Origin of the sequence: Candidatus Allofournierella excrementavium, from assembly GCF_048526665.1 — a bacterium.
Lineage (GTDB): Bacteria > Bacillota > Clostridia > Oscillospirales > Ruminococcaceae > Allofournierella_A > Allofournierella_A excrementavium.
Genome location: NZ_DBGFPE010000035.1, coordinates 56124 through 112356, shown reverse-complemented (window position 1 = coordinate 112356; position 56233 = coordinate 56124). Strand labels below are relative to the sequence as shown.

Genomic DNA, 56233 nt, shown 5'->3' with positions numbered 1-56233 from the left:
GCTTCAGGGGCCGCTCGCCCTTTTCCAGCTTGAAGCCCATGGCCTCCATGCCGGCGGTGTCCAGCCCGGTCACCGTCACCCAGTCCGCCACATAGCGCCTTGCGCTGCCGGCGTAAAGGTGCAGGTCCGGCAGATCGATGGTCTGCCGGGGCATCACCGCCACCGCGCCGTCCAGTTTTTTCAGCCGGGCCACCATCGCGTCGTCCAGCTTCACCTTGCCGCGCCCGCCCTGGGGCGCGGTGACGGTGATGATGGTCAGATCGCCCAGCTCTGCCAGAAGCTTGTCCTGGGCCTCCTTCATGCCGATGCCCAGCGACACCATGATGACGATGGAGCATCCGCCGATGACCACCCCCAGCACCGTGAGAAAGGTGCGGGAGCGCTTGCGCAGAAGGTTTTGCAGGCACAGGCGAAACAGGTCCTGTTTGCGCATGGGTCATTCCTCCTTCGGCTGCTCCGGCTCATCCTCGCCGGGGACCTCGGCCCAGCTCCACGCGTCGGCCGCCGGGTCCTCGCCCGCGGCCTTGCGGCGCAGCCGCTTTGCCAGGAAGAAGGCGGTGCCCGCGGCGGCGGCCAGCGCCGCCGTGGCGGGGATGACCGGCAGCCAGGCGGGCCGGGCGGGGGCCAGGTCCGCGTCGTCCAGCGCAAAGTCCGGCTCGGGCGCGCCCTCCTCCACCGTCAGCGAGAGGGGGAACTCCTTGGTCTGGGTCTGTAGGTCGGCGTCCTCGTAGGTCACCTTGATGGTCAGGTCCAGCTTGCCGGCGGCCTCGGGGGTCAGGGCAAAGCCGATGCTGCCCGACGTACCCGCCGCCACATTGCCCAGGTACTGCACCTTCGCGGGGGACTCAAAGCCCTCGCCCACCAGCTGGGCCTCCAGGTTGCCGATGTCCGCCCGGCCCTTGTTCACATAGGCCAGGGTCACTTCGCCCTCCTCGCCGGCGGTGAAAGAGGCCGCCGCGGGCTGGTTCAGCTGGAAGCGGTCCGGCTGGCTCACCGGCACCGACAGACGGATGTCCGAGGTCACGGCGCTGCGCTTGCCCGCGTCCACATATTCGTATTTGAAGCTCACCGTGATGGCCTGGGCCCCGCTTTTGCAGGTGGGCACCGCCTGCAGGGGCAGCTCCTGGGTGAGGGTCTTGCCGGCGGCAAGACCGTCGTAGTGGGCGGTGTTGGAGCCGCCGTCCACCGTGAAGCACTCGCCGCCGTCCACCGTGACCACGATGTTTTCCACCTTGGCGGTGCCGGTGTTCTCAAAGGTGAAGGAGAGGGGGAACCGCCCGCCGGCGGCCACGGCCTTTCCGCCGTAGTCGAACTTCTGCACCACGATGTTGGGCACCGGCTTTTCCACGCTGGAGGCGGAAGAGGCCGCCTTGGCGGGGATGTTCAGCCGGTCGGAGGCGGAAGCGGCGGTGGCGGCGCTGCCGTAGGTGTAGCGCAGGTCCACCGAGAGGCTCTGGGCGGAGGAGGAAATTTGACCGGCCCCCTGCAGCTTCACGGTGATGGAGGCGGTCTTGCCGGGGGCGATGTCCGACACCGGGAAGGTGGAGGCGGCGTTCAGAAGGCTCAGGCCCTCGGAGGGGGCCACTGTGGCCGCCGCGTTCTTCACCGTCACGTCGCCGGTGTTCTTGAAGGTGAGCACCAAATCGAACACCTCGCCGGGGGAGATGGGGCTGGAGATGTCCGAGCGGCTGATGAGCACCAGCGGCTGGGCGGCGGCGGGCTTTGCCTTCACCGGGATGGTCAGCCGGTCGGTGGCGGCGCCGGAGGCGGGGGCGTCCTCGCCATAGGTGAAGCGCAGCTCCACCGGCAGGCTCTGGGCGCCGGCGGCGGTGTCCGCCGCGCGCAGCTTCAGGGTCACGCTGCCGGTGCCGCCGGCGGGGATGTCGTCCAGCAGGAAGCTGGACGCGCCGCCCGCGATGCTCACGCCGTCGGCGGGCGAGAAAGCGGCCACCGGGCCCTTGAGGGTCACGTCGCCCAGGTTGCGGAAGTAGACGGTGACGTCCGCCTCGCTGCCGGCGGGCAGGTCGGCCATGTCGCTGCGGCTGATGAGCACGCCCGGCACGGGGGCGGGGGCAGGCGCGGGGTCGGAAGAGCTGCTCCCGGAGGCGGCGGGCGGGGCGGGGGGCACGGTGCCTTCGTCCGCCAGCGCCCGCAGGCTCAAAAGGCTCAACGCCAGCAGCGCCATCAGCGAGGCGACGCCCCGGCGGAAATAGAACTGTTTCATGTTACTGCACGCTCCTTTGTTTCACTTCCTCCCGCACGATCTGGCCGTCGATGAGGGTCACGATGCGGTCGGCATAACGGGCCATTTCCGGGTCGTGGGTGACCAGGATGATGGTCTGGTGGAAATCCCGTGCGAAGCCGCAGATCATCTCCATGACTTCCACGGTGGTCTTGGAATCCAGGTTGCCGGTGGGTTCGTCGGCGAACACCACGTCCGGCCGGGCCAGGAAGGCGCGGGCGATGCCCGCCCGCTGCTGCTGGCCGCCGGACATCTGGGCGGGGTAGTGGTCCATCCGGTGGCCCAGGCCCACCCGCTTGAGCATGGCCCGGGCAGCGGCATCCCGCTGGGCGGGGGGCACCCCCCGGAACAACAGGGGCATGGCCACGTTCTCGGCGGCGGTGAGGCTGGGCAGAAGATTGTAGGACTGGAACACGAAGCCCAGGTGCCGCTGGCGGAAGGCCGCCAGCTGTTCCTCGCTCATGCGGGAGATGGGCGCGCCGCCGATGCGGACTTCGCCCCGGGTGGGCTTTTCCATGCCCGCCAGCTGGTTGAGCAGGGTGCTCTTGCCGGAGCCGGAGGTGCCGAAGATGCAGCATATCTCCCCCCGCATGATGGAAAGGTCGATGTGTTTGAGGGCCACCACCGTCTCGTCCCCCAGGGGGTACTCTTTGCGCAGGCCCCGCACTTCCACGATGGGCCGTTTGCGCGGCGAAGGGTCTTGCATGGCGTCCGCCTCCTTTCGAGAAGTGAGTATACCGCCCCATTCTTTCCCCTGCCTTTGCCCTGCCTTAAGATTTGGAAAGGTTTTTTATAAATGCAGGCGGAGGGGCGGTTTGAGCTTCGCTCAGGCTTGCCGCCTTTTTTGCGTCCGCCCGGGGGCATGCACCCTCGCACGCGGCATCGCTTCTGATGCAAACGAAGGGTGGTGCCCCCGTGCTGCCGGGCCGGGCGCGGGAGGAAGGCGGGGCGGCTCCCCCGTTTCGCCCGACCCGCCGCCTGATGCCAGCCGAGCCAGACGCGGCCCTGTCGCCGCGTAGTGCACCTCGGAGCGAACACGCTGCACGGTGCGAGTGCAGCGTGTCCGAAACGCCGCGTGCGGCGGCGGACAGGGGCGCGGCCACCCTGCGCAAAACTCCCTGGCCCCTCGCGCCGCCCGGGCAAGGAAAAGGGCAGCTTTGAAAGAAATGCTTCGCCCGGTTTCTCCCCACCGCACGCGGCATCCCGGACACTTTTCAGGACGAAGAAAAGTGTCCGTTCTGATGCGCACTACGTGGGGAAAACCGGGCTCCGCCTCGGCTGGGTGCGGGAGGACAGGGCCCCTCCCCGGCTGCGCACCGCGTTGGCTCCCCTCCCCCGCCCCGGCAAAACAAAAAGCGCCGCCCCCCTCCTGTTTTGGAGAGAGGCGGCGCTTGCCGTCTGTCTTATTCTTCTTCCGCGCCCACAAGGCCGTTCCACAGCCGGAAGTAGACGCCCTGCTTTGCCAGAAGTTCGGCGTGGGTGCCCTGCTCCTCGATGCCCTCTTTGCCCAGCACCAGGATGCGGTCGGCGTTCTGGATGGTGGTCAGCCGGTGGGCGATGGTCAGGGTGGTGCGCCCTTTGGCCAACGCCTCCAGGCTGCGGTTCACCAGCACTTCGCTCTCGTTGTCCAGCGCGCTGGTGGCCTCGTCCAGAATGAGGATGGGCGGGTTTTTGAGGAACACCCGGGCGATGGAGATGCGCTGCTTCTGGCCGCCGCTCAGCTTCACGCCCCGCTCGCCCACATAGGTGTCGTAGCCGTCCTTCAGCTTTGTGATGAACTCGTGGGCCCCGGCCAGCTTTGCCGCCGCCTCCACCTCCTGGCGGGAAGCCCCCGGCTTGCCGTAGGCGATGTTCTCATAGACGCTGCCGCTGAAGAGGTACACGTCCTGCTGCACCACGCCGATGGCGCCCCGCAGGCTGTCCAGCGTTACCTGCCGCACGTCCTGCCCGTCGATGAGGATGCGCCCGCCGGTCACGTCGTAGAACCGGGGGATGAGGTTGCACAGGGTGGTCTTGCCGCCGCCGGAGGGCCCCACCAGCGCCAGCTTTTCGCCGGGGCGAATTTCCAGGTCCACCCCCCGCAGCACCCGGTTGTGGTCGTCGGGATACTCGAAGGAGACGTTCTCCAGCCGGATGGCCCCGGCCTTCACCTCCAGGGGCTTTGCGTTCGGCGCGTCGGTTATCTCGATGGGCGCGTCCATGATCTCGCAGAAGCGCTCGATGCCGGTCACGCCCCGCTGGAACTGCTCGGCAAACTCCACGATGCGGCGGATGGTGGCGATGAGGGTGGTCACATAGAGCATGTAGGCCACAAGGTCCCCGGCGGCGATGCGCCCGCTCACCAGGAACAGCCCGCCCGCCACGATGACCACCAGATACATCAGCCCGTCGAACAGGCGGGTGCTGGTCTGGAACGCCGCCATGAAGCGGTAGGTCTCTTTTTTGATGGCCTTGAAGGCCTCGTTGTCCCGCCGGAACTTTTCAATTTCCACCGCCTCGTTGGCGAAGGCCTTCACCACCCGCTCGCCCAAAAGGCTGTCTTCGATGCGGGCGTTCAGCTCGCCGATCTGCACCCGCTGGCGGCGGAAGGCCGCCCGCAATTTCAGGTTGATGATGGTGGACACCACACCCATCAGCGGCACGCAGGCGAAGAGGATGAGGGTGAGCGCCACGCTGGACTGGCACAGGATGATGAAGCTGGCGGCGATCTTGATGGCGGCGATGAAGAATTCTTCCGGGCAGTGGTGGGCGAACTCGGTCACATCGAACAGGTCGTTGGTGATGCGGCCCATGATCTGGCCCACCTTGGTGTTGGAGTAGTAGGTGTAGCCCAGCCGCTGCAGGTGGGAAAAGGCGTCGCGGCGCATGTCCGTCTCCACATACACGCCCATCACGTGGCCCATGTCCGCCATGTAGTAGTTGGCAAGGCCGTCGATGACGCGCAGCACGAGATACAAAAGGCCCAGCCGCAGCACCAACCCTGCGGTGAGCAGGGAGGCGTCGGTGGTGGCGGTGTTGGTCAGAAACCGCATGATGAGCGGCAGCACCATGTCGCACAGGGTGGTCAGCGCCGCGCAGAAAAGGTCAAAGACCAGAATGCGCTTATACTTTTTCAGATAGGGCCAGAAGCGCCGCAACAGGCCCTTTTTGGGGGCGGTGTGTTCCATGGGGTTCCTCCTTTGCCGGTGGGGCAAAAACAAAAAGGCCCGCGAAGGCCTTTTTGTCGAATGAATGGAATTTACGCGGCGGGCTGCTGCTCGGTGGGCTGGGTGCTCGCCGTTTCGGTGGTGGTGCTGCTGCCGACGTTGGCAGGCGGCTGATTGGCCGGGTTGCTGGAGCAGGCGGCAGGGTCATGCCCGGTGCAGGTGTAAGCGCCGCAATAGGGGCATGTCTCATGGGTCACGTCCGTTGCCCCGCAGCCGGGGCAGGTGGTGTGGGTGTGGCCGTCCAGTTTGCTGCCGCCGCAGGTGGGGCACTTGTTGGGGCAGGCACTGGCGTCATGGCCCGTCTGCCCGCAGATGGTGCAGGTCACCGTGGGTGTGGTGCTGCTCGCGCCGGAACTGCTGCTGGAAGGTGTGCTGGAACTGCTGGCCGGCGTGCTGCTGCTGCCGGAGGACGCCGTGCTGCTGGAAGAACCGGGCACGGGCGTGGGGCTGGGAGAGGGGCTGGGCGTGGGCGAAGCGGTGGGATCGGGCTCTTCCTCCTCCACCTTGCGGAAGTGGGCGGTCAGGAACACGCCGTTGGCGTCCGCGTCGCCGGGCACGGTGAACATGATGCTCTCCTGCTGGTCAACGAAGCCGATGCTGGCCGACCAGTGGTCGAACTCCCAGCCGTCGTCCGCCACGGCGGTGATCATGCTGGTCTGCTTGCCCTTCTGCACGCTCTGGCTGGTCTCGCCCACGATGTGGCCGCCCTCACCGGCGGAGATCTCCACCGGCACCGCGCCGCTGGACCCGCTCACGCCGATGGGGTCCTGGGTGATGAGGCCGGGGGTGACGCCGTTGATCTTGGGGATGTCCTTCAAAGGCTTCGGGCGGGTGTCCTCGGTGATGTAGGCGTGGGTGCGGATGTAGCTGAACAGCGCCCGCGCGCCGTTTTTGCTCAGATGCACGCCGTCCAGCGCGAGGGTGTAATCCTTCTTGGCCCAGCCGGTCTCCGGGTCTTCCAGAGCCTCGCTGGTGTCCAGATACTTGTAGCCTTCCTCCTCGCACATCTCCACGATGGCGGTGTTCAGCCGGTCCACCTGCTTCATGGACAGGTTGGAGTTGGAGCGCTCCTGGTCCAGCGGGGGAACGGCGCTGACGATGATGTCGGCGTAGGGATAGGCCTCGTGGATGGCCGCAAGGCCCTCGGTGTAGTAGTCGATGAAGGTGTCGGTCTCCATGGTGAGGTTGTTGGTGCCGAAGCAGATGATGATGCGCTGGGGCTGCATGATCTTGACGATCTCGGGGATGGCCATCTCGCCCTTGCCCACAAAGTGCTCCCACTTGAGGCTGGTGATGTTCTGCACGCCGGCGCTCACCACGCCCACCGTGTTCTCGATGGTGGTGAAGTGCACGTCGGAGTTGTCGTCCGGCCCGTAGTACATGTAGCGGGCGGTGTTGGAGTCGCCGATGAAGAGGGTGTTGTCCAGATACTCCTGGCCGGCGTCCTCGGTCTCGGGCAGGATGGTGCCGGTGAACTCCTCTTTGTTCACCTTGCCGGCCTCGGCGTCGTAGGAGGAATCGTCCGCTGCGCCGGAAGTGCTGTTGGAGGCGCTGCCCGGCTCGGCGCCGGCGCGCACGGCGAACACGATGGCGGCGATGATGGCCACCACCAGCACACCGGCCACGCCCGCGAGGATGGGAATGCCGGCAGGGCTTTTTATAAAGGCCCGGATCTTGGCGGCAAGATCGGAAGAATTGCTTTTTTTGGAATGCACGACTGGGACCCCTTTCCTTGTCGTTGGTCTGCTGCCCGCCTGGAACAGCGGCGGGCACGGTCTCGGTGCTATTTTACACCTTTTTGCCCGCCAGTGCAAATCTTCCGCCGTTTTTTGTGCCGTTCGGGGGCGATTTTTCACCTTTTTCCCCCACTTCGGACACAAAAAAGCAGGGGGGCGGCCCCTTCGGGCCGCCCCCTGCCGTTATTCCTGCCGCAGCCGGTCCACCACCGGGCGGCGGCGGGCCGCCCGGCACGCCGCCAGGGGGATGACCGCCCCCAGCACCGCGAAGGCCGCGCCCAGCCCCAGCACCGGCCAGAGGCTGGAGCGGAAGGTGAAGAACCAGACGATGCGCTCCACCGCCGCGCCCAGCACCGGCCCCGCCAGCGCCGCCAGCGCCAGGGCCAGCGCCGCCGCGCCCAGGGTGTAGCCCAGGCCCTCCAGCGCCAGCATGGTGCGCAGCTGGCGGGCGGTCATGCCCACCGCCTCCAGCACCGCCAGCTCCCGCCGGCGGGAACTGATGCCGGTGACGATGGCGTTGAAGAAGTTCAGCACCCCCACCAGCGCCACGATGAAGCTCAGCGCGCCGCCCAACAGAAGGAACATCTGCCGGATGCTCTCGAACTCCGCCGCGAAGGTGGCCTTGCTCTCGTAGTCCAGGGTGGGGTCCACGTTCCCGGTGTAGTTCTGCAAAAACGCCTCCAGGCCGTCGCCGGCCCCCTCCTCGGCGTTGAAGGCGTAGTACATGATGTTGTCGGTGCCGGTGTCCCGCAGGAAGGTCTCGGAGCCCATCACGAACTCGTCCGCGCCGTAGTAGCCGTAGTCCAGGGCGTTGGGCACCGCCACCAGCGCCGCCACGGTGTAGTCCACGTCCCGGTACTCCACCGCCCGCTCAACGAGGTCTGCCCCGGCGGGAACTTCGGTCAGGTCGCTGTACGCCGTGCCGGTGTTCGTGTCCACATATTCCAGCTTTTCCGCATAGCGCAGGGTCACCGTGTCCCCCAGCTTTGCCCAGTGGCTGTCCGCCACAAGGTCGCCGTAGTCGTCCTCGGTGTACACCGCCGCGATGCAGTTGGCGCTTGGGTCGTTCAGCTTGGAAAGGTCGCCCTCCAGCACCTTCAGCTGGTCCAGGGCGAAGGGCTCCATGCCGTAGAGCTGGGCGGTGTCCTCCACCCGGCCCGCCTCATTGCGCCCTTTCGAGCGGAGCATGGCCTCCAGCTGCTCTTCGGTGTACCACCGGCCGTGCAGGCCCCGGTAATAGTCGTCGGTGACGAACTCCAGCACCAGCGAGGTGCGGCCGTAGACCCGCGCGCCGTCGGCCACGCCCCCGGCGGCGTTCACCGCTTCGATGGCCTCTTCGGGCAGGGCCTGGTCGGGGTTGAAAATTTCGCTGCCGGTCTGGAAGTGGGCGGCATTGGCCAGGATGAAGTCGGTGGCGGTGAAGTAAGAGGTGTATTTGTCCATGTCGAAGCTGCCCGCAAAAGCGGTGGTGGCCCAGAACAGCACCACCGCCAGCGCCAGCGACAGCATGGTCAGGGCGGTCTTGCCCCGGCTGCGGCCGAGATTGGCCAGCGCCATGGCGGGCAGCGACACCGCCTTGGCCCGCCGCCGCGCGCCGGGTTTCGGGGCGCGGCCCTCGGTGTAGCGCACCGCCTCCACCGGCGACACCCGCCCCGCCATCCGCCCGGGGCGGCGGCAGGAGATGAGCACGGTAATGAGGGCGAAGAGGGCAGCCCCCGCAAAGAGGGCCGGGCTGGCGCTCACCACCGGGGCCACCCCGTTGAGGCGGGCGGTGACGACCGGCACCAGCGCGCCGCCCAGCAGCCAGCCGAGAAGAAGCCCCGCCGGGATGCCCGCCGCGCTGAGGGCCAGCGCCTGGATGCGGATGATGCGCCGCAGCTGGCGGGGGGTGGTGCCGATGGCCTTGAGCAGGCCGTAGAAGCGGATGTCCCCCGCCACCGAGATCTGGAACACATTATAAATGATGAGGTAGCCGGTGAGCAGGATGAGCCCCAGCGCCCCGGCCAGCGCCAGCAGGGTGGGTGCGTCCAGCTTCATGCTCAGCTGGGCCCCGGTGTAGGCCCAGTTCACCCCGATATCGACGTAGTTTTCCCCCGGCTCGTCGCACTGGTAGCCGTAATTGGCAAGGATGTCCCGCAGGTTCTGCTCGATGTTCAGCGAGGAGGAGAACATCACGTCCAGGTTCCAGCACCCGGTCATGCCGTCCGCCCCCGGCGGGGCCACGCCCAGCTTTTCCAGGATGGAATCCACCCGGCTTTCGGGCAGCAGCACGTGGGAGGCAAAGGTGGCCTCGTCCTTCTCCCACCAGCCGCAGAGGGTGAAGGTCTCTTCGGTGAGCTTGCCGTCCACGTTGATGGGCAGGGTGAACTGCGCGCCCAGTTCCGGCTCCACCCCCAGCAGCTCCAGCACCCGGGTGTCCGCCGCGGCCTCGTCGGTGCCCTCGGCGGGCAGCCGCCCGGTGGTGGGGGCAAGGAACATCCAGTCCGCCTCGTTCTCGTCCGCCCAGCTCACCTCCACATGGTCCTTCGTGAAAGCGTCCCCTTCGACCATGCCCAAAAAGCGCCGCAGGCCGTGGGCCTTCACCGGCGGGTCGGAAGCAAACAGTTCCGCCTGTTCCTCGGTGATGTACTTGAAGCCCCCGTGGGCATAGCCGCCCACCTGGCGGAAGGTGGCCTGCTGAAAGCCCTCGTTGATGGACAGGGCGATGGTGAACAGGCTGGTGAAAAGCACCGCCGTGAGGGCGATGGCCAGCACCGCCACCAGATTGCGGGTGCGGCTGGCGGCCAGGGCCCGCAGGCTCAGCCGCCGCACGCAGGTGCGGTTTTGTACCTTCATGCCCTCACCCCCTCGTCACGATGCGCCCGTCCTCGATGCGCACGATGCGGTCCGCCAGCTGGGCAATTTCCTCGTTGTGGGTGATCATCACCATCGTCTGGGCAAAGCGCCGCCCCGTCACCTTCATCAGGCTCAGCACGTCCTGGCTGGTCTTGGAGTCCAGGTTGCCGGTGGGCTCGTCCGCCAGCAGGATGGCCGGCTGGGCCGCCAGCGCCCGGGCGATGGCCACCCGCTGCTGCTGGCCGCCGGAGAGCTGCCCCGGCAGCCGGTCCAGCTTTTCCGCAAGGCCCAGCGCCTCCACCACCTGGGCAAGGTAGGCTTTGTCCGGCCGGCGGCCGTCCAGCTGCACCGGCAGCACGATGTTCTCCCACACGCTGAGCACCGGCACCAGATTGTAGGCCTGGAACACAAAGCCTATCTTGCGCCGGCGGAACACGGTGAGCGCTTCGTCCGAAAGGGCGAAGATGTCCCGCCCGTCCACCGTCACGGTGCCGGCGGTGGGGCGGTCCAGCCCGCCCAGCATGTGCAGAAGGGTGCTTTTGCCCGAGCCGGAGGTGCCCACCACCGCCACGAACTCCCCCTGTTCCACGTCCAGGTCCACGCCGTCCAGCGCCCGCACCCGGGCCTCCCCTGTTCCGTAGACCTTTTTGAGGCCCCGGGTCTGCAAAACGATCATTGGTCTTTCCTCCCAAAGAAAAAGTCTGTGCGTCCTTGCGACAACACAGACTTTATCACAAACATCTTTCCCGGTGCTGTCGGGAATGTGACAGTTCTGACACAAGTTTTTGCGCCGTCCGCCCGGGCCTCACTGCCGGGGCAGCCACAGCGAAAAGACGCTGCCCCTGCCGGGGGCGCTCTCCACCTTCACATAGCCCCCCTGCCCCTGGGCGATCTGGCGGGCAAGGTAGAGGCCGATGCCCACCCCCCGCGCCTGATAGGCCCCGGGGCAGCGGTAAAACCGCCCGAAGATCTTGGCGTGCTCGCTCTCCGGGATGCCGGGGCCGGTGTCCGCCACGCGGATGGCGGCGAACATCTCGTAAAGCCGCGCCTCCACCGTCACCCTGCCCCCGGCGGGGGTGTACTTCACGGCGTTGTCCAGCAGGTTGCACAGGGCCTCTTCCGTCCACTTTTCGTCGAACACCGCCTCCCCCGCCGCTTCGCTGACTGTGAGGGCCACCCCCTTTTCCGCCGCCGCGGGGGCGTACTGGGCCGCCGCCCGGCGCAGAAGGGGCTCCAGCGGCCCCGGCGCGGGGTGCAGCGCCAGCAGGCCCGTTTCCAGCCGGCTGGTCTTGACCAGCGCCTCCACCAGCACGCCCAGCTTTTCCGATTGGGCGTCGATGGCCGCCGCGCAGTCCTGCCCGGCGGGGGAGAGGGGCTGCTCCGCCAGCAGCTGGGAATAAAGCCGCAGGTTCGCCACCGGGGTGCGGGTCTGGTGGGCGATGTCCGCCACAAGGCCCGCCAGCCGGTCCTTTTCCTGCCGCACCCGGCCCGCCGAGGTCTCGCTGGCGGTCAGGTACCGGGCCAGCCGCGCCTCCAGCGCCGAAAGGCGGCTCTCGTCAAAGTGTTCCTCCGCAAAGCGGCCCTCCATGGCGGCGGTGAGCATCTCCTCCACCCGGTCCAGGGTGCGGGCGGCCCGCCGGCGCGCCGCGAGGCCCGCCCCCAGAGCGATGATGCCCGCCAGCGCCAGCAGCGCCGCGGCGATGACCCAGCCGGTCATGGCTCCACCGCCCAGGTGTAGCCGATGCCGTACACCGTTTTCAGGTATTCCGGCCGGGCCGGGTCGGCCTCCAGCTTGCCCCGCAGCCGCCGCACCGTCACCGACAGGGCGTTCTCCTCCACAAACTGCGCTGCGTCGGTCCACACCCGGTCCACCAGCATGGCCCGGCTCACCGCGTGGCCCCGGTTCTCCACCAGCACCCGCAGCAGCTTCTGCTCGGCCTTGGAAAGCTCGATGGCCGCCCCTTTCCGGCGGAAGTCCATCCGCTCAAAGTCGAAGGTGAAGGGCCCCAGCGCCAGCGCCCCGGCGGCGGGCTTTGCCCCGCCGCGCAGCCGGGCCGCCACCCGCGCCCGCAGCACCGCCAGGGAGAAGGGCTTGGTGATGTAGTCGTCCGCCCCGGCCTCAAGGCCGGTCACCTCGTCCAGTTCCAGGTCGTTGGCGGTGAGCAGGATGACCGGCGTTTCGTCCCCCGCCGCCCGCAGGCCCCGCACCAGGTCCAGGGCGCTGCCGTCCGGCAGGTTCACGTCCAGCACCAGCAGCGAAAAGCGCCGCTCCGCCAGCGCCGCCTTTGCCTCGGCAAGGCTGGCCGCCCGGCTCACCTCCCGGTCCGGCCCCGCCAGCGCCATGGCCACGCCCCGGCCCAGGGCCTCGTCGTCCTCCAAAAGAAAGATGCGCTCCATCTTCGGCTCACCTCCGCCGCGATTTTTTCTTTATTATACCGCCTTTTTGCAAAAATGCGACCCCGCCCGCCGGATTGGAAAAAACGCCCCGGCGCGCTATAATTAAAAAGCGCACGGCGGGGCCTGCCCGCCGCGAAAACTTTTTGGGGGAGGCTGAGGGCCACGATCATCCAGACCGGCGGGCGCACCGACACCGTGCAGTATTATTCCGATTGGCTGCTGCGCCGCTTTGAAGAGGGGTATGTGCTGGTGCGCAACCCCCGCTATCCCCATCTGGTCACCCGCTACGACCTCTCCCCGGACAAGGTGGACTGCGTGGTGTTCTGCTCCAAGGACTACCGCCCCATCCTGCCCCGGCTGCATGAGGTGACCGACCGCTTCCCCGCCTATTTCTTCTACACCATCACCGCCTACGGCAAGGACGTCGAGCCCGGCGTGCCCCCCATCGAGGCGGGCATGGAAACGCTGAAAGCTCTCTCCGCCCAGGTGGGGCGCCAGCGGGTGGCCTGGCGCTACGACCCGGTGCTGCTCACGAAGGACTACACCATCCCCCGCCACCTGGAGACCTTCGGGGCCATGGCCCGGGAGCTGGCCCCCTTCGTGGATAAGTGCATCTTCAGCTTTGTGGAGATGTACCGCAAGCTGGCGGTGAACATGCCCGAACTGCGCCCGGTCTTGCCCGCCCAGCGGCGGGAGCTGGCGGCGGGCCTGGGGGCCATCGCCGCAAGGTACGGTATGCCCCTGCAAATTTGCGGCACCGACCAGGACTTTTCCCCCTTTGGCATCCGCCCCTCCGGCTGCATGACGCTGGAGACATTGGGCAAAGCCAACGGCGTGGTGTTCAAGGAGCGGGCGCACCGGGGTATGCGGCCCGGCTGCCACTGCATCGAGACAAGGGACATCGGCGCTTACGACAGCTGCCCCAACGGCTGCCGCTACTGCTACGCCAACACCGACCCCCGCCTTGCCCAGAAAAACTACTGCCTCCACGACCCGGCCTCGCCCTTTCTGCTGGGCGGGCCGGAGCCGGGGGACGAGGTGCACAAAGCCGACCAGCGGCCCTTCGCCATCACCGCCCGGCTGGACGACCCGGTGCTGCCCGGTTTCTGACGCAAAAAAAGAAGGCTCCTTGCAAGGAGCCTTCTTTTTTGTCTCGGTTCACATTTCCCGGGCAAACAGCCCCGCCCGGTGCAGCGCCGGACGCAGCGCCTTTGCCAAGAGCACCGCCACGATGGCGCCCGCCACCGCGTTCACCATACTGCTGGCCAGCTTGGTAAGCATCTGCACCTGCACCGCGCCCAGGGTCTGGCGCTCGATGCAGTACATCACGATGAAGCTCTTGCCCATGTAGAGCGCCACATAGGCCAGAACGCCCACCACCGCGCCGGCGATGTCCCGCCCCAGGGTGTGGACGGCGGCGGACTTCTGCTTCAGGCCGCCCCAGGAGATGAGCCCCGCCAGAAAGCCGATGGCGAACTTGGTCAAAAAGGTGATCCAGCTCTCGGCGATGTACATCGGGTTGGTGAAGTCGAACAGCATGCTGCCCACGCCGCTGGCAAGGCCGCCCACCCACGGCCCGAACAACAGGCCGGTCAGGGCGCAGAAGCCGTTGCCCAGGTGGACGCGGCTCACATCCCCGATGGGGATCTGCATCCAGCTGGATGTGAACACCAGCGCGCTCATCACGCCGAACACCGCCAGCCGCTGCACGCTCCAATATTTCTTCTCCATATGTATCCCCCTCTTTTTGCGGGCGGGCCAAAAGCCCTTGACTTTGTGTCCCCCGCGGTCTATGCTACCATTATACGCCGGACTGATTCTATTGAAATATCCAGAAAAAATATTTTTTATGGGGTCAGTTTGAGGAAAAGGGGGCAGAAAGCATGCTTCAGATCACCTTCTCGCCGAAAAAGGACGGCCCGCTCTACCAGCAGCTCTACCGGGCGGTGACGGCCCAGATACGCTCCGGCCAGCTGGCCGCGGGGGAAAAGATGCCCGGCAAGCGCACCCTGGCGGGGCAGCTGGGGGTGAGCGTGAACACGGTGGACGGGGCTTATCAGATGCTGGCGGCGGAGGGCTGGCTGGAGGCGCGGCCCCGGTCGGGCTATTACGTGCGGCCCTACCAGCGGCCCCTGGCCCCGGCGGCCCCCACCCCGGACCTGCGCCCCGCCCGCACGGCGGCCCCGGCGCGGAGCTGGGCCTTCGACCTCTCCACCGGCGGGGTGGACACCGGCCTCTTCCCCTTCCGCACCTGGGCGCGTATCCAGAAGGAGCTGCTCTACAGCCGCCCCGGCCTGCTGGCCCACGGCGAGGGCCGGGGCGACGAGGAGCTGCGGGCGGCCATCGCGCGGCATCTGCGGGCCTGGCGCGGGGTGGACTGCACCCCCGACCAGATCGTGGTGGGCGCGGGCGTGGAGTATCTGATGAGCCTGCTGGCGCGGGTGGTGGGCAGCTCCATCACCGCGCTGGAAAACCCCGGCTACGCCCGCACCCGGCGCATTCTGCACAACAACGGCATCCGCTGCGTGCCGGTGGCGGTGGATGAACAGGGGCTGGACCCGGACGCTCTGGCGGCGGCGGGGGCACGGCTGGTGTATGTGACCCCCAGCCACCAGTTCCCCACCGGGGCGGTGATGCCGGTGGGCCGGCGCACCAAGCTGCTGAACTGGGCCGCCGCCGCGCCGGGGCGGTACATCATCGAGGACGACTATGACTCCGAGTTCCGCTTTGACGTGCGCCCCCTGCCCAGCCTGCAGGGCATGGCCGGGCGGGAGGGGCCGGTCATCTATCTTTCCACCTTCTCCCGCAGCCTCGCCCCCAGTATCCGCATCGCCTACATGGTGCTGCCCCTGCCTCTGCTCAGCCGGTTCGGGGCGGCCTTCGGGGGCTATTCCTCCACCGTCAGCCGCTTCGAGCAGCAGACCCTGGCCATCTATATGGACGAGGGCCACTTTTCCCGCCAGCTGGCCCGGGCCAGAGGCCGCTACCGGGCGCGGATGCAGGCCCTCACCGCCGCGCTGGAAAAGGCCCTGGGCCCCGAGCGGGTGCGCTTTCACGGGCGGCACACCGGGCTGCACTTCCTCTTGCAGCTGACCGACGGCCCCGGCGAAAAGGAGATGGTGGAGCGGGCCGCCGCCGCGGGGGTGCGGCTGGCGGGCCTGTCGGACTATTATCTGGCCCGGCCGGAGCTCTGCCCGCCCCGCACGGTGGTGGTGGGCTACGGCGCGCTGGCGGACGACCAGGTGGAGGCCGCCGCCGCGGCCCTCAGGGCTGCGTGGCCGGGCTGACCGTCGCTTCCGGCTCCAGCGGGTCGGACACGGCGGCCGAGGCGGAGGGCGCGGGCGAGGCTTCGGTCCCTTCCGCCGCCGGGAACAGCCGGGTGGCGAAGGCGATGCTGTCCTGGGCGAAGTCGTAGCGGCGGCTCTCTTTGTCATAGCGGCCGGGCACCGTTTCGGCGGTGACCTCGGCGTTCTCCTTGGCCAGCCAGGTGAGGGTGTCCGCCAAGTCGTAGAGGTCGGCGGCGGAAAGGTCGGTGAGCAGGCTGCCGCTCACCGCCCGCAGCCCGGCGGGCAGGGCGGTGGGCAGTTCTTCCAGCTGCTGGCGCAGCGCCGCCTGCCACACTGCGCCCCGCAGCCGGGCCTCGCGGGCCACCGGCAGGTCCAGCGCAGCGATGAAGGCGGTGGCCTCCTCCGGCGAAAGGGAGAGCACCGGGCTCTCCGAAAGGCCCAGGCTCTCCAGCTCGCTTTGCTCCAGCAGGCCGGTCAGGTTCACCCGGGGGTCCTCCAGGTCCCCCCACACCTGGCCCAGGCTGCCCGGCGTGATGGCCAGATACCGGTCGATGGAAATGTTCAGCGTGCCGCCCAGCAGCTGGGCCGCCCGGGCAGGCCCGGCGCTGGCGTAGCTGTCCGCCAAAAGCACGGTGCCTCCCGGCCCCAGCAGCACGCTCTCGGCGGGCACCGGGCACAGGGTCACGGCGGCGTCGATGGCGTTCAGCCGCACCAGCAGAAAGGCCGGTTCCTCCGCCGCCACCGCCACCAGCACCGTCAGGTCGTTGGCCGACGTGGGCCGCTGCACAGGCACCCCGCTTTGCGACCGGGCCGCGGGCTCCGAAGCCCGCTCCTGCCAGGCGGAATAGAACACAAAGGCCCCCAAAAGGGGCATCAGAATGGCCAGTGTGAGAAAAAACGAAAGCCAGAAGGCCCGCGGGCCGGATCGGCGCATGGGTGCTCCCCCTCCTTTTGCCAACACAGGGATGTGCATGTAGCATGGGCCGCCCGGGCAGGCTATATGCAGAGGAGCGGAAAAAAGGGGGAACGGCATGAAAAAGGAAAAGGACAACGTGCTGCCCAAGATGGTGCGCAAGGTGGTCAAAGCCGCCCGTTCCAGCGACCACGACCCGCTGGGCAGCTACACCGGCACTCCGGCGAACGACGAGGACGAGCGCCCCACCCAGGACGCGGACGACCTTTGAACGAAGAAAAGGGGAGGCCCCGGCCGGGGCCTCCCCTTTTCTTCGTTCAGCGCGCCACCCGGCGGCGGCACATGCCGCGCCTGCCGCATTCCGGGCAGGTGAGTTTGCGGCGGGTGAGGGTGTGATAGCCCTTTACATACTCCGCCATGGTGGGCACGAACAGCGCCCCGCAGGCCGGGCACTGGTACCAGCCCGCCCCCGCGCCCAGCACCGCCGCGCCGCCGATGCCCGCCGCCGCCGTGACGAGGGCCAGCGCCAGCACCGCCAGGCGCGCCGCCGCGGGCAGCGGCAGGAAGCTGGCGATGATGGTGAGCGCGCACACCGCCACCACCGTCACCGACCCGCAGATGACCGACAGCACCATCCGCTTTTTGTTCTCCTGATTCTGACGCACAAGGTCCATCATGTTCGCCTCCGCCTGTTCCTTATATTCCTCTTCCTCCACCCGGCGGCCCGCCAGCAGTTCGTTCACCGAAACGCCCAGCGCCTCGCACAGGGGCAGCATCAGGCCCACCTCTGGCAGGCCGCCGCCGCACTCCCATTTTGAGACGGTCTTGTCGCTGATAGAAAGCCGCTCCGCCAGCTGCCGCTGGGTGAGGCCCAGCTCCTTGCGCCGGGCGGCGATGAACCGCCCGGTTTTTGCCTGATCCATTTTTCCGGCCTCCTTCCTGCCGCTATTGTACCGCGCCTTGCCCCCAAAAACCACCCACGAAGCGTAGAGTTCGTTGCGAAAGAGGGCGGCGTCTGGTATAATTTGCAAAAAAGGGGAGATGGCTTTATGAACGATGCAAAACAGGCTTCGCCCGCCTTCGGCGGCTTCCTCATCCTGCCGCTGAAATACGACCCCGACCGGCTGGGCCGCGCCCGGCTGGAGGCGCTGGGCGAGCCCGCGCCGGTGACCACCGCCGACGTGAACGAGAACATCAAGGCCATGTTCGACCCTGCTTCCCCCGCCTCGGTGGGCTGGGGCCGCGTGCTGCCACGGCAGGCGCTCTGGGCGTCGCTGGGCGGCGGGCGCGCGGGCGCGCTGAAGGTGCGCTCCGGCGGGCGGGAGTTCGATTTTTCGCTGGAAGAGGCCCGCCTGTATGTGTTCAACACCCGGGTGGCCTTTCTCTGCCTTTCCCTCACCTTCCCCAGCATGGAGACGCTGGCGGCCATCTGCAACCCCGGCTGGGCCAGCAGCAGCGCCGCGTTCTTCCGGCTGGACGAAGCGGGCCAAAGCCGCGCCTTTTCGCTGGAAGGCTGGCTGGACGGCCTGCTGGGGCCCCTGGGCCTGCAAAAATTCTTCGACGGGCCCTCCTCCTACCTGCTGGACGCCTACGTCTACACCTTCACCCTCGCCCCCGAATGGTTCGACACGCTGGAGGAGATGCGCGCCGTCACCTTCAACCTGCACAAGATGGTGGAGCCCGACGCCCCCATGGAGGACGCGGCGGAGGAGGACATCCGCTATGTGTTCGCCGCCCGCAACCGGGACAAAAACGCCTACCGCTGGGGGTGCTGCGTGGCCAGCCAGACCATCTCCTATGTGGTGGCGGACCCGGCGCTGGACCTGGCGGCCCAGCTCGCGGTGCAGGCGGAGGACGGGCTGCCGGTGGTGCTGCTGGCCCTCTATGAAAAATACACCTGCCTGCGGTTCACCGAATTGATGGCCCGGCTGAAGAAAGGCCGCATGAAGGAGCTGCGGGAGCTGAAAAACCTGCTGCTGAACTTCCGCGCCTTCGGCACGGCGGCCCCGGCCAACCTCTCCCGCTGGCACAACGTCAAACAAATTTTTGCGAATCTTCTGGCGGTGAACGACGTGGAAACCGCCGTGGCGGACGTGAGCGCCAAGCTGGACATCCTTGCCGCCCACCAGCAGGAGCTGGAGCACGCCCGCAGCGAGACGGTCATCAACCTCATTACCCTGTTCGGCATCGTGTCCATCCTGGCGTCGGTGCTGTCCATCGTGCAGATCCTCTCCGACGGCAACACCCTCATCTGGGCCTCCACCATCCTCACCACCGGCCTGCTGGCCCTGGCCACCGCCTTCGCTTTGCGCCGGCGCTGAAACTCAAAAGAAAAGCGTCCCGGCCCCTTTTCGGGGGCCGGGACGCTTTGTCCATGTTTACGCCAGCACCGCGGCGGCAAAGTCCAGACCGAACTGCCGCGCCTCGGCCAGCTGGGCCTCGCTGGGCTTGAAGCGCACCTTCAGGCCCTCCACCGGCAGCGCGAGGCCGATGGCCTGCATCTGGGCGGTGAGCTTGGGCACCGCCTCGCCGCTCCAGCCGTAGCTGCCGAAAGCGCCCGCGGGCTTGCCCTTGTGGATGATGGGGTTCAGGCCCACCAGCATCTCGTAGATGGGGGGCAGGGCGTCGCCCACCAGGGTGGGGCTGCCCAGCAAAAAGCCGTCGGCGGTCTGCACCGCGGCGCGGGCGGTCTCAAGATCGCACTCCACCAGGTCGTAGAGCTCCACATGCTTCACGCCGCCCTCGGCCAGCGCGTCGGCGATGACCCCGGCCAGCTGCTTGGTGTAGCCGTAGGCGGAGACATAGGCGATGGCCACCCTCCGCTCGTCGGCGGGCACCACCACCGGGGTGGCCCACTGGCGGTAGAGCTCCAGATAGTGGGGGATGTTGGCGCGCAGCACCGGGCCGTGGCCGTTGCCGATGAACTGGATGTCCAGGGGCTTGATTTTATCCAGAGCCTTCAGCACAAAGGGCTTGAAGGGGCCCATGATGCAGTCGAAGTAGTACTTGTAGGCCTCGGTGAAGTCGCCGTCGATGAGGTCGTTGAACACCCGGTCGTCGGCGTAGTGGCAGCCGAAGGAGTCCACGGTGAACAGCGCCTTCATCTCGGGGATGTAGGTGTACATGCTGTCCGGCCAGTGGAGGAAGGGCACGCTCAGGAAGGTGAGGGTGCGCCCGCCCAGGTCGATGGTGTCGCCCTCCTTCACCGCGCGGGAGACGAAGGGCTTGTTCACGATCTCCTTCAAGAAGGTGATGGCGGTGGCGCTGCCCACCACGGTGGCGTTCGGGGTCAGGTCCAGCAGCTTTTCCAGGCTGCCGGAGTGGTCGGGCTCGGTGTGGCCCACCACGATGTACTTCACCTCGTCCAGGCTGCACACCTCTTTGAGGTTGGCCAGATACTCGTCGAAGAATTTCTCCTTCACCGTCTCGAACAGGGCCACGCCCTCGGCGCCCCGCACTGCGTAGGCGTTGTAGCTGGTGCCCCAGTCGCTGTGCATGACGATGTCGAACACCCGCAGGTCGTGGTCTTCAACGCCCACCCACCACAGGTCGTCCATTGCTTTGATCGCACTCATTCCTCATCGCTCCTTTTTCCCTTGCCCTTCCCGGGCCGTTCCGGGGTCTAATTATATCAGCGGCTGCCCCGCCTGCACGTTGCCGCGGCAACAGTTTTGGCGGGGCGGGCGCTTTTATTCCTCTTCGCCCTCGATGGGCGCGCCGGGGCCGCCCCGGCTCTTCATGTACTCCTCGAAGCTGGCGAACTTCTGCGCCGGCGGCTTGCGGGAGATGAGCAGCAGGCCGGGGTCCTCATCCGCGGTGCGGGCGGGGGCTTTGGCCGGCTTTTCGCTGCGCCGGGCATTGTGCTCCCCGGTCTCCCGGACGGGCCGGGCGGCGGGGGCCTGCTTGGGCCCGCGGGCGGGGGCGGCGGCGCGCTCGCCCCGGTTCTGGCCGTTCCGGCCGCCCTGCTTTTGGCTGTTCTGCCTGGGCGCGCCGGGCTTTTGGCCGTTGTTCTGCTTCTGGCCGGCCTCGGCGCGGGGCTGGCTGTTCTGGCCGCCCTGGGGGGCCTGACCGTTCTGGGCCGCTGCCGCGGCGGCAGCGGAGGCCGCCGCGCGGCGGCGCCGCCGGCGGCGCTTGGCGCTGGCCGACAGGCCCTGGGCGGGCTTTTCGTTCTGTTCCATCTTCTCTTCCTCCCTTTGTTGGGCTGGCGGTTCCGCCTTCGGCTCTTTGCGGGGCGCGGGGGCGGGCGTTGGGGCGCTCCGGGCCGCCTCCTGCTGCGCCGGGCGGGGCAGGGCGGGCGTTTCGCGCACGGGTATCTTTTTGCGGATGAGCTTTTCGATGGCGGCGAGGTACTCCTCTTCCTCCGGGCTGCAGAAGGCCACCGCCGTGCCCTCGGCCCCCGCCCGGCCGGTGCGGCCGATGCGGTGCACATAGGTCTCGGGCACCTCCGGCAGGTCCAGCTGGAACACGTGGGACAGTTCGCTGATGTCGATGCCGCGGGCGGCGATGTCGGTGGCCACCAGGGCCTTCAGCCGCCCGGACTTGAAGCCCTCCAGCGCCGCCACCCGGGCGCTCTGGCTCTTGTTGCCGTGGATGGCCGCCGCCTCGATGCCCTGCTTGGTCAAAAAGGCGGCGATGGCGTTGGCCCCGTGCTTGGTGCGGCTGAACACCAGGGCGTTCTTCACCGCCGGGTCGGCCAGCAGAAGGGCCAGCAGCCGCTTTTTGTCCGCCTTGGCCACCCGGTAGAGGCTCTGGTCGATGCGGTCCACCGTGCTGGAGGGCGGGTCCACCTTCACGCTCACCGGCTTTTGCAGGATGCCCGCCGCCAGCTGCTCGATCTCCTTGGGCATGGTAGCGCTGAACAGAAGGTTCTGGCGCTTTGCCGGCAGCTGGCGGATGACCTTCTTCACGTCGTGGATGAAGCCCATGTCCAGCATGCGGTCCGCCTCGTCCAGCACAAAGACCTCCAGGTGGGACAGGTCCACAAAGCCCTGCCCGATGAGGTCGTTCAGCCGCCCGGGGCAGGCGGTGAGCACCTGCACCCCCTTTTGCAGCGCCGCCACCTGGGGCGCCTGGCCCACGCCGCCGAAGATGACCGTGTGGCTCACCTTCAGGTACTTGCCGTAGGCCGAAAAGCACTCGTCGATCTGCAGCGCCAGCTCCCGGGTGGGGGTGAGGATGAGGGCCCGGATGCCCTTTTCGGCGGGCTGTGTCCGGCTCAGCCGCTGCAGAATGGGCAGCGCGAAGGCCGCCGTCTTGCCGGTGCCGGTCTGGGCGCAGCCCAGCAGGTCCCGCCCGGCCAGCACCGGCGGGATGGCCTTTTGCTGGATGGGCGAGGGGCTGGAATAGCCCGCCTCCTCCACCGCCCGCAGCAGCGGGCGGATGAGTTGCAATTCATTGAAATCCATATTCCTCCAAAACCAAACAAAGGAGCGCCGGGCTCACAAAATGGCCCGGCATTCCAGATAATAGCGCTTGTCCCGCGCGTGGCCCATGCTGAAGGTCTTGCGGGGCAAAGCGCCCCCCAGCACCACGCCCCGGAACAGGTCCCCTTTCTCAAAGGGCGGCAGCAGGATGCCGGTGTTGCCCTCTTCGCAAAGCTCGGCCACCGCATCCTCACCGTGGATGTAGTCCACCGACGAGGCGGGGTTGCGTTTCAGGTAGTCCGCCAGGAAGGCCTCCACCGTGCCCACCGCAAGGGGCTCGGGGCTGCCCGCAAGGCGCACGGTCCGCCGCCATGCCCCGTGCACCAGGGTGATGACCTGGTCGCCGGGGGCCTCTTCGCCGTCCACGGCGATGTTTCTGGCCGCGCACCACTCCTTGAGGCGGGCCAGCAGCTGCAGCCCCGGCACGCCGAACACCACCCGGTGGATGGGCTCAAAGCCGATGGCCTCGCTGTGCAGGTTGCACACCTCCGCAAGGCACCACCGGGCGGGATGGCAAGCCCGCTCGTCTTCCGGCAGCCCGGCTTTCAGCGCCTCCCAAAAGGCTTTGGCGGTGGCAAGGCTGTGGTTGCCGTCCCCCACCGCCAGGGTCATGGGCGGCGCGCCGGCCGCCTGGGGGTATTTTTCGTCAAAGGTTTTTTGGCTGCCCAGGGCCGCCAGCGCCTCTTCCACCCCTTCCAGCAGGGCGGGGTCCTCCATCGCCCAGCCGCGGACAAAGCCGCCGCCCAGCGCCAGCTCCCCGTCGTAGAGAAGGGGCAGCCGGTCCTTTTGGGCGGCCACCGGCTCCACCAGGGTGCGGCCCGCGTCGTCCGCCAGCATCAGGATGTGGGGGCTTTCCAGGCTCGCCCCGTTTCGCACCGCCAGGCGGGGCGGGATGCGGCTGGGCACGGTGCCCTCGGTGGGGCGCACCGCGGGGCTCATCCCCGGCCGCCAGTCGTACTGTTCCAGGTCGATGAGGCCCACAAGGCCCTGCCGCACCTTGCCGTCGGTCTGGGTGCGCTCCACATAGACAAAGCCGTTCACGCAGCGGGTGAGCACCCCGGCGCGGTAGCGCTCCATCGTCTCGTGGATGGCCCGGATGCGGGTGGGGGTGTCCACCTTGTCCAGATACACCTCCGGCAGCACGATGTTCAGCGCGCTGGGCCCGCCCGCCGCCAGGGCGGCGGCCTGTTCCCAGTAGTCCGGCTGGCTGGTGAACTGGTCGCAGGCAAGGCAGGCCCACTGGCTCACCGGGATGTTCTCTTGGGGCAGCAGGATGCGCCCGGGCACAAAACAGGGCTCCATTGCCGTTCCTCCTTCTTTTTTTACAGCAGGGTGAAGCTGTCGCCCTGCACCAGGGCGATGTTGGCAACGCCGCCCGCTTTCAGCTCGGTCACCGCGGCGTCCAGCAGGGGCTGCTGCTCCTCGGTGACGGCTTCGTCCACCCGGATGGCAAGGTTCTTCACGCCCAGCTCGGCGCAGGAAGCGCCCAGCAGCTGGCTGTCGGAGCCGGCCAGCACTTCGCTCAGGGGGTATTCCACCCAGCAGTCGCCGCCGGCCTGCCAGCCTTCCAGCACCTGGGCCAGACGCTGGCCCATGGAAACGCCCGCCGTGTCGCCGTAGTTGGCCTTGTCGCGCCCGGCGGTGGTGGGGAACTGCACGCCGGTGAGCCACACCTGCTCAAAGCCCATGGCACGCACCTCGTCGATGAGGGAGGTGATGTAGCTCACCGCCCCGTCGGAGTAGGGGTTCAGCCAGGGCTTGCCGCCCGCGTCGGCGGCGGCGTCCAGCCAGAAGTAGTCGGTGTCCTGATAGCGCACCGCGAGGCTGCGGTCCACATAGGGGGCCAGCGGGTCCTGGAAGGCGCAGATGGCGGCCACCGGGGTGACGCCCGCATCCTTCAGCGCCTGCACGGCGGCGGCGTCAAAGGTGGTGGCCGAAATGCTGGACTGGGCGGTGGCCACGCCGCTCTGGTAATAGACGTAGCCCTGGCTGTCCTTGCAGGGCACCACGGCGTAGCGCACCCCTTCCGCCACAAGGCTCTGGGCGGTGGAGGCTGCCTGCTCGGCGCTGGAAAGGCCGGAGATGCTCACAAAGGCCCAGCCGCCGTCCTCCGGGTTGATGGCCGGTTCCGGCGTGGGCTGGGGTTCGGGCGTTGCCTCCGGCTCGGCCTGCGGTTCAGAAGCGGGCTGGGAGGTGCCGGTGGAAGTGCCGGAACTCTCGCCGCCGCCCTCTTTCAGGCTGTACCAGGTGCTGGTGCCGAAGTCGATGACCGCCGGGCCGATGAGCCAGCCGGCGGCAAAGAGCGCCGCCAGGGCCAGCACAGCGCCCAGGATGCGGCGCAGCTGCTGGCCGCCGCTGTAAAAGCTGCGGCGGTAGCGCTTGACTTTGCCCATGTTTTTTCGTGCCATGTGGATCGCCTCCTTTGGGGAGTTGGCCCCGCCCTGCGGGGTGTCAGATGGCCAGACGGTGGCCGGTAAAGGCGTAGATGGCCAGCGTCAGGATGCTGATGTAGATGAGGGTGATGGGCAGCCCTTTGAAGGCGGCGGGCACCGCCCGGCTGCGCAGCTTGCGCTGGCTCTCGGTGACCACCACCACCGCCAGGGTGTAGCCCACGCCGCTGCCCAGGGCAAAGCCCATGGTCTGCACCCAGGAAAAGCCCTGGGTGGCGGTGAGCAGCATCACGCCCAGCACCGCGCTGTTGAAGGTGGCCATGGGCAGCACGGCCACGATGTCCTTGGCGGCGCTTTTGAAGATGAGCAGCACCAGCCCCAGCACCACCGCAAAGGCCACCGCGCTGCACAGGATGAACACCAGCGGGCGGATGGCGCTGCGGAACTCGAAGGGCTGGATGAGGCGGTTGGCCACCTTGGCCAGCGGCGCGCTGATCAGCTGCACCGCGCACATCAGCCCGCCGAACACCAGGGTGTCCACGGTGGAGTCGTCCACCAGTTTCACCAGGCGGGAAACGCCCAGCGCGCGGCTGAACACCGCGTTTTCAGCGAACATGGCCGCCGCCGCGTAGAGGAAGAAGACGGCACAGGCTCTCAAAACTTCACTCATTGGCCTCTCTTCGCCTCCATGTTCACATATTTCTTGTAGCGGTTCACCGCGCTGCGCCACACCGCGCACACCACGCCCAGCAGCAGAAAGCCGCCGGCGGGCAGGCTGGCCATGGGGAACAGGTCGGCGGGGATGCGGGGAATGGCGTGGTCGAACAGGGTGGCGGTGGTGAGCACCTCCCGCAGGCAGCCCATGAGCATCAGCACCAGCACATAGCCGCAGGTGGTGCGCAGGCCCTTTTTGAGGGCCGTGACCAGCCGCTCCTTCTGGGGCCGCTCGTAGCGCTTGATGATGAGGGGCTCCACCACCAGCAGGGGCAGATAGATGCCCAGATGCAGGATCTCCACGTCAAAGATGGCCTGCAAAGCGTAGTACACGCCGATGTACACCGTGGCGCTGGTCAGGCAGTAGATGAGGCCCCGGAACCGGTAGTAGCCGGTGCGGGCCAGCAGCGCCGCGATCACCCGCACCGGGGTGAGCAGCAGGATGACCGCCACGCTCAGCATCAGGGCGTTGCGCGCGGTGGTGGCAGCCACCACCAGCGGCGCAAGGCCCATGCCCTGCATGATGACGGGGTTGTTCAAAAAGATGCGGTCCCGCCGGGCGATGCGGGTCATGTTCTCCGACAGGTAAACTGCTTTCTTAGTATTCACGCCGCACCACCCCCTTGTGATGGATCGCCCGCTGCACGGCCCGGTCCATCCAGCCGGACACCGCGCCCACCGCCAGCAGCGCAAAGCACACGCCGGTCTCGTAGGTGCCGTAGTAGCGGAAGAGCATGGTCGCCACGCCCAGCACGAGGCCGTAGACCGCGCGGCTGGCGTTCGATTTGGGCAGGGTGACCGGGTCGTTGATGAGGAACACCGCCGCGAAGAGCACGCCGCCGGTGCAGATCTCGTACTTCACCACGTCCAGGCGCTCCAGCAGATGCTCCCAGGGGGCGGCGAAGGCCAGATCCCCCAGCCGCGGGAAGAAGAAGGCCATGAAGGCGCAGGCGAAGATGAAGCCCAAAGGCGCCACAAGGCCCATCCGCCGCCGGTGGATGAGGAACAGCGCGCAGGCCAGGATGACCAGCAGCACGGTGGTGCCCATGGGGCCGGCGTAGTTGCCCAGCACCAGGTCCACCGTGTCGATGGTGGGCAGGCCTCCCTCGCGCAGCATGTGGCTGGGGCTTTCCACCAGGCCCACGCCGGACGCCGACCCCAGCGGCAGGAAGGCGAAGAGGGAGGTGTCCGGATAGGCGAACATCCGCCCGGACCAGCTCACCGCCACCACCGCGTAGCCCACGGCCGCCGGGTGGAAGAGGTAAGCGCCGTAGCCGCCGAAGGCCTCCTTGCCCACCAGCACCGCGGTCAGGGTGCCGATGATGACCATGTAGTAGCTGGCGGTGGCGGGCATCATCAGGGTCACCAGCAGGGCAAAGGCCTCGCTGCTCCACTCGCCCTTCTCGTATTTCTGGCCGCGCAGCAGCGCCACCAGCCGGTCGCACAGGTTGGCGGTGATCACCGCCACCGCGCACAAAAGCGCCGGCCGCGGCCCGTAGAAGAACACCGCCATGGCGATCAGCGGCAGACACATATAAACGATGTCGGTGTGGGTGCCCTGGTCCTCGTGGAGGGGGGCGATCCCTTTGGGTTTTGTGCTCATCGGGTTTCCTTTCTCCGGCCCCCAAAAGGCCGGTTTAGGCTTGTTTCAAAGCGCGGGCAGCCTCGGCGGCGTCCTTCGCGCCGAAGAGGTAGCTGCCTGCCACCAGCAGGTTTGCCCCCGCGCTGACGCACTGGGGGCCGGTGACGGCGTCCACGCCGCCGTCCACTTCCAGCAGGGGGGCAAGGCCCCGCTCGGCGCAGGCCTGGCGCAGAAAATCCAGCTTATCCAGCGCCATGGGCATGAACTTCTGGCCGCCGAAGCCCGGCTCCACGCTCATCACCAGCACCAGCTCCAGCCGGCTCAGATAGGGCAGCACCGCCCCGGCGGGGGTGCCCGGCTTGACCGAAAGCCCCGCCTTGCAGCCGGCGGCATGGATGGCGTCGATCACCGCGCCGGGGTCGTCCTCGCTCTCCAGATGGAAGGTGATGAGGTCCGCCCCCGCCTTTGCGAACACCTCCGTGTACTGCAAGGGGTGGCTGATCATCAGATGTACGTCGTAAAAGGCCTCGGGCAGCGCGGCATGCAGGCTTTTCAGAACCGGCACGCCGAAACTGATGTTGGGCACGAAGTGGCCGTCCATCACGTCGAAGTGCAGCATGTCCGCGCCCGCCGCCAGCACCCGCCGGCAGTCCTGTTCCAGACGCGCAAAATCCGCCGCCAGGATGGAGGCGCTCAGTTGGGTCATGGGCAAACTCTCCCTTATACAAAGCAATATATAGCTTATTTTATCCCAAACCGGGCGAAAAAGCAAATCGGCGCCGCCCTTTTTCACGGTTTTTGCACAAAAAACCGCGCCCTGAAAATCAGAGCGCGGCGGGCTTATTTGTGGTTCTTGCGCTTTTCGCCGGCGGGAGCTTCGCAGGGCAGGGTGAAGCTGAAGCGGCAGAACCGCCCCTCCTCGCTCTCCGCCCAGATCTTGCCGCCGGAAAGGCCGATGAGCACCTTGCAGATGTGCAGGCCCAGGCCGCTGCCCTTGGTGTTCAGGCCGCGGCTCTTGTCCTCTTTATAAAAGCGCTCAAAGACGAAGGGCAGCGCCTCGGGGCTGATGCCCTGGCCGGAGTTCTCCACCGAAACGGTGACATTGCCCCCCGATTTCTGCACCGAGAAGCGGATGTAGCCGCCCTTGGGGGTGAACTTGAGGGCGTTGTCGAAGAGGTTGTAGACCACCTGATACACAAGGTCCGGGTCGGCGTAGACCAGGGTCTTCTGGGGCGCGAGGCCCTGGATCTCCACGCCCTGGTCCTCCACCCGCTGCTCGGCGCTGAACACCACGCCAGTGAGGCTCTCCCACACGTCGTAGCTCTGGGCGTTCACCCGGTATTCGCCGGCCTCGAGTTTGGAGATGTCCAGCATGTTCTGGATGAGCCTCGTCAGCCGGCCCACCTCCTGGCTCACAAGGCCGAGATAGTGCTGGCGCATGTCGTCGGGGATGGTGCCGTCCAGCATGCCGTCGATGAAGCCCTTGATGCTGGTCATGGGGGTGCGCAGCTCGTGGGCGATGTTGCCCATGAAGCTGGCGCGGCTGGAGTCGATGGTCTCCAGGTTGCGGGCCATGTTGTTGAAGGTCACCGCCAGCTGGGCCACCTCGTCGTCGCCGTCCACCGGCACCCGCACGCTGAAATCGCCGCTGCCGAACTTGCGGGCGGCCTCGCTGATGCGCCGCATGGGGGTGGTGAGCCGGGTGGTGAAGAAGATGGCCAGCACGCTGGAGGCCAGCAGCATCAGCCCGGCGGCCAGCACGAAGCTGGAGAACATGTCACCCACAAAGATGTTCAGGCTGCCCGCGCTGGTGGAGGCGAACACATAGCCCAGGGGCAGGCCGTTCTGGCTCTCCACCGCGCCGCCCACGGTGTGGCAGGCGGAGGAGTACATGCCGCCCAGGGTGCCGGTCTCAAAATAGCCGCCCCCGGAGGCCAGCGCCGCCAGGATGTTCGCCGGCACCTGCCGCCCCACGTTGGAGCTGCCCGTGCCCTCGCTGCACATCTTCACCACGCCGTTTTCGTCGGTGAACAGGATGATGGTGCTGCTGGTCTCGCTGATGAGGGCCATGCTCTCCTGGATCTTCTGGGCCAGGGCGGGGTCCACGTCCACGGTGCCCTCCGACTGCTGGCGCAGGTGGATCTGGGAGGTGACGATGGACACCACCTCGCTGAGGGATTCCTTTTTGTCCTGCTTGAAATAGCCCATCACCAGATACATCTGGATGGCGCACAGCACGGCGGTGCTGACGATGAGCAGCGCCGCCGTGGTGGAAAAATACATGGAGCTGATGCTCTTGCGCATGGCCCGGTCAGTCCTTTACTTCAAACTTGTAGCCCACGCCCCACACGGTCTTGAGGCTCCATTTTTCGCTGGCTCCCTCCAGCTTCTCCCGCAGGCGCTTGATGTGCACGTCGATGGTGCGGGAGTCGCCGTAGTACTCGAAGCCCCACACCTCGTCCAGCAGCTGGTCGCGGGTGAACACCCGGTTGGGGTGGCCGGCAAGATAGGCCAGCAGCTCCAGCTCCTTGGGGGGCGCTTCCACGATCTTGCCCTTCACCTTCAGCTGATACTGGCTCATGTCCAGCGAGAGGTTCTCGAACTGGATGACGTTCTTGTCGCCGTTTTCGGCGGCGTGGCAGCGGCGCAGCACCGCCTTGATGCGGGCCACCACCTCCTTGGTGTCGAAGGGCTTGACCACATAGTCGTCCGCCCCCAGTTCCAGGCCCAGCACCTTGTCAAAGGTCTCGCCCTTGGCGGTGAGCATGATGACCGGCGTGTCGCCCGCGGCGCGGATGCGCCGGCAGACCTCCCAGCCGTCCATCTTGGGCATCATCACGTCCAGCAGCACAAGGCTGGGCTTCTGGCTTTCAAAGGCGGCCACGGCGGCCTCGCCGTCGGTGGCGATGATGGGCTGGTAGCCCTCCTTTGCCAGATACAGCCGCAGCAGTTCGCAGATGTTCTGGTCGTCGTCCACGATAAGAATTTTTTCGCTTGGCATGGTATATCGTTCCCTTCCCCGCCGCGCCCCGAAGCGCGGCGGCTGTCCGCTCATGGCACGCCCCCGAAAAGGGGCGGTTTTCTCTATTATACAATACAATTGTGGACAAAAAAAGAACGCTGGGCCCCTTTTTCCAAGAAGCTGCCCGGCCTTTTCCCTTGCGCCGCCGGGGCGTTTGGGCTATAATGATATTTGTATGACTATGCTGTTCCGGCTTTTGACCGGCAGTTTTTTCACGGAAAGAGGAATCAGACCATGAAATTAGGAATCGTGGGCCTGCCCAACGTGGGCAAGAGCACCCTGTTCAACGCCATCACCAGCACCAAGAACGCTGCGGCGGCAAACTACCCCTTCTGCACCATCGACCCCAACACCGGCATCGTGGCCGTGCCGGACGCGCGGCTGGACAAGCTGGCCGAAATTTGGGACACCAACAAAAAGACCCCCGCCATCGTGGAGTTCGTGGACATCGCCGGCCTTGTGAAGGGCGCGTCCAAGGGCGAGGGCCTGGGCAACAAGTTTTTGGGCAACATCCGGGAGTGCGACGCCATCGTGCATGTGGTGCGCTGCTTTGACGGCACCGACATCGTGCACGTGGAGGGCGCGGTGGACCCCATCCGGGACATCGAGACCATCGACACCGAGCTCATCCTCAGCGACCTGGAGGTGGTGAGCAACCGCGCCGCCAAGTTCGCCAAGGCCGCCAAGACCGGCGACAAGAAGGCCGGCGCATCCGCCGCCTGGCTGGAGCAGCTGGAGGCCCACCTGGGCGAGGGCAAGAACGCCCGCACCTTCCCCATCGACGAGAGCGACGAGGACCAGGTGCTCCAGATGAAGGAGATGGGCCTGCTCACCGCAAAGCCCGTCATCTACGCCGCCAACATGAGCGAGGACGACCTGATGGAGGGCATGGAGGCAAACCAGCACTATCAGGCGGTGAAGGCCCTGGCCGCCGCCGAGGGCGCGGAGTGCATCCCCATCTGCGCCAAGACCGAGGAGGACATCGCCGACTACACCCCCGAGGAGAAGAAGGAGTTTCTGGCGGAGATGGGCATCGAGGCCACCGGCCTTGACAACCTCATCAAGGCCAGCTACAAGCTGCTGGGCCTCATCAGCTACCTCACCGATGGCAAGAAGGAGTGCCGCGCCTGGACCATCCGCAAGGGCACCAAGGCCCCCCAGGCCGCGGGCAAGATCCACTCCGACTTCGAGCGGGGCTTCATCCGCGCCAGCGTGGTGAGCTACGACGACTTTGCCGCCTGCGACTACAACATGGCCAACGTGAAGGCCAAGGGCCTGCAGCGCACCGAGGGCAAGGAGTATGTGGTGCAGGACGGCGACATCATCGAATTCCTGTTCAACGTTTAAAAAGGAGAAAACAATGACCATTACCGCCATTATGGGCGCGATGCCCGACGAAGTGGAGCAGCTTTGCGCTCTTTTGGACGGCGTGACCGTTGAGCCCTACGCGGGCGTGACCTACCACCGGGGCCTGCTGGGCGAAAAGCCGGTGGTGGTGTGCTGCGCGGGCATGGGCAAGGCCAACGCCGCCGCCACCGTGCAGGTGCTCGTCACCCGGTTCGGGGCCGACCGCATCATCTTTTCCGGCATTGCCGGCAACATGACCGACAAGGTGGGCATCGGCGACGTGGTGGTGGGCAAAACGGTGCTCTACCACGACGCGGAGGACGACATGATCGCCCAGAGCGCCCCCTTCACCGCCTGCTACGAGGGCGACCCGGAGCTGGTGAAAGCCGCCCTGGACGCCTGCGACGAGCTGGGTGTGAAGGCCATCGCCGGCACCATCGCCACCGGCGACCAGTTCGTGGGGGACTCCGCCACCAAGGCGGCCATCGCCGAGAAGGTGCACCCCGACTGTGTGGAGATGGAGGGCGCGGCGGTGAGCCAGATCGCCGCCAAGAACGGCGTGCCCTGCGTCATCCTGCGGGCCATGAGCGACAACGCCGACGAGGCGGGCCACGAGGTGCTGGTGGTCAAGAAATTCAGCATCTCCGAGTATGTGGCCACCGCCACCAGGATCGTGGCGGGCATGCTGGCCCGGCTGGACTGAACGCCTTTTTGAACCAAAAACCAAAAGCGCCGCCGCGCCCCGAACACCGGGCGCGGCGGCGCTTTGCCGTCTGTATACGTTTGCCGGGCGGGCGGCTGCCCGCCCCGTCACAGATAGTTTTTCATTTCCCGGGCAATGTCCTGCTCCAGCGTCTGCAGCTCGTCCAGCAGCTGCATCGCGCCGGCGGAGGCGTCCGGGTGGTCCCGGCGGGCCATCTCGCAGTCGGTGTAGCCCTGGGTGGCCCCCTGGATGAGCATGTCCGCCAGATTGCGGCTGGACTTGTCGGCCATGGTCTTGGAGGCGATGCCCATGTGGGCCGCCATCTTGGCCATCCTGCCCTGGCCGTGGCCGTGGGTGCCCAGGGCCGCCAGGGCGGTGTGGGCCCGCTGGTTCAGCTGGCGGAACTGCCGCTGCTGGTTCAGAAGGCTGGCCTTCAGCTGCCGGTCGTCGGTGATGTGGATGAGCTGTTCGGTGGTGTTCTTGCCCATCTCGGTGTTGCGCACCACCTCGTTCAGCACGGCCTCGTTGTCGTTTGCGCCGTGGTTCTGGTCGTTGCGTCGCTGCATGAAAAAACTCCCCCCTTTGCCGGTAGTGTGCCCGGAAAAAGGGGGAGTATGTATTTTTTTATTTCTCTGCGCCGGTCTCTTCCGCCTTGGCAGGGCAGCGGCCGTAGAGCGCGCAGGCGCGGCGCATCCGCGCCGCCAGCGCCGGGGTGAAAGCCCCCGCCTTCGCCCGCCACTGCCAGTTGCCCTGGCCCACGCCGGGGGTGTTGATGCGCGCCTCGGCCCCAAGGCCCAGCCAGTCCGCCGCGGGGATGACCGCCAGCCTTGCGCAGCTGGCAAGGGTGCCCCGCAGCATGCCGGCGGCAAAGCCCTCGGAGCGGTTCAGGCCCAGATACGCCTTGGCCTTGGCCAGTTCGCCCTTGGAGGCGGTGGTCAGCCACTCGGCCAGGGTGGCGTTGTCGTGGGTGCCGGGGTAGACCACGCAGTTCTCGATGTGGTTGTGGGGCAGATACTCGCTGTCGCAGGAAGGGTCGAAGGCGAACTGCAGCACCTTCATGCCCGGCAGGCCGGTGTCCGCCAGCAGCTTGCGCACGCTGTCGAACAAAAGCCCCAGGTCCTCGGCCACGATGGGCACCCGGCCCAAAGCGGCGTTCAGCGCGTCGAACAGTTCGGTGCCGGGGCCCTGCTCCCACACGCCGTTTCGGGCGGTGGTGTGGCCGGCGGGGATGGCGTAGTAGGTGTCGAAGGCGCGGAAGTGGTCGATGCGCACCTCGTCGAACAGCTCCAGCGCGTGGCGCAGCCGCCGCACCCACCAGGCGTAGCCGGTGCGCTTGTGCCAGGCCCAGTCGTAGAGGGGGTTGCCCCACAGCTGGCCGTCGGCGGAGAAGTAGTCCGGCGGGCAGCCCGCCACCCGGGAGAAATTGCCCCCGGCGTCGGTCTCGAACATCTCGCCCCCCGCCCAGGCGTCGGCGGAGTCCGCCGAGACGTAGATGGGCATGTCCCCCAGGATGCGCACGCCCTTCTCATTGGCGTAGGCTTTGAGGGCCGTCCACTGGCGGTGGCACTGGTACTGCAAAAACTTCCAGAAGGAAATCTCTTCCGCCTTCTCGTTGCGCAGGGCTTCCAGCGCCGCGGGCTCGCGGCGGCGCAGAGGCTCCGGCCACTCCTGCCAGCCCTTCATCTGGTATTCGCCCTTGGCGGCCATGTAGAGGGCGTAGTCCTCCAGCCAGTCCTCGTTGAGGAAGCAGAAGGCGTAGTAGTCGTCCTCCGGGAAGGCGAAAAACCGCGCGGCGGCCTTGCGCAGCACCCCAAAGCGCAGCTGATAGAGTGCGCCGTAGTCGATGCGCGCCCCGCCGCCCCAGGGCAGGTGCTCATACTCCCCTTTTTCCAAAAGGCCCCGCTCGGCCAGGTCGTCCAGGTCGATGAAGTAGGGATTCGAGGCAAAGGCGGAACAGCTCTGGTAAGGGCTGTCGCCGTAGCCGGTGGGGGCCAGGGGCAAAATCTGCCACACCTGCTGGCCCGCCTCGGCCAGAAAATCCACGAAGTTGTAGGCCTCCTTGCCGAAGCAGCCGATGCCGTAGGGTCCCGGCAGGCTGAACACCGGCATCAAAACGCCGCATTCCCGCATTTTTACTTCTTCCTCTCTTTAAGGTAAGGCTGCCAGCACCGCGCTGGTGAAGGCCCGCCGTCCGGCGGTGGTGAACTGCGAAAGGCCCGCCAGCTCGTCCCCCGCCGCGTCGATGGCGGCCAGCGTCTCGGCGCTCAGCGCCGCCGACAGGTCCGGCAGGCCCTCGGCCGAACCGCCGCCCATCAGCTGCCGCCCGGTCTCGCTGGCGTAGAGCCACAGCAGGAAGGCGCAGGCCTCGGTCTGCTGGCTTTCGTCCGCCGCGGCGGGGATGCACACCCAGCCGCCGCTCCTGACCACCGGCTGGTCCGTCAGCTCTTCCAGTGAAAAGCCGCCGTGCAGGTCGGTGTCGTCAAAGGTGAATTTCAGCGGCACCACCACGGCGCTCTCGGCGGAAAGCCCCGCCAGCGCCGCTTCCGAAGCGCCGGCCCGGTAGAAAAGGGCCTTCCCCCCGGCAAAGGCGGCCCGGGCCTCGGCCCGGCCGGGGGCCGCGCCGCTCTCCCCCGCCCCCGCAAGGCTGGCCGCCTCGTCGGTGAGCAGGGTCCACAGGCTGTTCAGCGCGCCCTGCAGCTGGGCGTCGGTGCGCCCGCCCGCGGCGGCCTCCTCGGCGGTCTTGTAGCAGGTGCCCAGCACCGGCGCGAGCACCGGCCCGGCAAAGCGGTCCTGGTCCGCCACCGTGAACACAGCTTCCAGCGCCGCCAGCGCCTCAGGTCTTTCGGCGGGCAGGGCGTACTCCTTGCCGTTCAGGGTCACGGTGGCCTCGGCGGGCGCGGCCAGCCAGTCCGTCAGCGCGCTTGTGAAGTCCCGCCACTGGTTGGCGGTGGCCTTTTGCAGGTCGGCGGGGTCGAACTCCGCCCCCAGCAGCGCCGTCAGGTTGGCGGCGTTGGCCAGATAGCCGTAGGCGGTGCTTGCCAGGGGCAGCCCGTGGCAGCCCTCCTGCCCGCCGGTGAGCGCGCCCGCCATGCCCTGCATCAGTTCGCCCTGCTGCGTCAGGTCCAGGGCCGTGTCCGCGCCCGGCTGAGCGGCGGTCACCGCCAGCGCGGCCGAGGCCGCGTCGGCGGCCTGCTCCACCTGCACGCCCTGCTCCTCGGCATAGAGGGCCAGCGCCTCGTCCAGCGCGCCGCCCTCGTCCCACACCGCCAGCGCCCGTTCGGGGGCTTCGGCGGCTTCGGGCGCAGCGGAAGAGGCGCTTTCCTGCCCGCCCTGGGGCAGCAGCCGCAGCCGTCCGCCGCAGCCTGTCAGCAGCGCCGCCGCCAAAAGGATACTCAGCAGCCGTTTCACGCGCCGCACCTCCCATTCAAAACATATCGCTTTATTATACACTATCCGCCGGGCTTTTTCCAGCGGCAGCTTTGTGCTATAATAGCCCTGATACCGCCAGAAGGGGGCACGTTTCATGGAACACACCGAAAAGCTTTTCTACGCCCAGCCGCCGGTGCTGGAGTTCACCGCCCGGGTGCTGGAGTGCGAAGAGGACAAAAACGGCTGGCAGGTGGTGCTGGACCGCACCGCCTTCTACCCCGAAGGGGGCGGCCAGCCCGCCGACCGGGGCCTTTTGGGCGGCGTGCGGGTGCTGGACGTGCACGAAAAAGAGGGCGTCATCCGCCACCTCACCGACGGGCCGCTGACGGCGGGCGAGACGGTGGAGGGCAGGGTGGATGCCGCCCGCCGGCTGGACCTGACCCAGCAGCATTCGGGGGAGCACATCCTCTCGGGGATACTGCACAGCATGTTCGGCGCGGAGAACGTGGGCTTTCACATCGGGCAGGACTATCTGTTGATGGACCTGAGCGTGCCGGTGGATGCCGAGGGCCTTGCCCGGGCGGAAGAGGCGGCCAACCGCATCGTCTGGCAGGACGTGGAGACCCAGGCCGTCTGGTACGAAAAGGAGCAGCTGGCTCACCTCACCTACCGCAGCAAGAAGGAATTGGAGGGCCCGGTGCGCCTTGTCACCATGCCCGGGGCGGACTGCTGCGCCTGCTGCGGCACCCATGTGCAGCGCACGGGCCAGGTGGGCCAGATCAAGATCATCGACCACATCAAGTATAAGACCGGCACCCGCCTGCAGGTGGTGTGCGGGGGCCGGGCGCTGGCGCGCCACCGCCTTGTGGACGGCCAGTGCCGCCGGGCGGGGGCGGCGCTCTCCGCTTCGGTGGAGGGCCTTGCCGACGCGGTCGGGCGGCAGAAGGCGGAGCTGGAGGCGGCGAAGTTCCGCCTCACCGGCCTTGAAAACCAGCTGTTCGCCCTCTGGGCCGCCGGCGAAACGGACGCAAACCCGCTGGTCTGCAAGCCGGGCCTTGGCCCGGACGGGCTGCGGCGGCTGGCGGCGGCCCTTTCCGAGAGCCGCCCCGGCGTGTGCTGCGCGGTGAGCGAAAAGAAGGGCGGCCTTGCCTACGCCATCGCCTGCACCGGCGAAGGGGCGGACCTGCGGCCCCTCTGCAAAGAGCTGAACGCGGCTCTCGACGGCCGCGGCGGCGGCAAGCCCGGCTTCGTGCAGGGCAGCTGCGCGGCGGACATCGCGGCCCTGCGCGCCTTCTGGGCGCGGCAATTCACGGAATAAGGAGAAACGACATCCATGCGAATGCGATTCAAACCCTACGCGCGGCCGGAGCTTCTGGCCACCGACTGGCACGCCCACGAGCCGCTGGAAAACAAGGGCCGCTGGCGCAGCCTCTTCGCCCGGCCCGGCCAGCCCTTCCATCTGGAGTTGGGCTGCGGCAAGGGCGGCTATCTGGCCCAGCTTTCCTCCGCCCACCCGGAGGTGAACTATCTGGGGGTGGACATCACCGACAAGGTGCTCATCCTGGCCAAGCGCAAGATCGAGAAGGCCTACGCCGAAAAGGGCATGCCGGTGGACAACGTGCTCATCGCCAGCTTCGACATCGAGCGCATCGCGAACGTGATGGACGAGCGGGACGAGGTGCAGCGCATCTACATCAACTTCTGCAACCCCTGGAACCGCAAGCTGGCCCACAAAAAGCACCGGCTCACCCACACGCGGCAGCTGGCGCTCTACCGGCGGATGCTGGCGGACGGGGGCGAGGTGTATTTCAAGACCGACGACGAGGGCCTCTTCAACGACAGCCTGGCCTACTTCCCCGAGGCGGGCTTTGAGATCACCTGGCAGACGCGGGACCTCCACGCCGGCGAGCCGGCCTGGAACATCCGCACCGAGCACGAGGCCATGTTCACCCAGCAGGGCGTCAAGACCAAGGCCCTCATCGCCCGCAAGCTGCCGCTGGAAAACGAGCGGCAGGCGCTGGCCGAGGCCATCGCAAAGCGCACCGCCATCGAAAAGGCGGAGAGCGCCGCCTGGCGCGCCGAGCACGGCGAGGGCTGAAGGCGGCAAAGGGCCCGATGCGGCGGGCCCTTGCGCGAAAAAAGCGCGGACGCACCGCGCAAAAGCAAGGGGTAGGGAATCACTATGGTAGAACTGATACGGACCGTCAACGGGGCGGTCAACGACTTTATCTGGGGCGTGCCGGCGATGGTCTGCATCCTGGGCGTGGGGCTGCTGCTCAGCGTGCGCACCCGCTTTTTGCAGATCCGCAAATTTCCCTATGCCATCCGCACCACCCTGGGGCGGATGTTCCGCAAGAAGGACGCGGCCGACGGGGCCATGACCCCCTTCCAGGCCGTGTGCACGGCGCTGGCCGCCACCGTGGGCACCGGCAACATCGCCGGCGTGGCGGGGGCCATCGCCATCGGCGGGCCGGGGGCGGTGTTCTGGATGTGGTGCTCGGCGCTGCTGGGCATGTGCACCAAGTTCTCCGAGGTCACCCTGGCGCTTCACTTCCGGGAGCGCAGCGCCGCGGGCAACTGGACCGGCGGCCCCATGTACTACATCAAAAACGGCCTGGGCAAGCGCTGGCAGTGGCTGGCGGCGCTCTACTCCCTGTTCGGCGTGCTCACGGTGTTCGGCACCGGCAACGCCACCCAGGTGAACACCATCGTCACCTCCATCGACGCGGCCCTTTTGCAGTACGGCCTGGCGGGCGAGGGCGCGCTGCCCATGCTCAACCTCATCGTGGGCGTCTTCGTGGCCATGCTGGTGGCCCTGGTGCTGCTGGGCGGCATCAAGCGCATCGGCAGCGTGGCCGAAAAGCTGGTGCCCTTCATGGCGCTGCTGTATGTGGCGCTGGCGCTGGGCGTGGTGGCGCTGAACTTCCAACGGCTGCCCGGCGTGCTGGCGGCCATCGTGGGCGGCGCCTTCCAGCCCCGGGCCTTCACCGGCGGCGTGGTGGGCAGCGTGTTCCTGAGCCTGAAAAAGGGCGTGTCCCGGGGCATCTTCTCCAACGAGGCGGGCCTTGGCACCGGCAGCATCGCCCACGCCTGCGCCGACACCAAAAAGCCGGTGAAGCAGGGCATGTTCGGCATCTTCGAGGTCTTTGCCGACACCATCGTCATCTGCACCCTCACCGCCCTGGTCATCCTGTGCAGCGGCACGCCGGTGCCCTACGGCGCCGAGGCCGGCGCCGAGCTGACCATCTCCGGCTTCACCGCCGCCTACGGCAGCTGGGTGTCGCTGTTCACCATGGTGGCGCTGTGCTGCTTTGCCTTCTCCACCATCATCGGCTGGGGGCTCTACGGCTCCACCTGCATCTCCTATCTGTGCCGCACCGAAAAGGTCATCCGGCCCTTCCTGGTGGTCTACTCCTTCGTGGCCATCCTGGGCGCCACGGTGGACCTGGGCCTTTTGTGGAGCATCGCCGACACCTTCAACGGCCTGATGGCCATTCCGAACCTCATCGCGCTGCTGCTGCTTTCCGGCACGGTGGTTCGCCTTGTGCGGGAGTTCTTTGCCGGCGAGGGCAAAGAGAGCGCCCGGGCCGAAAGCTCCAACTGAAAAAAGAACGCAGAAAGCCCCGCGGAGAACTTCTCCGCGGGGCTTTCCGCATGTTGTGAAAAGGAGCACTGCCCAAAAGGCAGGTCATTGGGAAATATCTGCTTCGTCTTCGCTGCGGGACGGGAAGAAGAACACCTTCACCGCCGCGGCGATCTGCAGGATGATGAGGATGGAGAACACGCTGCCGATGGACACCACCATGTAGCGCACGCCGTCGTTGCCCTTGCCGCCGGAGGCGTAGGCCATCAGCAGGAAGGACAGCAGCCCGATGGCCACGCCCCAGGCGATCTTCACCGGGGCGGGGGCCTCGTCGCCGATCCTGCGCCCGCGCATGCACAGCGCCGAGATCACCGTGACGCTGTTGTCCGCGCTGGTGGAAAAGGAAATGAGCATCACGAACAGCGTCACCGGCACCAGAACGGCGCTCAGGGGCAGCTGGCGGATGAAGCTCCAGATGGCGGCGTAGGTGCCGTTCTCCTGCATCACGGCGGCCAGATCCACCACGCCGGAGAGCTGCCAGTCGATGGCGCAGCCGCCGAAGATGGAGAACCAGACCACCGCAAAGAGGCTGGGCATGATCCAGTTGACGATCAGCACCTCCCGGATGGTGTGGCCGTAGCTCAGCTGGGCCAGGAACACGCCGGTCACCGGCGCAAAGGCCATCCAGAAGGTCCAGTTGTAGATGGTCCACCACTTGATGAGGTTCTCGCCGCCGGCGGTGCCGGTGTCGAAGGTCCACAGGGGCAGGTTCTGCAGCCAGTAGCCCAGGGAGGAGGTGCCGGCGTTCAGGATCCAGGCCAGCGAGCCGCCCAGCAGGGCCACCACCAGCAGCAGGAGCATGTAGAACTTGAAGTTCAGCCGGGCGAAGAACTTGATGCCCTTGTCCACGCCGCTCAGGGAGGACAGCAGATACACCACCGTGGTCACCGCCATGACGGCGAACATCACCGGCGCGCCCACCGTGAGGCCGTACACCTGCTTCAGGCAGGAGGTCACCAGGCCGATGAAGGTGCCCAGCGTGCCCACGATGGCCAGCGCCAGCGCCAGCACGGCGGACATGTCCACCAGGGCGGCCACGCCGGGGCGGCTCGCCTTGTCGCCGAACAGGGGCGACAGGGTGCTGGAGATGGTCAGGGGCTTTTTCTTGTTGTAGCACACATAGGCGATGAGCACCCCGCACACGCCGTAGAAGGCGTAGGGGAAGAAGGCCCACTCGTGGAAGGTGCGGCCCAAAGCGAAGAGCACCGCCTCGGAGGAGCCGGGCTCGATGCCGTAGCCCTCCAGTTCGCCCCACACGCTCTCCAGGAAGGTGATGGGCTGGGACACGCCCGAGGACACGATGCTGGCCCCGATGCCGCCGGTCAGGGACATGGCGAACCAGGTCCAGAAGCTGTATTTGGGTTTTGCGTCCTTGCCGCCGATGCGGATGTCGCCCTTGCGGGAGAACAGCAGCAGGCAGCACAGCACAAACAGCGCCGCCATGATGAACTGATACATCCAGCTCAGGTTCACATAGGACCAGTTGAACACCGCCTGAAAGCAGTTGATGAGGAGTTTGTTGTTCACCAGCCCCACCACGCCGGCGCCCAGCACCAGCAGGAAGGCAGGAAAAAACACGCCCTTGCGCAGGGAGGTCTTGCTGTTCATATCACGGTTCCCTCTCTTTGGCCCAAGGCGCTCACTTGCGCAGGCTTGCGGCGTAGAAATCGTGCACCCGGCTCAGCAGGGGCTCGTTGTCCCGCTTGCCGGGGTCGGCGGCCCGCAGCTTGCGGATGGAGGCGCAGATGCGCTCTTCGGCGGCCTTTTCCTTGCCGGAAAACGCCTCGTCGGCGCCCCAGCTCTGCTCGCCGTTCACAAAGGTCATGCGCACGCTGGCGCGGGTGCCCCGCTGCACCAGCATGGCCAGGGGGTCAAGGCCCGGGTCGGTGTAGGGGCGGGTGAGGCTTTCCAGGCTGACGCAGACGAAGTCGGCGTTGCAGCCCTCCTTCAGAACGCCCTGGGACAGGCGCCGCGCGGCCTCGGTGGCGCCCCGGGAGGTGGCCATCTTCAGCACGTCCAGATAGGGCACGCCGCCGTCCACGCCGTTGTGGCGGTTGTTCAGCCAGGCCACGCGGATCTCCCGCAGATAGTCCTGGTCGTCGTCAAAGGCGCAGCCGTCCAGGCCGATGCCGCAGGCAAGGCCCAGCTCGCAGGCGCGGCGCATGTTGAACGCGCCGCTGCGCAGCCGCAGGTTGGAGGAGGGGTTGGTCACCAGATGGGCGCCGGAGGCGGCGATCAGCTGCAGGTCCTCCTCGTCCAGCCAGACGGCGTGGGCAAAGGAGACCCAGGGCCCCAAAAAGCCGATGTCCTGGTAGTGCTGGATGAAGCTCTTGCCCCAGGTGCGCCGGGCATACTCCGCCTGATACTGGGTCTCCAGCAGGTGCAGGTGGATGTACATGCCGTGGGCCAGGGCGTATTCCTTCATGCGAAGCAGCGCCTCGTCGCTGCACCACTGGCCGCCGTTGGGATGCAGCTGCACCTCCACCCAGCCCTCGTCGATCTCCTTGCGCAGGCCGTCCTGGATGCGCTCCACCAGCTCCAGATACTCGTCGATGGTCATGATGCGGTCGCGGATGCCGGCGGCGAAGTTGGTGCGCAGAGGCTCGGGCAGAGACTCGATGAACTTGTCGCGGTCGTAGTAGATGCGCTTGTTCTGGTCCAGATACAGCGGGCAGAGGATGCTGCGCACCCCCGCGTCCCGGTAGCCCCGGGCCGCCTGGATCATCTCCTGGCAGATGTCGCCGAAGTTGTTGGGGTTGTGGCTGTGCAGCACGGTGCCCACGCCCGCCGAGGCAAGGCGCACGCCGTCATAGAAGCAGGCGTCGTAGTGGGGGATGGCGGGCAGCTTGTTCAGGTCCTGCAGCCACACCTCCAGCGCCTGGTCGGGGGTGCCGAAGGACACCGGCGACATGCCGCGGCCGTGGTCATGGGCGTTCACGAAGGCGGGCAGCATCAGCCAGTCCGCGTCCTCCAGCAGCTGCGCGCCGGGGGCTTCCTTCACCAGTTCGGCCTTGGGGCCGATGCGGCGCACCACGCCGTCCCGGACCAGAACGGCCCGGTCCTCGGCCACCGCGCCGGAAACGCCGTCCCACAGGCAGCCGGGCACAACGATAAACTCTTTCATGGAATGTTACGCTCCTTTCCCAAAACGGAAACAGCAAAGGCGCGCGGCGGCATGCGCCGCGCGCCGGACAAAGCTTGTTTTGCGCGGTTTATTTTGCCCGCTTGTAGTTCAGATACAGCGAAGCCTCGGTGCCGCCGTCCACCACGATGGCCTGGCCGGTGATGGCGCGGGCCTCGTCGCTGGCCAGAAACAGCGCCGTCTCGGCGATGTCGCGGGCCTGGATCTCAAAGGGCGCGGGCTGGTAGGTGTCCAGGAAGCGCTGGCGGGCCTCGCCCTCAAAGCCGTTGTTCAGCGGGGTGTTCACAAAGCCCGGGCAGATGGCGTTGCAGCGGATGTTGCTGCGGGCAAAGTCGATGGCCACCGAGCGGGTGATGCTCAGCGCGCCGGCCTTGGCGGCGGAGTAGCCCAGCTTGTTGGGGGTGGGGCGGATGCCGTAGGTGCCGGCCAGGTTCAGAATCACGCCGCCGCCCTGCTTTTCCATGTAGGGGATGGAGTATTTGCAGCCCAGGAACACGCTCTCCATGTCCAGCGCCACCACCTTGCGGAAGTCCTCCACGCTGGTGGTCACGGCGGTGCCCATGGGGCTGATGCCGGCGATGGTGAAGTAGACGTCGATGCGGCCGAAGGTGTCCACCACGTCCTTGAAGAAGGCCTCCATGGCGGGGGCGTCGGTGATGTCCAGGGTGTAGGCCTTGGCCTTGCCGCCGGCGGCCAGGATGTTGTCCACGGTCTGCTGGGCGGCGGCGCCGTTGATGTCCACCACGCAGACGGTGGCGCCCTCCTGGGCGAACAGCTCGCTGGACACGCGGCCCATGCCGGAACCGCCGCCGGTGATGGCCACAACTTTATTTTCAAAACGCTTCATGATAGCATTGCCTCCTTGATGTGATCGAAAAAGGGGATGAACGGGCGGCTCAGCCGAACGCCGGGAACAGGGTCATGGCGATGAGCACGCCCACCACGCCGCGGACCACCGCGGGCACAAGGCCCACCTTGAGGATGGTCTTCTGGGTGTAGCCGCCGGCCTGCATGGCCATGGGCACCACCGGGTTGGGCATGGGGGTGATGAGGGACGACATGGACGCCAGCGAGCACAGGATGACCGGGCCGCGGGGGTCGCAGCCGATGGAGCTGCAGGTGATGATGAGGATGGGGATGAGCACGGTGGTGGTGGCGCGGTTGTAGAGGAAGGAAGTCATCAGGAAGGACACGATGTAGAACACCGCGCCGATGACGTAGCCGTTGGTCACACCGCTGAGCAGGGCCGCGGCGCCGTCGCCCAGCAGCTGGGCGGCGCCGGTGTTGCCCAGCGCCTCGCCCATCACGGTGACGCCCGCATACAGCAGCACCATGCTCATGTTCATGCGCACCAGGGCCTGCTGCTCGGTGAGCACGCCCGCCAGGGTCACGACGGCGGCGCCGGCCATGGTCACAGCCCAGGAGGGCAGGCCCAGCATCAGGCCGATGACCACCAGGATGAACACGCCGTAGCCGATGACCTCACGCACCGGCGACAGGGGCTCCTGCTCGCTGATGCTGGGGCCGGAGATGGCGGCCAGGGGGATGTCGGGCTCGTCGGGCATCATGCGGGGCAGCACGAAGATGGTCAGCAGCAGGGTCACGATGGCGGTGGGCAGGAACACCATCGTCTCGTTCCACATGCTCAGCATCTCGCCGGTCCAGCCGTAGGACTCAAGGTAGCCGTTCTGGGTGACGTACCAGGCGGCGTAGGGGCCGATGGGCTCGATGACGAAGGAGGTGGACACCACCGTCACGGCGATGGGGTACATCATCTTCGAGGGGCTCACCTTCAGCTGGCTGCACATGTTCATCACCAGCGGATAGACCATGGCGAACAGGGCGGGCAGGCTGGGCACGAACTGGCCCAGCAGGAAGATCACCAGAATGTAGGACGCCAGCACCTTGGTGAAGGAACCCTTGGTGATCTTGTAGAGCAGCTTGGTGATGTTGTTCACCATCTGCGTGCGGGACAGGCCGGCGGCCACGATGAACATGCCGGCCATGGTCAGCACGTTGTTGTTGCCGAAACCGGCGAACACCGTCTCGGCGTCCACGCAGCCGGTCACGAACAGGGCCACCACAACGCCCATGCTGGTAAAGGACATGGGCAGCTTGCGGTTGAAGAACAGAACGATCATGACCACGAAGATGACAAGGCAGATAACCATGCTGTTCATATCGTTTGACTCACTCCTTACAGGCAAATTAGCGATCGATGAAAAAACGGACAGAACGCGGCGCACCGCGCGGGAGAGCGAACGCCGTGCCCCGGCCGGGCAGACACCGCTTGAATCGACAAAAGTCTGTTAAATTCTTCACGCTTCCCCTTGACAATCATTTAACCACGGGGTATCATTTTTGTAAAGTGAAGGTTTATATAGGTAGCGTTGCGAAAATGTCAACGATGGAGGCAGACATGAACGTTGAAAAATGGCGCATCCTGGTGAACGCCGTGGACAGCGGCAGCATGGCCGCGGTGGCGGCCCAGACCAACTACACCACCTCCGGCGTGAGCCGCATCATCACCACGCTGGAAGAGGAGATCGGCTTTCCGCTGCTGGTGCGCCACCACCGGGGCGTGACCCCCACCAACGAGTGCCGGCTGCTTCTGCCGGACGTGCGGGCCTTCCTCCACGCGGAGGAAAAGCTCAAGCAGCAGGTGGCCCAGCTGAACGGCCTGGAGATAGGCTCCCTCACCATCGGCACCGCCTACAGTTCCAGCTATCCGCTGCTGACCAAGCAGGTGGTCAAATTCGTGGAGCGGTATCCCAACATCAAGGTGAGCGTTCTGTGGGGCTACAACCGGGAGCTGCGCCAGGCGGTGGTGGAGCGGCGCATCGATTTGTGCCTTGTGAGCCGGGGCGACGAGCCGCTGGACTGGATGCCCTTCCGCAAGGACCGGATGATGGTGCTGGTGGGCGAGGGCCATCCCCTCGCCGGGGAAAAGATGTTCCCCATCGAGGCGCTGGCCACCGAGCCCTACATCGACATCTGCTCCAGCCAGGAGACCGACGCGAACCAGATCCTGGCCCGCTTCGGGGTGGAGCCCAACACCAAGTTCACCACCTCCGACCGCTACGCCGCCCACGAGATGGTGCGGGCGGGGCTGGGGGTGACCCTGGTCAACGAGACCCAGATCCTGCCCGAGCGGCAGGGCATCCGGGCCATTCCCCTTGCGCCGGCCCAGATGGTGGAGATCGGGCTGGCCTGCCTGCCCCAGGCCACCCTGGCCACCCGCCGCTTCATCCGCTTTTGGAAAGAGGGCAGCTGAAAAAAGCGCAAAAAAGGGCCCGGGGCAGCTTTGCCCCGGGCCCTTTCAGGATGCGTCTCAAAGGGTGTCCAGCAGGGGAACGACGGCGAACAGGTCCGGCACGATGGCCGCCGTCAGAGTTTGCAGCTCGCCGGTGGGCTCCATCAGGTCGGGCACCATCACCGCCTTGCAGCCCGCCGCCGCGCCGGCGCGGATGCCGTTGGGGCTGTCCTCCAGCACCATGCAGCGCTCCGGGGCCCTGCCCGCCAGCGCCGCGCCCTTCAGGAATACCTCCGGGTCGGGCTTGCCGTGCTGCACGTCGTCGCCGCACACAAGGCCCTTGAAATAGCCGTCGATGCCCGCCCGCTTGAGATAGCCCTCGGTGATGACCCGGCGGGTGCTGGTGCACACCACCGCCGGCAGGCCCCGGCGCTCCAGCTCTTTCAAAAGCTCCACAAGGCCGGGCTTCTTGGGCAGGTCGTGCTCGTCCACCAGCCGGTCCATCACCACCCGGGCCTTGGCCTGGTAGTCGTCAAAGTCAAAGTCCGGGCCCAGCCGTTCCAGACACACCCGCTTGCAGCCCGCCCGGTTGCAGCCCCGCATGGCCACCACCACGTCCAGGTTCACCGGCAGGCCCTCGGCCTCGGCGGTGGCCATCCAGGCCTCGGTCCACAGCCGCTCGGTGTCGAACATCAGGCCGTCCATGTCAAACAAAACCGCTTCGATCATACGTTCTCGTTCCTTTCCCACTCTGTTATAGCGGGCCTTTCGCCCGCTCGTCGTCCTCGTCTTCGCCGCCCTTTTCCTCCATGGAAAGGCGGCCCAGCCCCAGGTCCCGGCGCAGAATGCTGCCCGCGCCGATGGCTCCCTTGCCGTATTTGCCCCGGATGGCGTCCAGGCTCTGTTCCAGCTTTTCCCGCCTCGGGTCGGGCCGGGGCGCGTCCTCGAAAAAGCTCTGCTGCACCGCCGCCGGCTCCTCGGTGATGGCCTGGGCCGTCACCGTGAGCATCCGCACCGGCTGGCCCTCGTGCCAGTTGGCCTGCATCAGCCGCCACGCGGCGTCCGCCAGGTCCCGGGCCAGATGGGTGCTCATGGGCAGCCGCGTCTGCCGGGTGATGGTCTTGAGGGAGGCGTCCCGCACCGTCAGCTGCACCGCCCCCGCCCACACGCCGTGGCGGCGCAGGCGGGCGGCCACCTCGTCCGAGAGGGCCCACAGCGCCGAGTGCACCTCGGCGGCGGTGACCAGGTCCCGGGGGAAAGTGCGCCCGCTGCCCACGCTCTTCACCGGCTCCTTTTCGCCCCAAAGGCGCACCGGCGCGTCGTCCAGCCCCCGGGCGTAGCGGCTTAAGGTGTGGCCCAGCTTGCCCAGGGCCGCAGCCAGCGCCTTTTCGTCCGCCGCCGCCAGGTCCCCGATGGTGGAGATGCCCATGCCCGCCAGCTTTTCGGCGGCCGAACGCCCCACGAAAAGCATGTCCCGGGCCGGCAGCGGCCAGAGGATGTCTTTGAAGCTTTCCCGGGTGATAAGGGTGGTGGCGTCCGGCTTTTTGTAGTCGCTGCCCAGCTTTGCGAACACCTTGTTGAAGCTGGCCCCCACCGAGATGGTCAGGCCGGTGGCCCCGCGCACCTCGGCCCGCAGCCGGTCTGCCAGCGCCTTGGGGCTTTGGGCGAACAGCTGCCAGGAGCCGCTCACGTCCAGCCAGCTCTCGTCGATGCTGAAGGGCTCCACCCGGTCGGTGAAGCGGCAGTAGATCTCGTTGATGACCTTGTAATAATGAACATACCGCTCCCGGTGAGGCTCCAGCAGAACAAGGTCCGGGCACTTGCGCTTTGCCTGCCAGATGGCCTCGGCGGTCTTGACCCCCATGGCCTTGGCGGGCTCGTTTTTTGCCAGGATGATGCCGTGGCGGCTGGCCGGGTCGCCGCACACCGCCACCGGCTTTTGGCGCAGTTCGGGCCGGGAGAGCAGCTCCACGCTGGCGTAAAAGCTGTTGCAGTCGCAGTGCAGCACCCATCGCTCGGCCATCTTCCCCGCCCCCTTTGCCTAATCAGTATACCACAACGCCCCCGCTTGTGCTATAATGGCATCCATGGAAAGGAGCGTGCGTCCCATGCCGTTTACCCTGTACCAGCTGTTGTGGTACTTTTTCATCTACGCCTTCCTGGGCTGGTGCCTGGAGGTGGTGTTCTGCGCCGTCAACTCCGGCCAGTGGGTCAACCGGGGCTTTCTGAACGGGCCGGTCTGCCCCATCTACGGCACGGGCATGTGCATCGTGCTGCTGGTGCTGGAGCCGCTGGCGGGCAACACCCTGCTGCTCTTCCTCGGCTCCATGGTGCTCACCAGCGCGCTGGAACTGGTCACCGGCTTCGTGCTGAAAAAGGCCTTCCACACCAGCTGGTGGGACTATTCCGACCAGCCCTTCAACATCGGGGGCTACATCTGTTTGAAATTCAGCCTGGCCTGGGGCCTCGCGGGCATGGCGGCGGTGCGGCTGCTGCACCCGCCCATCGCCCGGCTGGTGGACCGCCTGCCCCACACGGCGGGCTGGGTGCTGCTGGGGGTTTTCGGGGCGGTGCTGGCGGCGGACCTGGCGGCCACGCTGGTCACCCTGGCGGGCCTGGAGCGGGACCTGCGGGAGCTGGAAAAGCTGGGCGCGGCCCTGCGCCGCGGCAGCGACGCGGTGAGCAAAGAGCTGGGCGACGCGGCCCTGGCCGCCGACGAAAAGCTGGCCGAGAGCCGGCAGGCCCTGCCCGGGCGCATCGCCGACCTGGAAGCGCGGCGGGACCTTTTGCGGGCGGCCATCACCGACCGGCGGCTCTTCGGCGCGCGGCGTCTGCCGCGTGCCTTCCCCGGTATGCGCAACCTGCGCCACCGGGAGGTGCTGGAGGCCCTAAAGGCGGAGCTGGAGGAAAAGCTGCGCCGCTGAAAACCAAAAAGGGTGCTGATGGAACACATCGGCGCCCTTTTTTCGTTCCTTTGTTTGAAACTCTGCGAAAACCCGTATATGCTGAAATCAGAAGAAACACCGGCAGGCACAAGAGGAGGTGCGATGTCATGGAAGGGTATCTCTCCATTCGGGAAGCAGCGGAAAAATGGGGCGTGTCCCAGCGGCGCATCAACCAGTACTGCGCCGAGGGGCGCATCCCCGGGGCGGAGCGCTTCGGCGGCTCCTGGGCCATCCCGGGAAACGCCCGGAAGCCCGGCGACCCCCGCAGGGAGAAAAAGAAAGCCGGACCCGCCGTCCCCCCCAAAAAGCGCCGGAGCTGTTCCACGGCTTCATGCCCCTGATGAACACCCCGTTCCGGCCGGGGCACTGCATGGAGGCCATTGAAGGGATGAAGGCGGGCCCCACGCGGGACATCGCCCTGGCGGAGTATCACTATTTCAGCGGCCAGGCGGAAAAGGCCCTGGAGGAAACGCAGGTCTATCTCACGGCAAAGGACGCGGGGGTGCGGCTTTCCGCCTGCTGGATCTTTGCCTATTCCTGCCTGACCATGGGCCGCATCGACCACGCCCGCCGGGCGCTGCATGAGATACGCAGCACACTGACCGCCGGCGGCGGCGCCGCCGCGCCGGGGCGGGCCATCGAGGCCTTTGTGGCCTTTGCGGCGGCGGTGCTGCTGCACCTGCCCCTGCCGGAGGAAATGCCCCCCACCGACGAATTCCTGCCGCTGCTGCCGCCCGGGGTGCGGGCCTTCGCGCTGTATGTGGAGGCCCACTATCTCTATCTGAAACAGGAATACGCCATCAGCGCCGGCATCGTGGAGGCCGCCCTGGCCATGGGCGCGGCCGGCTACCCCATCTCCGCCATCTACCTGCATCTGGTGGCGGTGATGGACTACATGAGCCTGAAAAAGACCGAGCGCGCCCAGGCCCATCTTCTCGCCGCCTGGGACGTCGCCCGCCCGGACGATCTGATCGAGGGCTTCGGCGAACACCACGGCCTGCTGGGGGCCATGCTGGAGGCGGCCATCAAGCCGAAATGGCCGGAAGATTTCAAAAGGATCATCGACATCACCTACCGTTTCTCTTCCGGCTGGCGAAGAGTTCACAACCCGGTCACCGGGCACGACGTGGCGGACGATCTGACCACCACCGAGTTCGCCATCGCCATGCTGGCCGCCCGGGGCTGTACCACCCAGGAGATCGCGGAACACCTGAATATCTCGGCAAACACCGTCAAGACCCACATCGCGGAAGCCATGCGCAAGCTGGACATAAAGACCCGGAAGGACCTCAAACAGTACATGCTGCGCTGAAACCGCCTTTTCCGCCTTGGGCACCGCGCCCCGGGTCACCCGTTTTGGGGCCCGAAACGGGCGATGTTCAAGCCCCGCCGCCTGCGATATAATAAGGCTGTGTTCACTTCCAAGCACAAAAAGAAGGCGGCGATGCTTACCAGCAAAAGGGCACAGAGACTGCACGGAACGTTGCCGGAGAAGTTTCTGCAAACGGGGCAGGCCCCGACGGCCCGGCGAACGGGAACAGACCGCTGCGCCGTGTCGCCCTTGAGATCCGTAATAATATAAGGACGCGCCGCATCCACGGTCCGGTCGTGGACGGGGTGCGTCCTTTTTGTGTTTGGAGGTCTCTGCGCTGAAAAAAGGAGGAAAGAAGATGAAAAAACAACAAGGCGGCAAGCGGAACTTCCCGGTGGGCAGGCTTCTGGCCGCGCTGCTGAGCCTGTGCCTGCTCATCGGGCCATAGACCACGGCCTTTGCCGACGGCACGGACAAGGCGATCATGCCCGGGGTGGCGGACCTCAACGACCCGGTCTTTTCCAATGGCTACTATTACCCCAGCGACTACATCTACTTTGGCCTGTACCAGGGCTCTCCGCTCAAATGGCGGGTGCTGGACGCGGACAAAGCCTTCGACAAGCAGACCGACGGCGTGTTTTTGCTGACGGATGGGCTGCTGGAAACGATGCGCTATAACCCGTACAACGGTTCGACCGCATGGGAGGGCAGTGAGGCGCAGGCGTGGTGCAAGGCGTTTGCGGGCAGTACGAGCAATTTCTCCGCTGTCGAACAGGGCGTTATGATGGGCATCGCAAAAACCGAAGGCGCATACACACTGTATGACGACCCATGGGGTGAATGCATCCTGTCGGCGCAGAACAAAATGTTTTTCCTTTCCGTTCAGGAGTATTACGATTACGTCGCGGCCTGGGCCTCAATCGTCGCGCATGTGAGCAACCATTTTTGGCTGCGCACGCCCAACACGGAATGGACGACCAACGTGGGCGTTGTCTATCCGTCTGATGGCAACGTCGGCGCTTTGCAAACGGATTTCCAACATTCTGCCCGCCCCGCCTTCAACCTGGACAGCAGCGCCGTCCTTTTCAGCTCCCCCGCATCCGGCGGGAAGCCGGACGGCGAGATCAGCGCCATTGGCGATTACAGCGGCAACGAATGGAAGCTGACCCTCAAAGACAGCAGCCGCGACGGGTTCACCATCGAGAACCTGCATCGCGCGGGCAACATCATCACCTTCTATTACAGCGGCGCGGCGGCGGGCGCGAACGAATACATCTCCGCCCTGGTGGTGGACAGCACCGGCACCTACACCCACTACGGCAGACTGCAGCCGGCGGACGAGGCCGCGGGAACGGTGGTGTTCACCCTGCCCGAACTGCCCGAAGGCAGCACGCTGTACATCTTCAACGAGCAGTGCAACGGCGACTATAAAACCGACTACGCCAGCCATCTTGTGGAGCTGACGGTGCCCGAGGACACCTCCGGCGCGGGCGCGGACGGCCGCGAAGTGGAGCTGAAAAACGACGGCGCCACCATCCAGTGGCGGTACGCGGGCGAGGACGGCCGCGAAGTGGAGCTGCAGGTGGACTACGACAGCGAATTCATCCAGTGGCGTTACATCACCGGCTCCGACACCGGCTGGAAAAACCTGCTCCCCCTCTCCTCCATCACCGGCGCGGACGGCAAGGAAGTCCAGCTGCAGGTGGAGGACGGCTACATCCAGTGGAAATACGACGCCGACAGCGACTGGCAGAACCTGATCGCCGTTTCGGCCCTGCAGGGCATGAAGGGCGACAAGGGCGACCAAGGTGAAAAAGGCGAAAAGGGCGAGCTCATCGTCACCCTCACCGACGGCACCGAGCTCAACGCCGGCGCGATCCCCGCCGGCGCGGCGGCCCCCGGCCTGGAGCCCCTTGTCTACATCGCCCTGGGCGCCGCGGTGATCTCGCTGGCCGGCATGATCGTCATGGCGGCTTACCTGCTGGCCAAGCGCAAAAGCCTGCTGACGCAAGCGTAAGGGAAAGCGCGATTTCCCGCTGCGCGGGCATAAAAAAGAAGGGCACAGCCGAAGCTGTGCCCTTCTTTTGCCGTTATCGGACGGGATGCGCCGTCACAGTTTTTTGAACACCTCGGCGCCCTGCTTGCACACCGGGCAGGTGAAGCCTGCGGGCAGCTCCTCGCCCTCGTAGATGTAGCCGCACACCGAGCACTGCCAGCGGGTGACGGCGGCGGGGGCCGGCGCGGCAGCCTGATAGCTGCTGGCCTTGGGCGGGGTCAGGCCGTTCTTCACCTGATGGTAGTAGGCATAGGTCATGGAGGGCTCTTTGGAGAGGGTCTCGGCGTCCTCCACCTCGGCGATGAACAAAAGGTGGCTGCCCGCGTCCACCGTCTCCTTCACCCGGCACACCAGCACCGCGTTCACATGCTCCGCCGGGCAGGGCAGCGCCTTGAACTCCACCGCCTTCAGGCCCTCGAACTTGTCCTCGTCCTTGCTGGAGCGGAAGCCGAACCGGCCGATGAGCTCCATGGGGGCCGACTCGGTCAGCACCGACACGGCGAACCGCCCGGCGCGCTTCACCGCCCCGGCGGTGAAGTTCTCCTTGTTGATGGCCACCATCACCTGCACCGGCTCGGCGGTCACCTGGGTCACCGTGTTCACCACGCAGCCCACGCCCCGGCCGCCGTCCACCGTGGTGATGACATACAGCCCGCAGCTGAGTTTGTAAAGCGCTGTCATATCCATCGTTCTGCCGTCCTTTCCATAAAACAGGAATTATTACTGTTTATAGTATAGCCTCCTGCCGCCCGTCTGTCAAGCGCGGCGGCGTTTACCCAAAAGCTGCATCAGGATGCCCAGCACGCCCTGGAAGTTGAAGGCGCACACGCCCACGGTGATGAGGGTGCACCACAGCGGCCAGTAGGGGGTCTGGAAAATCATCAGCCCGGCCTCGGCCAGCACCATGATCAGGTTGAGGGAAAGGCGCAGGGGGGCAAAGTCGATGGCCAGCAGGCCCCGGGTGTTCACCGCACGCAGGATGAACACCACGAAGTAGCTCAGGAAGCTGGCCAGGGTCACGCCCACGGGGCCCATCACCGGGATGAACAGCCAGTTCAAAAGGCAGTTGACCACCGCGCCCGCCAGCATGGTGTAAAGCGAGAGGGTGCTGCGCTTTTCCACCATGTAGATGCTGTTGAGGAACTGGTTCAGGCAGCTGAACAAAGTGCCGATGGCCAGCAGGGGCACGAACTGCCACGCGTCGAAGAAGTTGGCCTTGAAGATGAACATCAGCGGGCGGCACAGCAGGATGATGCCCGCGCAGCAGCAGAAAAGCAGGCTCTGGTAAAGGCCGAACACCCGGCTGAAGAACCGCTGGCGGCCCTCCAGCTCGGTCACGGCGGACAGCTGCCACGCCTCATAGAAGATGGTGCCCAGCACCGACAGGATGGTGGGCAGGAAATAGCCCACGCCCAAAAGGCCGGTCCAGTATTCGCCGGTCTGGTCCTTGTAGCCGCCGCACATGGCCTGCACGAAGAACAGGTCGCTGGCGTTGATGACCCAGAAGCTGATCTGGGCGGGCACCATGGGCAGCGAGTAGGCCAGCATCTGCTTCCAAAGAGTCATGGAGTGGAAGCGGGGCCGCAAATACCGCCCCAGCCCGGCGATGCAGAAGACGAACAGCGCGCTCAATGCGTCCGAGCAGATGATGGCCAGCACATAGCCCTTGGCCCCCATGTGGAAGCCGGAGAGGAACAGGATGGTGAAGCCCAGGTTGGTGGCGCTGCACAAAACGCCGTCCACCGCCACCAGCCGGTTCAGCTGGCGGCTGCGCACGAACTGGGTGCACCAGGTGCGCAGGCAGCTCACCAGCACATGCACATAAAGGAACGGCGCGTACTCCGCGAACAGCGGGATGAACCGCAGCAGCGGATAGCAGCACAGCATGATGACAAAGCCGGTGAGGATGGTGAGCAGGCCGTCGGTGAACACCGAGCCTTTCTTCACCTTTTCGTCCAGGCCGAAGCGGATGATGGCGTAGCTCACGCCCATGCTCACCAGCGGGATGAGCAGCGAGCCGATGTTCTGCACCAGCTTGGTGATGCCCACCTCTTCCACCTGGCCCATGGCGAAGGTGATGTAGGGCTGCAGCACGATGCTGAGCAGCTTTGCCGAAAAGTTGCTGATGGCGAACAAAAGGGTGTTGTTCGCCAGGCGTTTGTACTTTGCGTCCAAAGGGATCTTCCTTTCCGTGGATGGTGCGCTCAGCGCGCGTTTCGCAAAAGGGCCCGGCGGGCCTTCCAGTCCGGCAGGATGCTTGCCACCAGCGCCCAGAACCCGGCCTGGTGGTCCGGGTGCACAAAGTGGCAGTACTCGTGCACCACCACATACTCAACGGCCTCGGGGGGCTGCAGCGCCAGCCGCGCCGCCAGGGTGATCTGCCGCTTGGCGGGGTGGCAGCTGCCCCAGCGGGTGCGCATGTCCCGCACCTTTATAATGGGCTTCTGGCCTCCCAGCACCCCCGCGAACCGGGGGAACACCCTGTCGTTCACCGCCTGGAACAGAGGCAGGCAGTCGGCGGGCTTCGGCGTGGGGGCCGCGGCCCGGGCGGCCTCGGCGGCCTTCTGCCGGGCCAGGGCCTTTTGCACCCATCCGGCGTGGGCGGCCACAAAGGCGTCCACCGAGGCGGCGCTGGCCCGCAGCGGGGCGCTCACCCGCACGCTGCCGTCCGGCCCAAGGCGCAGATTCAGGTTTTTCACCCGCTTGCGGGTGAGGGCGTAGTCCACGCCGCCGGCGCTGCGAAATTCTTTTTGCTCCACGGCGGCGGACCCCCTTTTCTTTTCCCCGCAGGGGGGTATAATAGGACATTGTGCGCCGTTTCGGCGCACCGTGCGCTTTCCATTGTAGCATGTTTTCGCGCCCTTTTGAACGCGAAAAGCAAAACTCACAAAAAATTCATCCAAACCTTGGCGCTAATTTTGCGCCCGGTCATATTGACAGCCACTATATGTAGGTGTCATAATGTTTTAAGTAGCGTTCTCACCCCAAAATACAGAGAATGACCAAACGGCGCGCATGGGGGGCCGACACAGCGCAAAGCAAGGCGCGAAGCCGGGTCAGGAGGAGTTTGCATCATGATCAAAAGCGTTATCAAGCGGGATGGCCGCGTAGTTTTGTTCGACGAGGGCAAGATCGCGGCCGCCGTGCTCAAGGCCCTGGAGGCCGCCGGCGAGGGCGACGCGCGGGAAGCGGCCCGCGTGGCCAACAAGGTCTCGCGCCACCTGGAGGTGGACTGCGGCGAGGAATCCCCCCAGATCGAGCAGATCCAGGACGCGGTGGAGACCGGCCTGATGGAGTGCGGCCACGACGAGGCGGCCAAGAAGTACATCCTGTACCGGGCCAACCGCACCCGCATCCGCGAGGCGAACACCAGCCTGATGAAGACCATCGACGAGATCACCAACGTGGACGCCCGCATCAGCGACATGAAGCGCGACAACGCCAACATCGACGGCAACACCGCCATGGGCAGCATGCTGCAGATCGGCACCGCCGGCGCCAAGGCCTACAACGCGGCCTACCTGCTCACCCCCGAGCAGGCCAAGGCCCACTCCGAGGGCGACATCCACATCCACGATTTCGATTTCTATTCCCTCACCACCACCTGCACCCAGATCGACATCCTGCGCCTGTTCCACGGCGGTTTCTCCACCGGCCACGGCTTCCTGCGCGAGCCTGCCAGCATCGGCAGCTACGCGGCGCTGGCGGCCATCGCCATCCAGTCCAACCAGAACGACCAGCACGGCGGCCAGTCCATCCCGAACTTTGACTACGGCATGGCCGAGGGCATCCGCAAGAGCTTTGCCAAGCTCTACCGCAAAAAGCTGGCCGAGGGCGTGGAGGACCTGCTGAACTCGGAGGACGAGAGCGCCCTGACCGAGGCGGCGGTGAACAAGGCCGCCGACGAGCTGGGCATGCAGCCCCGCATCGAGGTGAAGGCCGACGAGTTTGACGCCATCGTGGCGAAGGCCCTGGAAGAGACCAGCGCCCTTTCCGCCGAGGAGGCGCAGCGCATCGTGGCCACCGCCCGCCGCCGGGCCTACAAGCAGACCGACCGGGACACCTATCAGGCCATGGAGGGCTTCGTTCACAACCTGAACACCATGCACTCCCGCGCCGGCGCGCAGACCCCCTTCAGCAGCATCAACTACGGCACCGACACCTCCCCCGAGGGCCGCATGGCCATCCGCAACATCCTGCTGGCGGAGGACGCGGGCCTGGGCCACGGCGAAACGCCCATCTTCCCCATCCACATCTTCAAGGTCAAGGAGGGGGTCAACTACAACGAGGGCGACCCCAACTACGACCTGTTCAAGCTGAGCATGAAGGTCAGCGCCAAGCGCCTGTTCCCGAACTATGTCTTCCTGGACGCGCCCTTCAACCTCCAGTACTACAAGCCCGGCCATCCCGAGACCGAGGTGGCCACCATGGGCTGCCGCACCCGCGTGATGGGCAACGTCTACGACCCTGACCGCCAGATCAGCTACAGCCGCGGCAACCTGTCCTTCACCTCCATCAACCTGCCCCGTCTGGCCATCCTGGCCGACCACGACGAGGCCGCCTTCTACAAGAAGCTGGACTCCATGCTGGAGCTGGTGGCCCAGCAGCTGCTGGACCGCTATGAGATCCAGGCGGCCAAGCGGGTCTACAACTACCCCTTCCTGATGGGCCAGGGCGTCTGGCTGGACAGCGACAACCTGGGCCCCGCCGACGAGG

The 56233-nt window shown here is 66.4% G+C and carries 49 protein-coding genes (2 of these 49 only partly in view); 15 read left to right on the top strand and 34 right to left on the bottom strand.

The window, feature by feature from the left end:
• The 9 genes from ACMI1Q_RS08775 to ACMI1Q_RS08735 all read right to left on the bottom strand — a co-directional run.
• Window positions 1-433 carry the 5' end (the start) of an ABC transporter permease gene (locus tag ACMI1Q_RS08775; RefSeq protein ID WP_417025043.1) on the bottom strand. The gene continues 911 nt to the left of window position 1, outside the view, so the window shows 433 of its 1344 coding nt (coding positions 1-433); it begins with the start codon at window positions 431-433; its stop codon lies off the left edge, out of view.
• A 3-nt stretch (window positions 434-436) separates the two neighbouring features.
• Window positions 437-2224 carry a COG1361 S-layer family protein gene (locus ACMI1Q_RS08770; RefSeq protein WP_419503509.1) on the bottom strand — a complete coding sequence of 596 codons (1788 nt, stop codon included), beginning with the start codon at window positions 2222-2224 and terminating at the stop codon, window positions 437-439.
• A gap of 1 nt (window position 2225) precedes the next feature.
• Window positions 2226-2948: an ABC transporter ATP-binding protein gene (locus ACMI1Q_RS08765; RefSeq protein WP_177522725.1), complete on the bottom strand. Its 723-nt coding sequence runs from the start codon at window positions 2946-2948 to the stop codon at window positions 2226-2228.
• A gap of 697 nt (window positions 2949-3645) precedes the next feature.
• Window positions 3646-5409: an ABC transporter ATP-binding protein gene (locus ACMI1Q_RS08760; protein ID WP_419503508.1), complete on the bottom strand. Its 1764-nt coding sequence runs from the start codon at window positions 5407-5409 to the stop codon at window positions 3646-3648.
• Between the two features lie 71 nt (window positions 5410-5480).
• Window positions 5481-7163, bottom strand: coding sequence for a GDSL-type esterase/lipase family protein (locus ACMI1Q_RS08755; protein ID WP_419503507.1), 1683 nt, complete (start codon window positions 7161-7163; stop codon window positions 5481-5483).
• Between the two features lie 204 nt (window positions 7164-7367).
• The gene (locus tag ACMI1Q_RS08750) at window positions 7368-10019 is read right to left on the bottom strand and encodes an FtsX-like permease family protein (RefSeq protein WP_419503506.1); all 2652 of its coding nucleotides are present in this window, start codon (window positions 10017-10019) and stop codon (window positions 7368-7370) included.
• A gap of 4 nt (window positions 10020-10023) precedes the next feature.
• Entirely contained in the window at window positions 10024-10695 is a 672-nt protein-coding gene (locus ACMI1Q_RS08745) for an ABC transporter ATP-binding protein (RefSeq protein WP_419503505.1), read from the bottom strand.
• Window positions 10696-10824: 129 nt separating this feature from the next.
• Window positions 10825-11736 (bottom strand): sensor histidine kinase, encoded by a 912-nt coding sequence (locus tag ACMI1Q_RS08740; RefSeq protein WP_419503504.1) that lies wholly within the window; start codon window positions 11734-11736, stop codon window positions 10825-10827.
• On the bottom strand, window positions 11733-12416 hold the full coding sequence (locus tag ACMI1Q_RS08735; protein WP_419503503.1) for a response regulator transcription factor: 684 nt from the start codon (window positions 12414-12416) through the stop codon (window positions 11733-11735). The genes ACMI1Q_RS08740 and ACMI1Q_RS08735 overlap by 4 nt, the downstream gene beginning before the upstream one ends.
• A 123-nt stretch (window positions 12417-12539) precedes the next feature.
• Here ACMI1Q_RS08735 and ACMI1Q_RS08730 point away from each other — a divergent pair, with 123 nt between their 5' ends.
• The gene (locus ACMI1Q_RS08730; protein WP_419503541.1) at window positions 12540-13526 is read left to right on the top strand and encodes a DUF1848 domain-containing protein; all 987 of its coding nucleotides are present in this window, start codon (window positions 12540-12542) and stop codon (window positions 13524-13526) included.
• Window positions 13527-13574: 48 nt separating this feature from the next.
• Here ACMI1Q_RS08730 and ACMI1Q_RS08725 read toward each other — a convergent pair whose 3' ends face one another.
• The gene (locus ACMI1Q_RS08725; protein WP_419503502.1) at window positions 13575-14147 is read right to left on the bottom strand and encodes an ECF transporter S component; all 573 of its coding nucleotides are present in this window, start codon (window positions 14145-14147) and stop codon (window positions 13575-13577) included.
• Window positions 14148-14299: 152 nt separating this feature from the next.
• On the opposite strand from ACMI1Q_RS08725, the gene ACMI1Q_RS08720 reads away from it, so the two are divergent.
• Complete coding sequence (locus ACMI1Q_RS08720) at window positions 14300-15703, top strand: PLP-dependent aminotransferase family protein (protein WP_419503501.1); 1404 nt, start codon at window positions 14300-14302, stop codon at window positions 15701-15703.
• Here ACMI1Q_RS08720 and ACMI1Q_RS08715 read toward each other — a convergent pair.
• Window positions 15681-16637: a hypothetical protein gene (locus ACMI1Q_RS08715; protein WP_419503500.1), complete on the bottom strand. Its 957-nt coding sequence runs from the start codon at window positions 16635-16637 to the stop codon at window positions 15681-15683. The two genes, ACMI1Q_RS08720 and ACMI1Q_RS08715, sit on opposite strands and share 23 nt — an antisense overlap.
• Before the next feature lie 97 nt (window positions 16638-16734).
• Here ACMI1Q_RS08715 and ACMI1Q_RS08710 point away from each other — a divergent pair, with 97 nt between their 5' ends.
• Window positions 16735-16887 carry a hypothetical protein gene (locus ACMI1Q_RS08710; RefSeq protein ID WP_419503499.1) on the top strand — a complete coding sequence of 51 codons (153 nt, stop codon included), beginning with the start codon at window positions 16735-16737 and terminating at the stop codon, window positions 16885-16887.
• Between the two features lie 46 nt (window positions 16888-16933).
• On the opposite strand, the gene ACMI1Q_RS08705 is transcribed toward ACMI1Q_RS08710, so the two are convergent.
• A complete protein-coding gene (locus tag ACMI1Q_RS08705; RefSeq protein WP_419503498.1) occupies window positions 16934-17539 on the bottom strand; it encodes a helix-turn-helix domain-containing protein in 606 nt (201 codons plus the stop codon).
• A 126-nt stretch (window positions 17540-17665) separates the two neighbouring features.
• Here ACMI1Q_RS08705 and ACMI1Q_RS08700 point away from each other — a divergent pair, with 126 nt between their 5' ends.
• Window positions 17666-18937 carry a hypothetical protein gene (locus ACMI1Q_RS08700; RefSeq protein WP_419503497.1) on the top strand — a complete coding sequence of 424 codons (1272 nt, stop codon included), beginning with the start codon at window positions 17666-17668 and terminating at the stop codon, window positions 18935-18937.
• A gap of 57 nt (window positions 18938-18994) precedes the next feature.
• Here ACMI1Q_RS08700 and ACMI1Q_RS08695 read toward each other — a convergent pair whose 3' ends face one another.
• The 10 genes from ACMI1Q_RS08695 to ACMI1Q_RS08650 form a co-directional block, all read right to left on the bottom strand.
• Window positions 18995-20191, bottom strand: coding sequence for an FprA family A-type flavoprotein (locus ACMI1Q_RS08695; RefSeq protein ID WP_419503496.1), 1197 nt, complete (start codon window positions 20189-20191; stop codon window positions 18995-18997).
• A gap of 114 nt (window positions 20192-20305) precedes the next feature.
• Window positions 20306-22021, bottom strand: a complete 1716-nt coding sequence (locus tag ACMI1Q_RS08690; protein WP_419503495.1) for a DEAD/DEAH box helicase — start codon at window positions 22019-22021, stop codon at window positions 20306-20308.
• 33 nt (window positions 22022-22054) lie between these two features.
• Window positions 22055-23341 (bottom strand): DUF1015 domain-containing protein, encoded by a 1287-nt coding sequence (locus tag ACMI1Q_RS08685; protein WP_419503494.1) that lies wholly within the window; start codon window positions 23339-23341, stop codon window positions 22055-22057.
• Between the two features lie 20 nt (window positions 23342-23361).
• Window positions 23362-24447 (bottom strand): putative glycoside hydrolase, encoded by a 1086-nt coding sequence (locus ACMI1Q_RS08680; RefSeq protein ID WP_419503493.1) that lies wholly within the window; start codon window positions 24445-24447, stop codon window positions 23362-23364.
• Window positions 24448-24490: 43 nt separating this feature from the next.
• A complete protein-coding gene (locus ACMI1Q_RS08675) occupies window positions 24491-25099 on the bottom strand; it encodes an Rnf-Nqr domain containing protein (RefSeq protein WP_177521264.1) in 609 nt (202 codons plus the stop codon).
• A complete protein-coding gene (locus tag ACMI1Q_RS08670) occupies window positions 25096-25752 on the bottom strand; it encodes an Rnf-Nqr domain containing protein (RefSeq protein WP_419503492.1) in 657 nt (218 codons plus the stop codon). Before ACMI1Q_RS08670 ends, ACMI1Q_RS08675 begins: the two co-directional genes overlap by 4 nt.
• Window positions 25742-26746, bottom strand: a complete 1005-nt coding sequence (locus ACMI1Q_RS08665) for an RnfABCDGE type electron transport complex subunit D (protein WP_419503491.1) — start codon at window positions 26744-26746, stop codon at window positions 25742-25744. Before ACMI1Q_RS08665 ends, ACMI1Q_RS08670 begins: the two co-directional genes overlap by 11 nt.
• 34 nt (window positions 26747-26780) lie before the next feature.
• Window positions 26781-27431, bottom strand: a complete 651-nt coding sequence (rpe, locus tag ACMI1Q_RS08660) for a ribulose-phosphate 3-epimerase (RefSeq protein ID WP_177521262.1) — start codon at window positions 27429-27431, stop codon at window positions 26781-26783.
• A gap of 134 nt (window positions 27432-27565) precedes the next feature.
• A complete protein-coding gene (locus ACMI1Q_RS08655) occupies window positions 27566-29029 on the bottom strand; it encodes a sensor histidine kinase (protein ID WP_419503490.1) in 1464 nt (487 codons plus the stop codon).
• 7 nt (window positions 29030-29036) lie between these two features.
• Window positions 29037-29726 carry a response regulator transcription factor gene (locus tag ACMI1Q_RS08650; protein ID WP_177521260.1) on the bottom strand — a complete coding sequence of 230 codons (690 nt, stop codon included), beginning with the start codon at window positions 29724-29726 and terminating at the stop codon, window positions 29037-29039.
• A 255-nt stretch (window positions 29727-29981) separates the two neighbouring features.
• Between ACMI1Q_RS08650 and ychF the strand changes: the two genes are divergently transcribed.
• Both ychF and ACMI1Q_RS08640 read left to right on the top strand, forming a co-directional pair.
• Window positions 29982-31094, top strand: a complete 1113-nt coding sequence (gene ychF / locus ACMI1Q_RS08645; protein WP_177522448.1) for a redox-regulated ATPase YchF — start codon at window positions 29982-29984, stop codon at window positions 31092-31094.
• Between the two features lie 13 nt (window positions 31095-31107).
• On the top strand, window positions 31108-31797 hold the full coding sequence (locus tag ACMI1Q_RS08640; RefSeq protein ID WP_419503489.1) for a 5'-methylthioadenosine/adenosylhomocysteine nucleosidase: 690 nt from the start codon (window positions 31108-31110) through the stop codon (window positions 31795-31797).
• A 107-nt stretch (window positions 31798-31904) separates the two neighbouring features.
• Here the strand turns inward: ACMI1Q_RS08640 and ACMI1Q_RS08635 are convergent, their stop codons facing one another.
• From ACMI1Q_RS08635 to ACMI1Q_RS08625, 3 genes are read right to left on the bottom strand one after another with little or no spacing between them, the layout of a single operon-like run.
• Window positions 31905-32363: a hypothetical protein gene (locus ACMI1Q_RS08635; RefSeq protein WP_394980443.1), complete on the bottom strand. Its 459-nt coding sequence runs from the start codon at window positions 32361-32363 to the stop codon at window positions 31905-31907.
• A gap of 58 nt (window positions 32364-32421) precedes the next feature.
• Window positions 32422-33927, bottom strand: coding sequence for a 4-alpha-glucanotransferase (malQ, locus tag ACMI1Q_RS08630; RefSeq protein ID WP_419503488.1), 1506 nt, complete (start codon window positions 33925-33927; stop codon window positions 32422-32424).
• Between the two features lie 18 nt (window positions 33928-33945).
• Window positions 33946-35205: a hypothetical protein gene (locus ACMI1Q_RS08625; RefSeq protein WP_419503487.1), complete on the bottom strand. Its 1260-nt coding sequence runs from the start codon at window positions 35203-35205 to the stop codon at window positions 33946-33948.
• Window positions 35206-35320: 115 nt separating this feature from the next.
• Here ACMI1Q_RS08625 and ACMI1Q_RS08620 point away from each other — a divergent pair, with 115 nt between their 5' ends.
• The 3 genes from ACMI1Q_RS08620 to ACMI1Q_RS08610 all read left to right on the top strand — a co-directional run bounded on the left by ACMI1Q_RS08620 (window position 35321) and on the right by ACMI1Q_RS08610 (window position 38770).
• Window positions 35321-36484: an alanyl-tRNA editing protein gene (locus ACMI1Q_RS08620; protein WP_419503486.1), complete on the top strand. Its 1164-nt coding sequence runs from the start codon at window positions 35321-35323 to the stop codon at window positions 36482-36484.
• A 15-nt stretch (window positions 36485-36499) separates the two neighbouring features.
• Complete coding sequence (gene trmB / locus ACMI1Q_RS08615; protein WP_419503485.1) at window positions 36500-37264, top strand: tRNA (guanosine(46)-N7)-methyltransferase TrmB; 765 nt, start codon at window positions 36500-36502, stop codon at window positions 37262-37264.
• A gap of 84 nt (window positions 37265-37348) precedes the next feature.
• Window positions 37349-38770 (top strand): alanine/glycine:cation symporter family protein, encoded by a 1422-nt coding sequence (locus tag ACMI1Q_RS08610; RefSeq protein ID WP_419503484.1) that lies wholly within the window; start codon window positions 37349-37351, stop codon window positions 38768-38770.
• 84 nt (window positions 38771-38854) lie between these two features.
• Here the strand turns inward: ACMI1Q_RS08610 and ACMI1Q_RS08605 are convergent, their stop codons facing one another.
• The 4 genes from ACMI1Q_RS08605 to ACMI1Q_RS08590 form a co-directional block, all read right to left on the bottom strand.
• Window positions 38855-40417, bottom strand: coding sequence for a BCCT family transporter (locus tag ACMI1Q_RS08605; protein WP_419503483.1), 1563 nt, complete (start codon window positions 40415-40417; stop codon window positions 38855-38857).
• A 31-nt stretch (window positions 40418-40448) separates the two neighbouring features.
• The gene (locus tag ACMI1Q_RS08600; RefSeq protein ID WP_419503482.1) at window positions 40449-41933 is read right to left on the bottom strand and encodes an amidohydrolase family protein; all 1485 of its coding nucleotides are present in this window, start codon (window positions 41931-41933) and stop codon (window positions 40449-40451) included.
• 88 nt (window positions 41934-42021) lie between these two features.
• The gene (locus ACMI1Q_RS08595; RefSeq protein WP_330055761.1) at window positions 42022-42798 is read right to left on the bottom strand and encodes an SDR family NAD(P)-dependent oxidoreductase; all 777 of its coding nucleotides are present in this window, start codon (window positions 42796-42798) and stop codon (window positions 42022-42024) included.
• Between the two features lie 49 nt (window positions 42799-42847).
• The gene (locus ACMI1Q_RS08590) at window positions 42848-44131 is read right to left on the bottom strand and encodes an SLC13 family permease (RefSeq protein ID WP_419503481.1); all 1284 of its coding nucleotides are present in this window, start codon (window positions 44129-44131) and stop codon (window positions 42848-42850) included.
• Between the two features lie 239 nt (window positions 44132-44370).
• Here ACMI1Q_RS08590 and ACMI1Q_RS08585 point away from each other — a divergent pair, with 239 nt between their 5' ends.
• Window positions 44371-45225 carry a LysR family transcriptional regulator gene (locus ACMI1Q_RS08585; RefSeq protein ID WP_419503480.1) on the top strand — a complete coding sequence of 285 codons (855 nt, stop codon included), beginning with the start codon at window positions 44371-44373 and terminating at the stop codon, window positions 45223-45225.
• Window positions 45226-45282: 57 nt separating this feature from the next.
• On the opposite strand, the gene ACMI1Q_RS08580 is transcribed toward ACMI1Q_RS08585, so the two are convergent.
• Entirely contained in the window at window positions 45283-45933 is a 651-nt protein-coding gene (locus ACMI1Q_RS08580; protein WP_394980433.1) for an HAD family hydrolase, read from the bottom strand.
• Window positions 45934-45958: 25 nt separating this feature from the next.
• Window positions 45959-47227 (bottom strand): DNA polymerase IV, encoded by a 1269-nt coding sequence (gene dinB, locus ACMI1Q_RS08575; RefSeq protein WP_419503479.1) that lies wholly within the window; start codon window positions 47225-47227, stop codon window positions 45959-45961.
• 85 nt (window positions 47228-47312) lie between these two features.
• Here dinB and ACMI1Q_RS08570 point away from each other — a divergent pair, with 85 nt between their 5' ends.
• The 4 genes from ACMI1Q_RS08570 (at window position 47313) to ACMI1Q_RS08555 (ending at window position 51478) form a co-directional block, all read left to right on the top strand.
• Window positions 47313-48128, top strand: a complete 816-nt coding sequence (locus ACMI1Q_RS08570; protein ID WP_419503478.1) for a putative ABC transporter permease — start codon at window positions 47313-47315, stop codon at window positions 48126-48128.
• Between the two features lie 128 nt (window positions 48129-48256).
• Entirely contained in the window at window positions 48257-48490 is a 234-nt protein-coding gene (locus ACMI1Q_RS08565; RefSeq protein ID WP_419503477.1) for a helix-turn-helix domain-containing protein, read from the top strand.
• Window positions 48490-49461: a helix-turn-helix domain-containing protein gene (locus ACMI1Q_RS08560; RefSeq protein ID WP_419503476.1), complete on the top strand. Its 972-nt coding sequence runs from the start codon at window positions 48490-48492 to the stop codon at window positions 49459-49461. The genes ACMI1Q_RS08565 and ACMI1Q_RS08560 overlap by 1 nt, the downstream gene beginning before the upstream one ends.
• A 484-nt stretch (window positions 49462-49945) precedes the next feature.
• Window positions 49946-51478: a DUF6273 domain-containing protein gene (locus tag ACMI1Q_RS08555; protein WP_419503475.1), complete on the top strand. Its 1533-nt coding sequence runs from the start codon at window positions 49946-49948 to the stop codon at window positions 51476-51478.
• Between the two features lie 93 nt (window positions 51479-51571).
• Here the strand turns inward: ACMI1Q_RS08555 and ACMI1Q_RS08550 are convergent, their stop codons facing one another.
• From ACMI1Q_RS08550 to ACMI1Q_RS08540, 3 genes are all read right to left on the bottom strand, one after another.
• The gene (locus ACMI1Q_RS08550) at window positions 51572-52204 is read right to left on the bottom strand and encodes a flavin reductase (RefSeq protein WP_419503474.1); all 633 of its coding nucleotides are present in this window, start codon (window positions 52202-52204) and stop codon (window positions 51572-51574) included.
• 69 nt (window positions 52205-52273) lie between these two features.
• Window positions 52274-53692, bottom strand: coding sequence for a lipopolysaccharide biosynthesis protein (locus tag ACMI1Q_RS08545; RefSeq protein WP_419503473.1), 1419 nt, complete (start codon window positions 53690-53692; stop codon window positions 52274-52276).
• Window positions 53693-53721: 29 nt separating this feature from the next.
• Window positions 53722-54276 (bottom strand): M48 family metallopeptidase, encoded by a 555-nt coding sequence (locus ACMI1Q_RS08540; protein WP_419503472.1) that lies wholly within the window; start codon window positions 54274-54276, stop codon window positions 53722-53724.
• Between the two features lie 315 nt (window positions 54277-54591).
• Between ACMI1Q_RS08540 and ACMI1Q_RS08535 the strand changes: the two genes are divergently transcribed.
• Window positions 54592-56233: the 5' portion of an anaerobic ribonucleoside triphosphate reductase gene (locus ACMI1Q_RS08535; protein WP_419503471.1), read on the top strand. It continues 644 nt past the right edge of the window; the window shows 1642 of its 2286 coding nt (coding positions 1-1642); it begins with the start codon at window positions 54592-54594; its stop codon lies off the right edge, out of view.

Excerpts from the sequence above, each read along its gene's own strand:
- ACMI1Q_RS08610 (WP_419503484.1), top strand. The coding sequence starts at position 37,349 with ATGGTAGAACTGATACGGACCGTCAACGGGGCGGTCAACGACTTTATC.
- ACMI1Q_RS08700 (WP_419503497.1), top strand. The coding sequence starts at position 17,666 with ATGAACGATGCAAAACAGGCTTCGCCCGCCTTCGGCGGCTTCCTCATC.
- ACMI1Q_RS08650 (WP_177521260.1), bottom strand. The coding sequence starts at position 29,726 with ATGCCAAGCGAAAAAATTCTTATCGTGGACGACGACCAGAACATCTGC.
- dinB (WP_419503479.1), bottom strand. The coding sequence starts at position 47,227 with ATGGCCGAGCGATGGGTGCTGCACTGCGACTGCAACAGCTTTTACGCC.
- ACMI1Q_RS08600 (WP_419503482.1), bottom strand. The coding sequence starts at position 41,933 with ATGAAAGAGTTTATCGTTGTGCCCGGCTGCCTGTGGGACGGCGTTTCC.
- ACMI1Q_RS08635 (WP_394980443.1), bottom strand. The coding sequence starts at position 32,363 with ATGCAGCGACGCAACGACCAGAACCACGGCGCAAACGACAACGAGGCC.
- ACMI1Q_RS08705 (WP_419503498.1), bottom strand. The coding sequence starts at position 17,539 with ATGGATCAGGCAAAAACCGGGCGGTTCATCGCCGCCCGGCGCAAGGAG.
- ACMI1Q_RS08595 (WP_330055761.1), bottom strand. The coding sequence starts at position 42,798 with ATGAAGCGTTTTGAAAATAAAGTTGTGGCCATCACCGGCGGCGGTTCC.
- ACMI1Q_RS08560 (WP_419503476.1), top strand. The coding sequence starts at position 48,490 with ATGAACACCCCGTTCCGGCCGGGGCACTGCATGGAGGCCATTGAAGGG.
- ACMI1Q_RS08570 (WP_419503478.1), top strand. The coding sequence starts at position 47,313 with ATGCCGTTTACCCTGTACCAGCTGTTGTGGTACTTTTTCATCTACGCC.
- ACMI1Q_RS08765 (WP_177522725.1), bottom strand. The coding sequence starts at position 2,948 with ATGCAAGACCCTTCGCCGCGCAAACGGCCCATCGTGGAAGTGCGGGGC.
- ACMI1Q_RS08675 (WP_177521264.1), bottom strand. The coding sequence starts at position 25,099 with ATGAGTGAAGTTTTGAGAGCCTGTGCCGTCTTCTTCCTCTACGCGGCG.
- ACMI1Q_RS08710 (WP_419503499.1), top strand. The coding sequence starts at position 16,735 with ATGAAAAAGGAAAAGGACAACGTGCTGCCCAAGATGGTGCGCAAGGTG.
- ACMI1Q_RS08690 (WP_419503495.1), bottom strand. The coding sequence starts at position 22,021 with ATGGATTTCAATGAATTGCAACTCATCCGCCCGCTGCTGCGGGCGGTG.
- ACMI1Q_RS08770 (WP_419503509.1), bottom strand. The coding sequence starts at position 2,224 with ATGAAACAGTTCTATTTCCGCCGGGGCGTCGCCTCGCTGATGGCGCTG.
- ACMI1Q_RS08550 (WP_419503474.1), bottom strand. The coding sequence starts at position 52,204 with ATGGATATGACAGCGCTTTACAAACTCAGCTGCGGGCTGTATGTCATC.
- ACMI1Q_RS08565 (WP_419503477.1), top strand. The coding sequence starts at position 48,257 with ATGGAAGGGTATCTCTCCATTCGGGAAGCAGCGGAAAAATGGGGCGTG.
- malQ (WP_419503488.1), bottom strand. The coding sequence starts at position 33,927 with ATGCGGGAATGCGGCGTTTTGATGCCGGTGTTCAGCCTGCCGGGACCC.
- ACMI1Q_RS08655 (WP_419503490.1), bottom strand. The coding sequence starts at position 29,029 with ATGCGCAAGAGCATCAGCTCCATGTATTTTTCCACCACGGCGGCGCTG.
- ACMI1Q_RS08580 (WP_394980433.1), bottom strand. The coding sequence starts at position 45,933 with ATGATCGAAGCGGTTTTGTTTGACATGGACGGCCTGATGTTCGACACC.
- ACMI1Q_RS08735 (WP_419503503.1), bottom strand. The coding sequence starts at position 12,416 with ATGGAGCGCATCTTTCTTTTGGAGGACGACGAGGCCCTGGGCCGGGGC.
- ACMI1Q_RS08605 (WP_419503483.1), bottom strand. The coding sequence starts at position 40,417 with ATGAACAGCAAGACCTCCCTGCGCAAGGGCGTGTTTTTTCCTGCCTTC.
- ACMI1Q_RS08740 (WP_419503504.1), bottom strand. The coding sequence starts at position 11,736 with ATGACCGGCTGGGTCATCGCCGCGGCGCTGCTGGCGCTGGCGGGCATC.
- ACMI1Q_RS08745 (WP_419503505.1), bottom strand. The coding sequence starts at position 10,695 with ATGATCGTTTTGCAGACCCGGGGCCTCAAAAAGGTCTACGGAACAGGG.
- ACMI1Q_RS08590 (WP_419503481.1), bottom strand. The coding sequence starts at position 44,131 with ATGAACAGCATGGTTATCTGCCTTGTCATCTTCGTGGTCATGATCGTT.
- ACMI1Q_RS08695 (WP_419503496.1), bottom strand. The coding sequence starts at position 20,191 with ATGAGTGCGATCAAAGCAATGGACGACCTGTGGTGGGTGGGCGTTGAA.
- ACMI1Q_RS08685 (WP_419503494.1), bottom strand. The coding sequence starts at position 23,341 with ATGGAGCCCTGTTTTGTGCCCGGGCGCATCCTGCTGCCCCAAGAGAAC.
- ACMI1Q_RS08665 (WP_419503491.1), bottom strand. The coding sequence starts at position 26,746 with ATGAGCACAAAACCCAAAGGGATCGCCCCCCTCCACGAGGACCAGGGC.
- ACMI1Q_RS08750 (WP_419503506.1), bottom strand. The coding sequence starts at position 10,019 with ATGAAGGTACAAAACCGCACCTGCGTGCGGCGGCTGAGCCTGCGGGCC.
- ACMI1Q_RS08760 (WP_419503508.1), bottom strand. The coding sequence starts at position 5,409 with ATGGAACACACCGCCCCCAAAAAGGGCCTGTTGCGGCGCTTCTGGCCC.
- ACMI1Q_RS08680 (WP_419503493.1), bottom strand. The coding sequence starts at position 24,447 with ATGGCACGAAAAAACATGGGCAAAGTCAAGCGCTACCGCCGCAGCTTT.
- rpe (WP_177521262.1), bottom strand. The coding sequence starts at position 27,431 with ATGACCCAACTGAGCGCCTCCATCCTGGCGGCGGATTTTGCGCGTCTG.
- ACMI1Q_RS08585 (WP_419503480.1), top strand. The coding sequence starts at position 44,371 with ATGAACGTTGAAAAATGGCGCATCCTGGTGAACGCCGTGGACAGCGGC.
- ACMI1Q_RS08715 (WP_419503500.1), bottom strand. The coding sequence starts at position 16,637 with ATGCGCCGATCCGGCCCGCGGGCCTTCTGGCTTTCGTTTTTTCTCACA.
- ACMI1Q_RS08640 (WP_419503489.1), top strand. The coding sequence starts at position 31,108 with ATGACCATTACCGCCATTATGGGCGCGATGCCCGACGAAGTGGAGCAG.
- trmB (WP_419503485.1), top strand. The coding sequence starts at position 36,500 with ATGCGAATGCGATTCAAACCCTACGCGCGGCCGGAGCTTCTGGCCACC.
- ACMI1Q_RS08620 (WP_419503486.1), top strand. The coding sequence starts at position 35,321 with ATGGAACACACCGAAAAGCTTTTCTACGCCCAGCCGCCGGTGCTGGAG.
- ACMI1Q_RS08720 (WP_419503501.1), top strand. The coding sequence starts at position 14,300 with ATGCTTCAGATCACCTTCTCGCCGAAAAAGGACGGCCCGCTCTACCAG.
- ACMI1Q_RS08725 (WP_419503502.1), bottom strand. The coding sequence starts at position 14,147 with ATGGAGAAGAAATATTGGAGCGTGCAGCGGCTGGCGGTGTTCGGCGTG.
- ychF (WP_177522448.1), top strand. The coding sequence starts at position 29,982 with ATGAAATTAGGAATCGTGGGCCTGCCCAACGTGGGCAAGAGCACCCTG.
- ACMI1Q_RS08555 (WP_419503475.1), top strand. The coding sequence starts at position 49,946 with ATGCCCGGGGTGGCGGACCTCAACGACCCGGTCTTTTCCAATGGCTAC.